Origin of the sequence: Sulfitobacter sp. SH24 (genome assembly GCF_965641895.1) — a bacterium.
Taxonomy (GTDB): Bacteria; Pseudomonadota; Alphaproteobacteria; order Rhodobacterales; family Rhodobacteraceae; genus Sulfitobacter; species Sulfitobacter dubius.
In genome coordinates this window covers 173,015-229,448 of sequence record NZ_CBFFKK010000002.1, presented here as the reverse complement: position 1 = coordinate 229,448, position 56,434 = coordinate 173,015, and the positions used below count along the sequence as shown (strand labels likewise).

The 56,434-nt window shown below is 58.8% G+C and carries 51 protein-coding genes and 2 pseudogenes (1 of these 53 only partly in view); 30 read left to right on the top strand and 23 right to left on the bottom strand.

Annotated elements, in window-relative coordinates:
• A protein-coding gene (locus ACSQ16_RS02080) for an aldehyde dehydrogenase (NADP(+)) (protein WP_243263589.1) crosses the window boundary here: on the bottom strand, positions 1-814 show its 5' portion. The gene continues 728 nt to the left of window position 1, outside the view; only the first 814 of its 1,542 coding nucleotides appear in the window; its start codon is at positions 812-814; its stop codon lies off the left edge, out of view.
• A 2-nt stretch (positions 815-816) separates the two neighbouring features.
• A complete protein-coding gene (locus ACSQ16_RS02075; RefSeq protein WP_243263588.1) occupies positions 817-1,617 on the bottom strand; it encodes an HpcH/HpaI aldolase family protein in 801 nt (266 codons plus the stop codon).
• A gap of 117 nt (positions 1,618-1,734) precedes the next feature.
• On the opposite strand from ACSQ16_RS02075, the gene araD reads away from it, so the two are divergent.
• From araD to ACSQ16_RS02060, 3 genes are read left to right on the top strand one after another with little or no spacing between them, the layout of a single operon-like run.
• Entirely contained in the window at positions 1,735-3,477 is a 1,743-nt protein-coding gene (gene araD, locus ACSQ16_RS02070) for an L-arabinonate dehydratase (RefSeq protein ID WP_243263587.1), read from the top strand.
• A gap of 11 nt (positions 3,478-3,488) precedes the next feature.
• Positions 3,489-4,400 (top strand): dihydrodipicolinate synthase family protein, encoded by a 912-nt coding sequence (locus ACSQ16_RS02065; protein ID WP_243263586.1) that lies wholly within the window; start codon positions 3,489-3,491, stop codon positions 4,398-4,400.
• Positions 4,397-5,107 carry a ribonuclease activity regulator RraA gene (locus tag ACSQ16_RS02060; RefSeq protein WP_243263585.1) on the top strand — a complete coding sequence of 237 codons (711 nt, stop codon included), beginning with the start codon at positions 4,397-4,399 and terminating at the stop codon, positions 5,105-5,107. The genes ACSQ16_RS02065 and ACSQ16_RS02060 overlap by 4 nt, the downstream gene beginning before the upstream one ends.
• 1 nt (position 5,108) lies before the next feature.
• On the opposite strand, the gene ACSQ16_RS02055 is transcribed toward ACSQ16_RS02060, so the two are convergent.
• The gene (locus tag ACSQ16_RS02055; protein WP_243263584.1) at positions 5,109-5,885 is read right to left on the bottom strand and encodes a GntR family transcriptional regulator; all 777 of its coding nucleotides are present in this window, start codon (positions 5,883-5,885) and stop codon (positions 5,109-5,111) included.
• A gap of 89 nt (positions 5,886-5,974) precedes the next feature.
• On the opposite strand from ACSQ16_RS02055, the gene ACSQ16_RS02050 reads away from it, so the two are divergent.
• The 4 genes from ACSQ16_RS02050 (at position 5,975) to ACSQ16_RS02035 (ending at position 11,028) form a co-directional block, all read left to right on the top strand.
• The gene (locus tag ACSQ16_RS02050) at positions 5,975-7,522 is read left to right on the top strand and encodes a UxaA family hydrolase (protein WP_243263583.1); all 1,548 of its coding nucleotides are present in this window, start codon (positions 5,975-5,977) and stop codon (positions 7,520-7,522) included.
• Between the two features lie 24 nt (positions 7,523-7,546).
• Positions 7,547-8,860, top strand: a complete 1,314-nt coding sequence (locus ACSQ16_RS02045; protein WP_243263582.1) for a lactate racemase domain-containing protein — start codon at positions 7,547-7,549, stop codon at positions 8,858-8,860.
• Entirely contained in the window at positions 8,860-10,041 is a 1,182-nt protein-coding gene (locus tag ACSQ16_RS02040; protein ID WP_243263581.1) for a LarC family nickel insertion protein, read from the top strand. Before ACSQ16_RS02045 ends, ACSQ16_RS02040 begins: the two co-directional genes overlap by 1 nt.
• 78 nt (positions 10,042-10,119) lie before the next feature.
• The gene (locus ACSQ16_RS02035) at positions 10,120-11,028 is read left to right on the top strand and encodes a LysR family transcriptional regulator (protein ID WP_243263580.1); all 909 of its coding nucleotides are present in this window, start codon (positions 10,120-10,122) and stop codon (positions 11,026-11,028) included.
• Here the strand turns inward: ACSQ16_RS02035 and ACSQ16_RS02030 are convergent, their stop codons facing one another.
• Positions 11,029-11,763, bottom strand: coding sequence for an SDR family NAD(P)-dependent oxidoreductase (locus ACSQ16_RS02030; RefSeq protein ID WP_243263579.1), 735 nt, complete (start codon positions 11,761-11,763; stop codon positions 11,029-11,031). It abuts the gene before it with no gap.
• Positions 11,764-11,838: 75 nt separating this feature from the next.
• On the opposite strand from ACSQ16_RS02030, the gene ACSQ16_RS02025 reads away from it, so the two are divergent.
• The 4 genes from ACSQ16_RS02025 to ACSQ16_RS02010 all read left to right on the top strand — a co-directional run bounded on the left by ACSQ16_RS02025 (position 11,839) and on the right by ACSQ16_RS02010 (position 14,757).
• Positions 11,839-12,702, top strand: coding sequence for a 3-hydroxyacyl-CoA dehydrogenase NAD-binding domain-containing protein (locus ACSQ16_RS02025; RefSeq protein ID WP_243263578.1), 864 nt, complete (start codon positions 11,839-11,841; stop codon positions 12,700-12,702).
• A 27-nt stretch (positions 12,703-12,729) separates the two neighbouring features.
• Entirely contained in the window at positions 12,730-13,557 is an 828-nt protein-coding gene (locus tag ACSQ16_RS02020; protein ID WP_435988484.1) for a 3-keto-5-aminohexanoate cleavage protein, read from the top strand.
• Positions 13,558-13,595: 38 nt separating this feature from the next.
• Positions 13,596-13,754 carry a peptidase M23 gene (locus ACSQ16_RS02015; RefSeq protein WP_243263576.1) on the top strand — a complete coding sequence of 53 codons (159 nt, stop codon included), beginning with the start codon at positions 13,596-13,598 and terminating at the stop codon, positions 13,752-13,754.
• 97 nt (positions 13,755-13,851) lie between these two features.
• Positions 13,852-14,757, top strand: a complete 906-nt coding sequence (locus ACSQ16_RS02010) for a bestrophin family protein (RefSeq protein WP_243263575.1) — start codon at positions 13,852-13,854, stop codon at positions 14,755-14,757.
• A gap of 6 nt (positions 14,758-14,763) precedes the next feature.
• Here the strand turns inward: ACSQ16_RS02010 and ACSQ16_RS02005 are convergent, their stop codons facing one another.
• The 10 genes from ACSQ16_RS02005 to ACSQ16_RS01960 form a co-directional block, all read right to left on the bottom strand.
• Complete coding sequence (locus ACSQ16_RS02005; RefSeq protein ID WP_243263574.1) at positions 14,764-15,342, bottom strand: DUF1190 domain-containing protein; 579 nt, start codon at positions 15,340-15,342, stop codon at positions 14,764-14,766.
• 39 nt (positions 15,343-15,381) lie between these two features.
• Positions 15,382-16,608, bottom strand: a complete 1,227-nt coding sequence (locus tag ACSQ16_RS02000) for a glutathionylspermidine synthase family protein (RefSeq protein ID WP_243263573.1) — start codon at positions 16,606-16,608, stop codon at positions 15,382-15,384.
• Positions 16,609-16,800: 192 nt separating this feature from the next.
• On the bottom strand, positions 16,801-19,905 hold the full coding sequence (locus tag ACSQ16_RS01995; protein ID WP_243263572.1) for an ABC transporter transmembrane domain-containing protein: 3,105 nt from the start codon (positions 19,903-19,905) through the stop codon (positions 16,801-16,803).
• 105 nt (positions 19,906-20,010) lie between these two features.
• The gene (locus ACSQ16_RS01990; protein ID WP_243263571.1) at positions 20,011-20,769 is read right to left on the bottom strand and encodes a polysaccharide deacetylase family protein; all 759 of its coding nucleotides are present in this window, start codon (positions 20,767-20,769) and stop codon (positions 20,011-20,013) included.
• Positions 20,766-21,902 carry a glycosyltransferase family protein gene (locus tag ACSQ16_RS01985; protein ID WP_243263570.1) on the bottom strand — a complete coding sequence of 379 codons (1,137 nt, stop codon included), beginning with the start codon at positions 21,900-21,902 and terminating at the stop codon, positions 20,766-20,768. The genes ACSQ16_RS01990 and ACSQ16_RS01985 overlap by 4 nt, the downstream gene beginning before the upstream one ends.
• Positions 21,899-22,483: a histidine phosphatase family protein gene (locus ACSQ16_RS01980; RefSeq protein ID WP_243263569.1), complete on the bottom strand. Its 585-nt coding sequence runs from the start codon at positions 22,481-22,483 to the stop codon at positions 21,899-21,901. The genes ACSQ16_RS01985 and ACSQ16_RS01980 overlap by 4 nt, the downstream gene beginning before the upstream one ends.
• Positions 22,483-23,559 carry a glycosyltransferase family 4 protein gene (locus ACSQ16_RS01975; protein WP_243263568.1) on the bottom strand — a complete coding sequence of 359 codons (1,077 nt, stop codon included), beginning with the start codon at positions 23,557-23,559 and terminating at the stop codon, positions 22,483-22,485. The genes ACSQ16_RS01980 and ACSQ16_RS01975 overlap by 1 nt, the downstream gene beginning before the upstream one ends.
• Positions 23,556-24,800: a glycosyltransferase family 4 protein gene (locus ACSQ16_RS01970; RefSeq protein ID WP_243263759.1), complete on the bottom strand. Its 1,245-nt coding sequence runs from the start codon at positions 24,798-24,800 to the stop codon at positions 23,556-23,558. Before ACSQ16_RS01970 ends, ACSQ16_RS01975 begins: the two co-directional genes overlap by 4 nt.
• A complete protein-coding gene (locus ACSQ16_RS01965; RefSeq protein WP_093928680.1) occupies positions 24,800-26,020 on the bottom strand; it encodes a glycosyltransferase family protein in 1,221 nt (406 codons plus the stop codon). Before ACSQ16_RS01965 ends, ACSQ16_RS01970 begins: the two co-directional genes overlap by 1 nt.
• Before the next feature lie 11 nt (positions 26,021-26,031).
• Positions 26,032-27,312, bottom strand: a complete 1,281-nt coding sequence (locus tag ACSQ16_RS01960) for a nucleotide sugar dehydrogenase (RefSeq protein WP_243263567.1) — start codon at positions 27,310-27,312, stop codon at positions 26,032-26,034.
• Between the two features lie 164 nt (positions 27,313-27,476).
• On the opposite strand from ACSQ16_RS01960, the gene ACSQ16_RS01955 reads away from it, so the two are divergent.
• A complete protein-coding gene (locus ACSQ16_RS01955) occupies positions 27,477-29,876 on the top strand; it encodes a mechanosensitive ion channel family protein (protein ID WP_394805098.1) in 2,400 nt (799 codons plus the stop codon).
• A gap of 127 nt (positions 29,877-30,003) precedes the next feature.
• Here ACSQ16_RS01955 and ACSQ16_RS01950 read toward each other — a convergent pair whose 3' ends face one another.
• Genes ACSQ16_RS01950 through ACSQ16_RS01935 form a run of 4 tightly spaced genes read right to left on the bottom strand, consistent with a single transcriptional unit; the run spans position 30,004 to position 35,852 of the window.
• Complete coding sequence (locus tag ACSQ16_RS01950) at positions 30,004-31,158, bottom strand: ABC transporter permease (RefSeq protein WP_243263566.1); 1,155 nt, start codon at positions 31,156-31,158, stop codon at positions 30,004-30,006.
• Positions 31,155-32,183, bottom strand: a complete 1,029-nt coding sequence (locus ACSQ16_RS01945) for an ABC transporter permease (protein ID WP_243263565.1) — start codon at positions 32,181-32,183, stop codon at positions 31,155-31,157. Before ACSQ16_RS01945 ends, ACSQ16_RS01950 begins: the two co-directional genes overlap by 4 nt.
• Positions 32,180-34,090, bottom strand: coding sequence for an ABC transporter substrate-binding protein (locus tag ACSQ16_RS01940; RefSeq protein WP_243263564.1), 1,911 nt, complete (start codon positions 34,088-34,090; stop codon positions 32,180-32,182). The genes ACSQ16_RS01945 and ACSQ16_RS01940 overlap by 4 nt, the downstream gene beginning before the upstream one ends.
• A complete protein-coding gene (locus ACSQ16_RS01935) occupies positions 34,083-35,852 on the bottom strand; it encodes an ABC transporter ATP-binding protein (RefSeq protein WP_243263563.1) in 1,770 nt (589 codons plus the stop codon). The genes ACSQ16_RS01940 and ACSQ16_RS01935 overlap by 8 nt, the downstream gene beginning before the upstream one ends.
• Positions 35,853-36,058: 206 nt before the next feature.
• Between ACSQ16_RS01935 and ACSQ16_RS01930 the strand changes: the two genes are divergently transcribed.
• On the top strand, positions 36,059-36,817 hold the full coding sequence (locus ACSQ16_RS01930; protein WP_243263562.1) for a polysaccharide deacetylase family protein: 759 nt from the start codon (positions 36,059-36,061) through the stop codon (positions 36,815-36,817).
• A 7-nt stretch (positions 36,818-36,824) separates the two neighbouring features.
• Entirely contained in the window at positions 36,825-37,679 is an 855-nt protein-coding gene (locus tag ACSQ16_RS01925) for a GNAT family N-acetyltransferase (protein ID WP_243263561.1), read from the top strand.
• A gap of 25 nt (positions 37,680-37,704) precedes the next feature.
• On the opposite strand, the gene ACSQ16_RS01920 is transcribed toward ACSQ16_RS01925, so the two are convergent.
• Positions 37,705-38,706, bottom strand: a complete 1,002-nt coding sequence (locus tag ACSQ16_RS01920; RefSeq protein WP_093928671.1) for an SDR family NAD(P)-dependent oxidoreductase — start codon at positions 38,704-38,706, stop codon at positions 37,705-37,707.
• A 289-nt stretch (positions 38,707-38,995) separates the two neighbouring features.
• Here ACSQ16_RS01920 and ggt point away from each other — a divergent pair, with 289 nt between their 5' ends.
• Positions 38,996-40,720, top strand: coding sequence for a gamma-glutamyltransferase (gene ggt / locus ACSQ16_RS01915; protein ID WP_243263560.1), 1,725 nt, complete (start codon positions 38,996-38,998; stop codon positions 40,718-40,720).
• Between the two features lie 218 nt (positions 40,721-40,938).
• On the opposite strand, the gene ACSQ16_RS01910 is transcribed toward ggt, so the two are convergent.
• From ACSQ16_RS01910 to ACSQ16_RS01900, 3 genes are all read right to left on the bottom strand, one after another.
• Entirely contained in the window at positions 40,939-41,073 is a 135-nt protein-coding gene (locus tag ACSQ16_RS01910; protein ID WP_243263758.1) for a CcdB family protein, read from the bottom strand.
• Positions 41,074-41,233: 160 nt separating this feature from the next.
• The gene (locus ACSQ16_RS01905) at positions 41,234-41,464 is read right to left on the bottom strand and encodes a type II toxin-antitoxin system CcdA family antitoxin (protein ID WP_276521409.1); all 231 of its coding nucleotides are present in this window, start codon (positions 41,462-41,464) and stop codon (positions 41,234-41,236) included.
• A gap of 221 nt (positions 41,465-41,685) precedes the next feature.
• Complete coding sequence (locus ACSQ16_RS01900) at positions 41,686-42,129, bottom strand: helix-turn-helix domain-containing protein (protein WP_317406549.1); 444 nt, start codon at positions 42,127-42,129, stop codon at positions 41,686-41,688.
• A gap of 155 nt (positions 42,130-42,284) precedes the next feature.
• On the opposite strand from ACSQ16_RS01900, the gene ACSQ16_RS01895 reads away from it, so the two are divergent.
• The 14 genes from ACSQ16_RS01895 to ACSQ16_RS01830 all read left to right on the top strand — a co-directional run bounded on the left by ACSQ16_RS01895 (position 42,285) and on the right by ACSQ16_RS01830 (position 54,987).
• Positions 42,285-42,425, top strand: coding sequence for a hypothetical protein (locus ACSQ16_RS01895; protein ID WP_435988483.1), 141 nt, complete (start codon positions 42,285-42,287; stop codon positions 42,423-42,425).
• Entirely contained in the window at positions 42,422-42,823 is a 402-nt protein-coding gene (locus tag ACSQ16_RS01890) for a DUF1403 family protein (RefSeq protein ID WP_435988482.1), read from the top strand. The genes ACSQ16_RS01895 and ACSQ16_RS01890 overlap by 4 nt, the downstream gene beginning before the upstream one ends.
• The gene (locus tag ACSQ16_RS01885) at positions 42,745-43,236 is read left to right on the top strand and encodes a DUF1403 family protein (RefSeq protein ID WP_435988481.1); all 492 of its coding nucleotides are present in this window, start codon (positions 42,745-42,747) and stop codon (positions 43,234-43,236) included. The genes ACSQ16_RS01890 and ACSQ16_RS01885 overlap by 79 nt, the downstream gene beginning before the upstream one ends.
• A complete protein-coding gene (gene scpB, locus ACSQ16_RS01880; protein WP_435988480.1) occupies positions 43,233-43,832 on the top strand; it encodes an SMC-Scp complex subunit ScpB in 600 nt (199 codons plus the stop codon). Before ACSQ16_RS01885 ends, scpB begins: the two co-directional genes overlap by 4 nt.
• 594 nt (positions 43,833-44,426) lie before the next feature.
• Positions 44,427-45,983 carry a sugar ABC transporter ATP-binding protein gene (locus ACSQ16_RS01875; protein ID WP_435988479.1) on the top strand — a complete coding sequence of 519 codons (1,557 nt, stop codon included), beginning with the start codon at positions 44,427-44,429 and terminating at the stop codon, positions 45,981-45,983.
• The gene (locus tag ACSQ16_RS01870) at positions 45,980-47,002 is read left to right on the top strand and encodes an ABC transporter permease (protein ID WP_435988478.1); all 1,023 of its coding nucleotides are present in this window, start codon (positions 45,980-45,982) and stop codon (positions 47,000-47,002) included. The genes ACSQ16_RS01875 and ACSQ16_RS01870 overlap by 4 nt, the downstream gene beginning before the upstream one ends.
• The gene (locus tag ACSQ16_RS01865) at positions 46,999-48,030 is read left to right on the top strand and encodes an ABC transporter permease (protein WP_435988477.1); all 1,032 of its coding nucleotides are present in this window, start codon (positions 46,999-47,001) and stop codon (positions 48,028-48,030) included. Before ACSQ16_RS01870 ends, ACSQ16_RS01865 begins: the two co-directional genes overlap by 4 nt.
• Before the next feature lie 36 nt (positions 48,031-48,066).
• The gene (locus tag ACSQ16_RS01860; RefSeq protein WP_435988476.1) at positions 48,067-49,278 is read left to right on the top strand and encodes a sugar ABC transporter substrate-binding protein; all 1,212 of its coding nucleotides are present in this window, start codon (positions 48,067-48,069) and stop codon (positions 49,276-49,278) included.
• A 119-nt stretch (positions 49,279-49,397) separates the two neighbouring features.
• Positions 49,398-50,444, top strand: a complete 1,047-nt coding sequence (locus ACSQ16_RS01855) for a LacI family DNA-binding transcriptional regulator (RefSeq protein WP_435988475.1) — start codon at positions 49,398-49,400, stop codon at positions 50,442-50,444.
• The gene (locus ACSQ16_RS01850) at positions 50,437-50,997 is read left to right on the top strand and encodes a hypothetical protein (protein WP_435988474.1); all 561 of its coding nucleotides are present in this window, start codon (positions 50,437-50,439) and stop codon (positions 50,995-50,997) included. Before ACSQ16_RS01855 ends, ACSQ16_RS01850 begins: the two co-directional genes overlap by 8 nt.
• Positions 50,998-51,037: 40 nt before the next feature.
• Positions 51,038-51,925, top strand: coding sequence for an N-acyl homoserine lactonase family protein (locus ACSQ16_RS01845; protein ID WP_435988473.1), 888 nt, complete (start codon positions 51,038-51,040; stop codon positions 51,923-51,925).
• On the top strand, positions 51,925-52,869 hold the full coding sequence (locus ACSQ16_RS01840; protein ID WP_435988472.1) for a 3-hydroxyacyl-CoA dehydrogenase: 945 nt from the start codon (positions 51,925-51,927) through the stop codon (positions 52,867-52,869). Before ACSQ16_RS01845 ends, ACSQ16_RS01840 begins: the two co-directional genes overlap by 1 nt.
• 49 nt (positions 52,870-52,918) lie before the next feature.
• A complete protein-coding gene (hisD, locus tag ACSQ16_RS01835; RefSeq protein WP_435988471.1) occupies positions 52,919-54,229 on the top strand; it encodes a histidinol dehydrogenase in 1,311 nt (436 codons plus the stop codon).
• Positions 54,226-54,987, top strand: coding sequence for an SDR family NAD(P)-dependent oxidoreductase (locus ACSQ16_RS01830; protein WP_435988470.1), 762 nt, complete (start codon positions 54,226-54,228; stop codon positions 54,985-54,987). Before hisD ends, ACSQ16_RS01830 begins: the two co-directional genes overlap by 4 nt.
• A 61-nt stretch (positions 54,988-55,048) precedes the next feature.
• On the opposite strand, the pseudogene ACSQ16_RS01825 reads toward ACSQ16_RS01830, so the two are convergent.
• Positions 55,049-55,670, bottom strand: a pseudogene (locus ACSQ16_RS01825) (IS3 family transposase); the annotation flags it as partial.
• A 24-nt stretch (positions 55,671-55,694) separates the two neighbouring features.
• Between ACSQ16_RS01825 and ACSQ16_RS01820 the strand changes: the two are divergent.
• Positions 55,695-55,965, top strand: a pseudogene (locus tag ACSQ16_RS01820) (IS3 family transposase); the annotation flags it as partial.
• Between the last annotated feature and the right edge of the window lie 469 nt (positions 55,966-56,434).

The following is a 56,434-nucleotide window of genomic DNA, read 5'->3' as shown; positions in this document are numbered from 1 at the left end:
CTGAGCCCAACTCGCCAAAGAAGGGGATCGGCTCGGGGCGTTGCGCGCAGAGATCGAACAGCGCGCGGCCCCCACCGAGGGAGCCGGTGAAGCCGACGGCTTTGATCAGCGGATGCTGCACCAGCGTCTGGCCCACCTCACGGCTGTTGGCATGGATGAGGGAAAAGACACCGGGATGAATGCCGCATTTCTGGATCGCGGCATGGATCGCTTCTGCTACAATCTCCCCCGTGCCGGGATGGGCGGAATGACCTTTCACAACGACTGGGCAGCCCGCCGCCAGCGCCGCGGCGGTGTCGCCGCCCGCGGTGGAGAATGCCAGCGGGAAGTTCGACGCGCCGAATACCGCAACCGGGCCGATTGGGCGTTGGATCATGCGGATGTCGGGCCGGGGCATCGGCTGGCGATCTGGCAGGGCACCGTCGACACGACGGTCCAGATGCGCGCCTTTGCGAATGTGATCAGCAAAGAGGCGGAGTTGCCCGGTGGTCCGACCCCGTTCGCCCTGAAGGCGGGCGGTGGGGAGGCCGGATTCCCGCGCGCCGACATCGGTGATGATCTCGGCGCGGGCCTCCATCTCATCCGCGATGGCATCAAGGAAATTTGCGCGGCTCTCGCGGCTGGAAGAGGCGTAGGACCAAAAGGCGTCTTCGGCGGCTTCACAGGCTTGGTTTACATGGGCAGGGGTGCCACTTTGGAACTGGTCGCTTTCGCCTGTGGCGGGGAAATTGGCAAAGGTTTCACCACCGCTGACCCATTCGCCTGCGATCAGATGTTTGCCGTGGGGGTGAAATGTCTTGCTGTCAGCGCTCATGATCAATCCTTGTCGGTTTGCTGTGTCAATGTGGGGGAGGGCTGCGCCATGGTCTGCACTAGTGCATCCATCTGCCGCGTGAGCAACCAAGCGTCGCCCGCGATGGCGACGAATTCGATACCGCTGTCAAAATAGCGGCGCGCCAGATCGGCGCCGTAGCCAAGGATGCCCGCAGGCAGCCCGGCGGTGTGAATGGCATCGACCGCTTCGCGAATCTTGTCTTGGACATCGGGGTGCATCGGGTTGCCGGTATGCCCCATCGCCGAGGACAGATCCCCCGGCCCGATAAAGATCGCGTCCACGCCGGGCACAGCGGCGATGGCGGGGATCTGGTCGACCGCTTCGGGGGTTTCGACCTGCACGATGACGCATTGTACGTCTGTGTATGTGGTCAGGTAATCCGTTTGCCGCGCGTAGTTATTAGCGCGGATCGTGGCCGAGATACCGCGCAGCCCTTCGGGGGGGTAGCGGGTCCAAGCCACGGCGCGGCGGGCGTCTTCGGCGCTTTGGATCATCGGGAACATCAGGTTTTTCACACCGATATCCAGCAACCGTTTGGTCATGGTCTGGTCGGATGAGGGCATCCGCACGACCATCTGCGCATCGGGTGCCGCACTCGTAGCGGCGCGCAGATGATCGGTGATCTGGCTTAGGTCATTCGGCGCATGTTCCATGTCCAGTAACAACCAATCGATCCCACTGCCCGCAGCAATCTCCGTCACCGTGGGCGAGCAAAGTGAGAGCCAAAACCCCGACAGACGACTGTCGGGCCGAAGCGATTGTTTCAGTGTTTTTCCCGACATTTTCGCAACGCGCCCCTCAAATGGTATCGACAATTGGGGTGATACGGTAATATATCAGTTCGAGCAAGATGTGTTTTCCACCCGTTTTGTGATGATGTTTTAGCTGGCGAGGATTCCATGACCGAGACCAAGAAAACCGCCGATCAGCTGCGCAGCGCGCGCTGGTTTGCCCCCGACGATCTGCGCAGCTTTGGGCATCGGTCGCGCATGATGCAGATGGGTCTGGGCCCCGAAGATTGGGAAGGCCGCCCGGTGATCGGTATCCTGAACACTTGGTCCGAGATGAACCCCTGCCACCTCCATTTCCGCGACCGCGCGGAGGATGTGAAAAAGGGAATCGCCCAAGCCGGCGGGCTGGGGCTTGAGATCCCGACGATCTCGATCGACGAGAGCTTCACCAAGCCGACCTCGATGCTCTACCGCAATATGATCGCGATGGAGACCGAAGAGACGATCCGCTCGCACCCGCTTGACGGTGTGGTGCTGATGGGCGGCTGTGACAAATCGACGCCGGGGCTGACCATGGGCGCGATCAGCGCGGGCGTGCCGTTCATCTTCTTGCCCGCAGGCCCGATGCTGCGCGGCAATTATGCGGGCCGGGCGCTTGGCTCTGGTTCGGATGCGTGGAAGTTCTGGGATGAGCGCCGCGCGGGCACGATCTCGGCCGAGGAATGGGTCGGCGTAGAAGGCGGCATCGCGCGGTCATATGGGCATTGCATGACGATGGGCACCGCCTCCACCATGACCGCGATTGCGGAGGCGATGGGCCTGACGCTGCCGGGGGCGACCTCGATCCCCGCCGCGGATGCGGGGCACAAACGGATGAGCGCTTCTTGCGGGCGGCGCATCGTCGATATGGTTTGGGAGGACCTGACGCCGGACAAGATCATCACCCCCGCCGCCGTGCAGAACGCGGCGACGGTGGCGATGGCGACGGGCTGTTCGACCAACGCTGTGGTGCATCTCTTGGCCATGGCGCGCCGCGCAGGTGTGGCGCTGGAGTTGAGCGATCTGGACGCTCTGGGCCGCACCACACCGCTCATTGCAAACATTCGTCCCCTCGGCAGCAGCGAATACCTGATGGAGGATTTTTATTTCGCGGGCGGGCTGCGGGCGCTGATGGACCAGCTGGGCAACAAGCTCGACCGGTCGGCCATCACCTGCACCGGCAAACCGCTGGAGGAGGGGATCGCGGGCGCGCCTGTCTATAATGACGACGTGATCCGGCCCCTGTCGAACCCGGTCTATAAAGAAGGCTCGCTGGCCGTGCTGAAGGGCAACCTTTGCCCCAATGGCGCGGTGATCAAACCGGCGGCCTGCGATCCGAAGTTCCACCGCCACGAAGGCCCGGCAATTGTTTTTGACAGCTACCCGGAGATGAAGGCCGCCATCGACGACGAAAACCTCGACGTGACGCCGGACCATGTGCTGGTGCTGCGCAACGCAGGTCCGCAGGGCGGGCCGGGGATGCCGGAATGGGGCATGTTGCCGATGCCGAAGGCGCTGTTGAAACAGGGGCACCGCGACATGCTGCGGATCTCGGATGCGCGGATGTCGGGCACCTCTTATGGCGCTTGCATCCTGCATGTCGCGCCGGAGTCTTTCGTGGGTGGGCCGCTGGCGCTGCTGAAGACGGGCGACATCGTGCGGATGGATCTAGAGGCGCGCACCCTCGACATGCTGGTGGACGAGGATGAACTCGCCGCCCGCCGCGCCGCGTGGAAAGCGCCCGAGCCGCGGTTCGAGCGGGGCTGGGGTTATATGTTCCAGCGCCATGTGGGGCAGGCCGATCAGGGCTGCGACTTTGACTACCTCACCGCGGCCTTCGGCCAAGCGGCGGGTGAACCGGATATTTTCTGAGAGGGTTAGCAGTGACACATGATCTATCAAAGGCGCTCACGGGCATTTCGGGCATCCTGGTAACGCCCTATGACGATGCTGGAGAGATCGCGCCGCGCAAGCTGGCGCCGATCATCGACCGTGCGCTCGCCGCCGGGGTGCATATCCCGGTCGTGAACGGCAATACCGGCGAATATTATGCGCTGACCAATGACGAGGCCTGCACCATGGTGCGCGAGGTCGCCCAGATGGTCGACGGGCGCGCGCCGCTGCTCGCGGGTGTCGGGCGCGGCATTCGCGATGCCTGCGCACTGGCCAAGGCGAGTGCCGAGGCGGGCGCGGATGCGCTGATGATCCACCAGCCGCCCGATCCCTTCGTCTCCCCCCGTGGCACGGTCGATTATGTGCGCGCGGTGCGGGATGCGTCGGGCGGGCTGCCGGTGATGCTGTACCTGCGCAACGATGCGATGGGGCCCGAGGGCATCGCGCGGCTGTGCGAAGTCGAAGGGGTGAAGGGCGTCAAATGGGCCACGCCGAACCCCTTGAACCTTGCCCGCGCGATCGAAGCTGCGCCGAAAGACATCGTCTGGGTCGGTGGTCTGGCCGAGGTCTGGGCCCCGCCGCTCTATGCCGTGGGCGCGCGGGGGTTTACCTCAGGCCTGATCAACGTCTGGCCGGAGAGGTCAGTCGCCATTCACGCGGCACTGGATGCAGGCAACTACGGCGAGGCGAACCGCCTCATCGCCGGGATGCGCGCCTTTGAGAACATCCGCGCGGAAGAGCATAACGGCACCAATGTCACCGGCGTCAAAGCCGCCCTCATTGCCATCGGACAGGATTGCGGCCCCACGCGCCCGCCCGCCGCATGGCCACTGACGGAGAAGCAGCAGGCGGTGCTGGATCAATTCGTGAAAGACAATCAACTGAAGGGAGAGGCGGCATGAGCCCCGAACTACGCGAGAAACTCAAAGCGGTCTCGGTCGCGACGCTGGCCACGGCGCTGTATAAACGCGGGCTGCGCAATCAGGTGGTGCAGGGGGTCGGCCCGGTTGCGGCAAAGGGGCATAATATGGTCGGCCCGGCGTTCACGCTGCGCTATATGCCCGCCCGCGAAGACCGCAATCAACTGGTCGAGTTCCGCAATCCCGAACACCCGCAGCGCGTCGCGATTGAGACCTGCCCCGAGGGTCATGTGCTGGTAATGGACAGCCGCAAGGATGCCCGCGCCGCCAGTGCCGGGGATATCCTGATCACCCGGCTGATGATGCGTGGTGCGGCAGGGGTGGTGACCGATGGCGGGCTACGAGATGCAGCGACCATCGGCGCGCTGGAGATGCCCGCCTACCACGCCCGGCCCTCAAGCCCCACGAACCTGACCCTGCATGAGGCGATTGAGATCAACTGCCCCGTCGGCTGCGGCGATGCGCCGGTCTTTCCCGGCGACATCGTAGTGGGCGACGATGACTGCGTGATCATCATCCCCGCAGATATCGCAGAAGAGGTGGCAGATGAGGCGGTAGAGATGACGGCCTATGAGGATTTCGTCGTGGAAGAGGTCAAAGGCGGCGCGGGGATCATCGGGCTTTATCCGGGCACCAAGCAAGAAAACCTCGATAAGTTCGAGGAATGGCGCAAGGCCAACAACCGCTGAGTCAGGGCTTTTCCGGAGTGAAATACTCCGGGAAAGCCGCCCGTTTCTCGGTCATCCGGTCGACGGTGCGTTGCAGGTGCTGGCGCAGCGCCTCCATCGCCGCAGGCGCATCGCCCGCTTCGATCCCGTCGAGGATCCGGCTGTGGCCGCCGATCACGTCCTTGTTGTTGAGGATGCGCCCCGCCTCATCAATGTCATCCAAATGCAGGCGGCGCAGACGTTCCAGATGGCCCGCGTGGCTGCGCATGATGCGCTGGCTTTGCACATGGCCCGCCGCCACGAAGAGGGTCTGGTGAAACACCTCGTCCAACTCCTGAAAGGTCGGCACATCGCCGGGCTGGTCCGAGATGCTGCTTTGCAAGGCGACGATGCTGCGCAAACGGGTGAGGGCTTCGGGCGCGATTTCGGCGGCCAAACGGCGCACGACTTCGGTCTCAAGCGCGATGCGCATGAACTGCGCTTCGCGGATCGCCGACATGTCGATTGGCGTCACCAAAGTGCGCGATTGCGGGTAGATCTTGACCAGCCCCTCTTTGGCAAGCTGCTGCAGCGCATCGCGCAGCGGCGTCAGGCTCACCCCATGGGTTTCGGCCAATTCGGCGCGCAACAGCGGGGTGCCGGGCGGCAGGTCGAGCCGGACAATCTGATCACGCAACGTGGCATAAACCCCGCGCCCCGTCGGCCCACCCTCGAAGAGACCCAGATCGGCCCCGCCGCCCAAAATGCTTTTGGCGAGGGTCTGCGCGCTCTGTGCTGAAGGTTTGTTCGATGAGGTCATGTGGGCTCTTCCATAGCTGTTAAATCTAATATATCAGTTATTGACATCTTACCGAAGCGGTTTTTTCGACACCCTGGGGGGAGCATCCGATGGACAGCCAGACCATGCAAGAGGACAGACGCGCAAGGGTGATGCTGCTGTCACCCACCGATAACGTGGTCGTGGCGACCTCGGCGGTGCCCCAAGGCGCGGTATTGCCGCAAGACGGGCTGCGTGCCAACCATGATACACCCCAAGGGCACAAGATCGCGATCCGCCCGATCCAGCAGGGCGCGCCGATCCTGAAATTCGACACCGTCATCGGCTACGCGGCAGAGGATATCGCGGCAGGCGATTGGCTGCACAGCCACAATATCAAGTTCGACGCGGTCGACAAAGACTATGCCTTTGCCCGCGACTATACCCCGACCGAACTGCTGCCACCGCAAGAGCGTGCCCAGTTCATGGGTATCCGCCGCGCGAATGGCCGCGTGGGCACGCGCAATTACATCGGGCTTTTCGTCACCGTGAATTGCTCGGCCACCGTGGCGCGCAAGATCGCCAATTACTTCGACGAAGAGCGGATGGAGGCATGGGAGAATGTCGATGGGGTGATCCCCTTCATCCACGAATCCGGTTGCGGGATGGAGCTCACGGGCGAGCCGATGGACCTGCTGCGCCGTACGCTCTCGGGCTATATCCGCCACCCCAATCTGGCCGGGGCCGTGGTCCTGTCACTGGGCTGTGAGCGCAACAATCTGGCGCAGTTCTTTGAGGAGGAAGGACTGGCCGAGGGCAAGATGCTGCGCACGATCACCATGCAGCATGTCGGCGGCACGGCCCGCGCGATTGCCGAAGGCAAAGAGGCGGTGCGCGAGATGTTGGATCAGGCCAATGCCGTGCGGCGTGAACCCTGTTCGGCAGAGCATATCACCATCGGCATGCAATGCGGTGGGTCGGACGGGCTTTCGGGGCTCTCGGCCAACCCCGGCCTTGGGGTGGCGGCGGATATCCTCGTGCGCAACGGCGGCACGGCGATCCTGTCGGAAACGCCGGAGATCTTCGGCGTCGAACACCTGCTGACCCGCCGCGCGCGCAGCGAAGAGGTGGGCCGCAGATTGGTCGAACGCATGGATTGGTGGCTGGACTATACGAAAGGCCGCGACACGCAGATCAACGGCGTGGTCAGCCCCGGCAATCAGGCAGGCGGTCTGGCGAATGTGTTGGAAAAATCACTCGGCGGGGCCAAGAAAAGCGGCAGCACGGGGCTGATGGAGGTTTACCGCTATGCCGAACCTGTGACGCAAAAGGGGCTGGTCTTCATGGATACGCCCGGCTTCGATCCAGTCTCGGCCACCGGGCAGATCGCGGGGGGTGCGAACCTGATCTGCTTTACTACCGGGCGCGGGTCTTGCTTTGGCTCCTATCCCTCGCCGACGATCAAACTCGCCTCCAACACGCCGATGTTTACCAAGATGCAGGACGATATGGACATCAACTGCGGCACGGTCATCGACGGCGAGCAGAGCCTAGAGGAATTGGGTCAAGCGATCTTCGAGCGTATCCTTGCCATCGCCTCGGGCGAGCAGAGCAAATCCGAAGCGCTTGGCGTGGGCGAAGAGGAATTCGCGCCTTGGCCGATTGGGGTCACGGGGTAACAGATGTCGAAGGGGACAGCGCAGATGAAACCGAACTATGTAAAACTGGTCGAGGATACGCCGCTGCCGCGCATGGCGCTTTGCCGCCAGACCTTTGCCGCGACCCGCATCGACGATCCGCGCGCCGCCGTGGCAGAGGCGATGCAGGCCGATTGCGCAGGTAAAATCAAGCCGGGCATGTCCATCGCGATCACCGCAGGCAGCCGGGGGCTGGCGAACCTGCCGGAACTTCTGGCAGCCATCGTGGCCGAAGTCCGCGCCCGCGGGGCGCATCCTTTTGTCGTGCCCGCCATGGGCAGCCACGGCGGCGCCACGGCAGAGGGGCAGACCGCGCTGCTGGCGAAACTGGGCGTGACCGAGGAAAGCCTCGGTTGCGAAATCCGTTCTTCGATGGAGACCGATGAGATCGGCGTGCTCGACAATGGCATGTCGGTGCGGATGGACCGCCACGCCAATGCCGCCGATGGGATCATCCTGTTCAACCGGATCAAACCGCATACTTCCTTCCGCGCGCCGAACGAAAGCGGGCTGGCCAAGATGCTCTCGATAGGTTTGGGCAAGCAATCGGGGGCCGAGACCTGCCATTCTCGCGGCATTGATAACGTCGGCATCTTCGTCGCCAAAATGGCGCGGATGAAGTTGGAGCGTTGCAAGGTGCTGTTTGGCATCGGCACGATCGAGAATGCTTACGACGAACTCTCGCAGGTGGTCGCCCTCGACAGCGACGGGATGCTGGAGGCCGAAGCGCCCTATCTGCAAGAGGCGATGCGCAACATGCCCCGCCTGCCGCTGGGGCCGCTGGACGCGCCTTCGGCCTCGGGCGATCTGGACGTGCTGGTGGTGGATGAGATCGGCAAGGAGTTCTCCGGCACCGGGATGGACCCCAATATCACCCATCGGTTCTCAAGCGAAAAGATGCAGGTCCATCTGCATATCTCGCGACTGGTGGCGCTTGGCCTGTCGCCGCGCAGCAACGGCAACGGCAATGGCGCGGCGCGGGCAGATGTGATCACGGCGCGGTTGGAGCAGGATTTCGACCGTGAGGCGGTCTATGCCAACGCGATCACCTCGCAGGTGCTGAAACAGTCGAAGATACCCATGGTCATGCCCTGCGACCGCACGGCGATCCAGACGGCGGTCAAGACCTGCGGGGCCGAAGATATCACCAAGGTCCGGCTGCTGCGCATCCCCAATACGCTGAAACTTGAGTATCTCTATGCCTCCGAGGCGATGCTGCCGGAACTGCGCGACCGTCCGGGGCTGGAGGTGGTCGGTGATTTGCAAGAGATGCAATTCGACGACGGCCTGCTGCGCAACCCTTGGCCGGAGGGGCATTGATGCGGGGCGAAGGGCTTCACCTACACCTCGACCCGGTAGGCGGGGCGGCGGGGGATATGTTCATCGCGGCGATGCTGCATGCCTTTCCCGATCTGGCCGAGCGCGCTTTGGCCGATGTCGCCGCGGTGCTCCCCGCCGAGGTGGGCCATGCGGAACTGAGCGAACATGTGGCTTCGGGCATCACCGCGCGGCGGTTCGAATTGGTGCTGGCCGCACCCGACGCGGGCAGGCGCCACGGGGCCGAGACAACTTACCGCGCGATGCGCGAACTTTTGGAAAACGCACCGCTGTCGGAGGGCACGGCGGAGGCCGCCTGCGCCATCCTCCACCGGATTGCCGAGGCCGAAGCGCAGGTGCATAACATCCCCATCGACAGGGTGCATTTCCACGAGATCGCGGATTGGGACGCGCTGATGGATGTGACCGCAGCAGGCAGCATCTGTGCTGCGCTGTCGGGGGCAACTGTCTCGCTCGCGGCGTTGCCTTTGGGCGGAGGGCTGGTCGAGACGGCGCATGGTAAATTGCCGGTGCCCGCGCCCGCCACGGCGCTGATCTTACAAGGCTACGACTGGCATGACGACGGCGTGCCGGGCGAGCGGGTGACGCCCACAGGCGCCGCGATCCTTGCCCATCTTACCGGCGGCAGCCCCATCGCCAGCCGTCCACCGGGGCGGCTGCGCTGCACCGGGTCGGGCGCGGGAATGCGGGTGATGAAGGGGCTGCCGAATATCCTGCGGGTCAGCGTTTTCGACACCGCCTCGGAGGGCATCGCGCAGGACAGTCTGGTGCAATTCGCCTGCGATATCGACGATATGACGGGCGAGGAACTGGGCGTGGCGGTGGATCGGTTGCGCGCAATGGAGGGCGTGGTCGATCTGCTGATGCTGAACGGGCAGGGCAAGAAATCCCGCCCGGTGACGCGCCTTGAGGTGTTGGTGCAGCCGCAGGCTGCCGACTGGGTCGCGGCGCGGGTGTTTGATCTGACCTCAACCCTCGGTCTGCGAAGGACACGGGTGGAGCGTTTGATCCTCCCGAGGGAGAGTGATGACAGCGGGCCGCTCCGCCGCAAGCGTGCGCAGCGGCCAAGTGGGCAGGTAACCACCAAGGTCGAAAGCGATGATCTTGCCGATGCCGAGACCCTGCAGGACCGCCGCAGACGCGCCCGCGCCGCCGAAGGCTAGGTGCCGCCGCCCGGTGATCTAACTTGCTTATCACCGGGCCGCGTGTGAAAATCCTCTGATGCCAGTTCAGAGGACCGCATGGAAAAGCAACTCAGCGCAACGCTGCGCCAATATGAGGTCTTCGTCGCCATCGCCGAAACGCTGCATTTTGGTCAAGCGGCAGCCGCGCTCGCCGTGGCGCAACCGGCGCTGACACAGCAGCTCAAACATCTCGAAACCGCCTTTGGCGGTGAGCTGCTTTTTGACCGCAATCGCCGCCGGGTGATGCTGACCGACTTCGGTCGCGCGCTTTTGCCCGAAGCGCGCGCGCTGTTACAGCAGGCGCGGCGGGTCGAGGCCGTGGCGGAGGCAGCACGGACGGGCCAACGGGGGCGGATCGAATTGGCCTATGTCGGCTCGGCCTCCTACGCGGGCATTCTGGGGCGGCTTCTGCGGGAGTTTCGCGCGGGGGCGGCGGATGTGGATCTGATCCTGCGCGAGTTGGACATGGACTTGCAGATTTCTGAAATCGTTGCAGGCCGGCTTGACGCGGGTTTCGTGCGCCTGCCGCTTTCTGGTGTGCCTGACACACTGCTGACCCGCACCGTGCATTCCGAGGATATCTTGCTGGCCGTGCCGCCTGACCACCGTCTTGCCGAAGCGCCGTCAGTCACTATGGCATCGCTGCGCGAGGAAAGCTTTATTTTCAGCCACCTTGGCCCCGACATGGGCTTTGCCGCCTGTGCCTATCAACTCTGCGCTGATGCTGGTTTCGCGCCGCGTGTGGCGCATCGCGCACCGCAGTTCACGGCCATTGTTAACTTTGTCTCTGCGGGTCTTGGTGTGGCTTTTGTACCCGCTTCCGCTGCGCGGATGAAGGATGCAGGCGTTACCTTTTTGCCGATCAAAGATGCCACGGTGAACAGCCGGATTGGCTTGGCCTATCTCCAAGATCCGACCAACCCAGTTTTGCGCAGGCTTCTCGACGCAGTGGAACCGGAAGGCTAACTAGCCAACTGCCGTGCCACCACAAACAAAGACCGTCTGACCGGTGATAAAACTGCTGCGCGGATCAGCAAAGAAGGAAACTGCCTGCGCCACATCCTCCGGCGTGCCCATGCGGCCCATTGGCACCGCATCAACAATGGCGCGGGTTTCGGGCGCGTCCTTTGGGTTGTTCTCCCAGAACGCGCTGGTGGCGATGGGGCCGGGGGCCACGCAGTTTACGGTGATCCCGTCGCGCGCCAGTTCCAGCGCCCATGTCCGCGCCATGGATTGGATCGCACCCTTGCTGGCGGAATAGAGAGTCCGGTCGATCTTGCCCTTGGTAACGCGGCTGGTGTTCATCACAATTCGCCCACCCCCAGCCGTACGCATTCCGGGCACCAAAAGCTTTGCCGCCAAGATGCTGGGCCGCAGGTTAAGATGCATGATGCGGTCGAAATCGCTGAGTTCTACCGCATCGAAAGGCGCGGGTTTTACAATTCCGACGTTGTTGATCAGACAGGTCACCGGGCCATTCTTGAGTACATGCTCCAGCGCGGCGGTGGTTGCCACAGGATCTGACAGATCAACGAGCTGCGCATCTGCGCGCAGGGTGGCATCCTCAGGCTCTTGGATATCAAGGACAAAGACCCGCCAACCGTCCTCTTGTAACCTGCGCGCGATTCCGAGGCCGATATTATGCGCGCCGCCTGTGACGACGGCATGGCGCGGAAGGGAGGATTGGGTCACGGAGCGCATCCTTTTTCAGATATGATATTTACTTATCACCATCAGCTAGTGATAAGTAAACCGTGATATCCGGGAGGGGGAGACATGGCCGAACGCATCATCATCGTAGGTGCTGGAACGATGGGCCAATCCATTGGCAGGCTCTTTGCCACCCACGGTTGGGAGGTTCACGCCGTCGACCCGACTGGGGCCGCGCGGAAGGCGTTTTTACGTGCGGTGTCCGGGGCGACGGCAAGTGCCGATCTGGACGGGGCAGGGCAGGCGGACGTTGCGTTGGAATGCGTGCCGGAGGAGCTTGCCCTGAAGCAGATAGTGCTTGTCGCGCTGGAGGACGCGGTGCCCAAGGATGCGCCCATCCTTTCCAACACTTCGGGGCTGACGCTTGAGGAGATGTCGGCGCGGATGGCCCATCCCGAACGCGCCGTAATCACGCATTTCTTTAACCCCGGCGATGTGGTCCCTGCGGTCGAAGTTGTCGCGGCAAAAGATGCCGCCCAAGGGTTGTGCGACCGGGTGATGAGCCTGCTGCGTGCGTTGGAGCGCCGCCCGGTGCGCCTTGAACATGCGCCGCCGGGTTTTGTCGCCAACCGTATTCAACATGCGATTATGCGCGAATGTCTACACTTGGTAGACGAAGGTGTGGCCAGCCCCGCCGAGATTGATGAGATTGTACAATGGTCGGTCGGGGTGCGCATGGCGCTTTCTGGGCCATTTCGACAGCGCGATCTGAATGGATTGGGCACGCACCTCAGCATCGCTGAGTACCTTTATCCCGATCTTTGCGACCGCCATGATGCATCACCCACCCTCGCCGGTCTCGTCGCGCAGGGGCATCTGGGCAAACGCAGCGGCAAAGGCTTTTATGACTGGCCTACAAATGCGGGCGACGGGGACACCGATGAGGCACTTCAGCGTGTCATCGCTTTGGCGAGCGACAGCGCTGGTTAAGTACATTCCAGATAATCGAGGACAATCATGACCGATAAACCAGCAATCATCTGCGTGGCCATCACCGGGTCGCTTCCCACCAAGGCCGACAACCCGGCGGTGCCTATCGACATCACCGAACAGATCGAAAGCACCCAAGCGGCGTTTGAGGCGGGGGCGACGATTTGCCATGCCCATGTGCGCACCGCCGATGGCACGCCCACCGCAGACCCCGACCGTTTCGCGCGGCTGCAAGAGGGGCTGCGCAAACATTGCCCGGGTATGATCGTGCAATTCTCAACCGGGGGTCGGTCTGGCGCGGGCAAGAACCGGGGCGGGATGCTACCGCTGCGGCCCGATATGGCCTCGCTTTCTGTCGGATCGAACAACTTTCCCAACCGCGTTTACGAGAACCCGCCAGAGCTTGTTGACTGGTTGGCGGCGGAAATGAAAACCTATAATATCCTGCCCGAGATCGAGGTTTTTGATCTGAGCCATATTCTACAGGCCAAGGCGATGTCTGACGCAGGCGCGATCCCGGCGCGGCCCTATATTCAGTTCGTCATGGGGGTGAAAAACGCCATGCCAGCGGATCGCGAGGTTTTTGATTTCTACATTCAGACGGTCAAGCGCTTTTTCGGCGATATCCCGTGGTGCGCTGCAGGGATCGGGCGGCATCAGGCGGAGCTGAACGCCTGGTGTGCAGCAGCAGGTGGGCATTTGCGCACCGGGTTGGAGGATAATATTCGTATGAATAAAGACACGCTCGCGCCATCGAATGCGGCGCTTGTCACCAGCGCGGCAGAGATCTGCGCCGAGGCTGGTCGCCCCGTCGCCACACCGCAGCAGGCGCGCGAGATTTTGGGGCTTGGTTAAACCCTCTTTAGAATTGCCCACCGTACAAGGATACTGAAATGAAAAAATTGATATCAGCCTTCGCCCTTTTTGCCAGTCCGCTTGCGGCGCATGAGGGCGCGCATGTGCATCCGCATGGCAACGATCCGTTTTGGGCCGTGGCATTGCTGTCGCTGGCAATCGTGATCCTTGCGGCAGCGGTGATGCGGCGCAAGTAGACCGCAGAGGGGTCAGGCCATCCCGCTGTTGCATTTTTCCTTTTCAGGGCAGAAGTTGCGGCCGACATGAACCGCTGCACTGCAAAAGGATCGCCCAATGATTGTCAGGGATCAGCCAAGCGCGCTGAAGCTGTTCTTTGTCCTACAGGGTTCGATCGTGCCGAATATCATCGGGCGGATCATCGGCGTGGCCGTGCTGACCGCCGTGGTTCTGCTTGTGGATCTACATCTCATTGAACTGCCCCATGTCTCCATCGCGGCGATGGGGATTTTCGGCGTTGCGCTGTCGCTCTTCTTGGGCTTTCGCAACAATGCCGCCTATGACCGCTGGTGGGAGGCGCGCAAACTTTGGGGGGCGATGATTGCGGACCTGCGGACGTTGGGGCGCGATCTTTCAATCTTTGTAGGGCGGGGAGAGGACCGGGCCGAGATCCTATCGCTTGGCGTGGGATTTGCACATTTGCACCGGGGATTCCTGCGCAGTACCGATGTGCAAGCGGAGATCACTGGCTGGGTCGGCGACGACCAAGCCAAAGCACTGCTGGCCCAGACCAATCCCGCGGATGCTGCCCTGCGCGCCATGGCAGAACAGATCAGCCAGCTTGCAGCGCAGGGCGGGGTGAGTGGTTTCGGGCAGATGAGGTTTTCCGAAACGCTGGCCGCCCTTGCCGCCGCGCAGGCGGGATGCGAGCGCATTCTCACCACTCCCTTGCCCTTCGTCTATTCGCTGATGGTGCGGCGCACGACCTACCTCTATTGCTGGCTGTTGCCCTTTGCGCTGATCGAGGCGACGAATTGGTTCGCGCCGATCTTTGCCGCGATTGTGGCCTATGTCTTTTTCGGCCTTCAGGCGGTCACCAACGAGTTGGAGCTGCCCTTTCGCAATGCGCATAACGGCCTGCCGCTTGATGCCATGTGCCGGATCATCGAAGTCTCTGCCGCAGAGGCGCTAGACCGCGCGCCGCCGCCCCTGATGACACCGAACGACCATGTGCTGACCTAACGCCCTTCAGCCCCCAAAGCCGCGCGACCCGCCAGAGCGTCCAAAGCCGCCCCGCGATGCAGCGGTGGCGCGGGTCATCGGGGTTTTGCCGATGGTGGTGCTGGGCCGGGTGAATTGCGAGGTGCTGAGCTTGGCCGCGCCGCGATTTGCCGAATAGGTGCTGGAGCGTGCGGCATTGGTGAAGCGGCCATCGGAGGTCTTGTAAAGCGGCTGCGCGGCGGACATGCCTGCGCGATTGCTCATCATATTGCCGATCAGATAACCCGCCAGCAGGGGCATGAAGATCCCGCCTGAACCGCCCTGGGTCGCTGCTTCTTCAGAGCCACAAGCGCCTGCGCCATGCTGCTCTTCGCAGACCTCAAGACTGTCGTAGCGCGGTGCGGATTCCACATGGAGGGTTTGCGCCTCATCAAAGGCGGTTTCGCATTGTTGCTGGGTGTACATCCCGCCGCTTGAGGCATCGGCCAAGCAGCTTTGCAGGTCAGGGAAGGCGGCCGCGTCGACCTTTTTCTCCTCGCACCCTGCAAGGGTAAAGGCGGCGGCGCCGACGATGGCGATAGAAACCCGTTTCGAGCGTTTGGTCATGGTGATTGTCTTTCTGCCAAGGGGCTGCGGAGCAATGGGTTATGCGAGAATGTAGTGCGGTTTGAAGCGGGACAAATCCTGCGTGATGCGGGAGCGGTCCTCGCGGATGCCGATGCCGGCGCAGGTCTCACCGACGATCCAAGACCCGATCACGGGGCGGAAGCCGTCAAATTCAGGCAGGGGAGCATAGGCTTGGACAATGCGCGGATGGTCGGCGTAGTCGGTGTTTTTCGACTGTTCGATCACCTTGCCGGATTGGTGGATCGTCACCGACGCCCCCTCGCGCGAGAGGATCGGCTTGCGCACATGCGCTTCCGCCAGATCGGCCGCCATGCGGTCAAAAGCCTCCGCGCAGTCGGGGGCGGCAGGGCCACGACCGGAAAGCGCCTCCGCCACATCTGCCTCAAAGAAGGCGGGCAGCAGATTGGGATGACCCTCGAACATCTGCCATAGAACGGGCAAGAGGCCCTTGTTCGACAGCAGCGCCTTCCAAGCGGGTTCCAGAAACAGGCAGCCCGACCCCGCGATATGCGCGGCATAGTCATCGCGCAGCAGGTCTTCCCACGGGTAGAGTTTGAACAACACGGCGATACGGCGGTCTTGATCGTCAAGGAATTGGCCGTCATCGCTCAGCGCGATTTTGTCGAGGTCACAGTAGTGCGCGCCCAAGCCCGCCTCGCGCGCGGCCCAGCCCATTGCTTCGACGGTGCCGTAGTCTTCGGGATTGTCTGCCACAGCGGTGAAATGCAGGTCGCTGTCCGGTTCGAAGACATCGGCAAAACGGGCGATTAATGCTTCGTGGGTGCCGTTGAACTGATCCGAGCCCTCCGGCAAAACGCCTGCCTTCAACTGATCCTCAAGCCATTGCCATTGAAAGGCGGCGCTTTCGTAAAGGGAGGTCGGTGTGTCGGCATTATATTCTAGCAGTTTGGCCGGGCGCGCGCCGTCATAGGCCAGATCGAACCGCCCGTAGATTTCAGGATCGCCCCGGCGCCAGCTTTCCGCTACGAGATCACGGTGCGCCTCCGGAATGGCCAGCCGCGTCATCAATTCCTCGCTGGCAATGATCTCGGCCACGGCCTCACGGCACATGCCATGCAACTCGGTCGAGGGGTCTTCGATGTCGTTTTCAATCTGCTCAAGCGACAGCGCATAGGCCGAACTTTCGTCCCAATACGGCTCGCCGTGCATATCGGCAAAGGTAAAGCCAACCTCCTCCGCATGGGCACGCCAATCGGGCCTTTCGGGCAATGTGATCTTTTGCAACGTTTTGCTCCCCCGGGTTTTGCGGTTGCTTTTACGCGGCTTTGAAGGCGGCAACCAGAGGGGGATCGTCGCAGTGAAGTGATGAGAGAAACAAGTGCCGCGACAGCTTGGCTCACAGGATTTCCATGCTCCAGCACATGGGCCTCACTTCATACTCTGCCAGCTTCCGCGCGGTAATCTACAAAACTAATTTTAACGCCGCTCCATCGTTCTCGCATTCAATTCCGCAAGGTCCACCCCTTGTTCGACCGCAAACACCCGCGTTTCGCGCAACCTCTCTGCCGCACCTGTCAGGTGGCTGGCAACGGAGCGCAGCAGGCTTGTGGCGACTGCGGTATCGTTTTCGATCACTGCCAGCAGCTCCTGCGCGCCAATCCGCAAAAATTTACTGTCTTCGAGAGCGACCAAATTCATCGTGCGGTCTTCGTTCATGATCACGGAAAGATCGCCGATCAGCCGTCCGGGCACGATTTCAGATAGAAGAACATTCGATGTCTCGCTTTCGGGCCAATACAATCCCGCCGAGCCTGACACGCAGAGATAGGCGGCGTCTGCTTTTTGTTGTGCGCTGAAGATTACCTGTCCTGTCTTTGGTTCATACCACTGCGCGCTGAAGGCCAGAAGACGTTGCTGCTTGCGGTCTAATCCTTGGAAAAGCTCAGCTTGGGCGACAGCGCGTAGCTTGCGGTTCAAATCCTTACGCGCGTCTTCGTCCAATCTCTCGTCATCACGGGCCACACCGTCTATGCGGCCATCCTCAATCTCAACGAAAAGGTCATAGTATTCCGGGTTGGAGAACTTCTTTTCTATGAAGATTTTGGTCGCATCGGGCAGTAGCTCACTGATCCGTTCTCGCATTCTGGACCGCATGTCGCTGTCATGATTGGCCATGGCGTTTTGCAGGATCAGAATGTCAGGCTTCTTGATCCCTGCACGGCTGAACGAGATGCGCTCGCGGAACACGGACGGGATGTTGTCGCCGCCTGGGGTGGTCGGTAGATCGAAGATGCTTTGGGCGACCAGCCCTCTTAGCCCATGTTCATCAAGCACCGCGACAACAATGTCCTCAACCTGCTTTTCCCGGGCACCGGCCAAGCTTGAGATTCTTCCGAAAATTGCATTGCCCAAGACCGACATCACGGGGATGTATTTCTTTGGGTCGATTTTCTCGAATAGCCCATCAAGTTCAGCGACCATTTGCGCGGCGCTTTCCCTGCGGATATCAAGAATTCGTTCCCGCAAAGCATCGCGGAATGTGGGGCCGATCTGCTCTGCGGAAAACGCGAAAGGCACCGTAAGCATGAGGGCAAAATCTTCAGGTGGCAGCCCAGCGTCGCCGACTTCTCGTCGCTTTTTCGCGATCTCACCCAGACGGAGGTACAGTTCATCCGACAGATTAAGCCGTCGGAACAGCGGGTGGTTCATATCCTCTGTTCCAAAGGTCGCGGTAAGCCCTTCGATAACCCCAGCCGAAATCTGAGCCAGTTCATTGACAAGACCATGGTCGCGCAAAATCTGGATGAATTTTTCCTCTTGTGCCAACGATTCCTGAGGGAGCATGCGGGTCGGCAGTGCATAAAGAAGGTTGGTGCCTAGCGGAGAAACCGGGCTGAACTTGGCCGGGTCAAAGGCGTCTACGACATCGTTAAGCCCCGCCTCAGCCAGCCGTTTGGCGATCTTTGGGCGAAGCCGAACAATCGCATTCGTCAATTCCCACTGGGTGTTGGGGTCCACGCAAGAGCTTAGGGCGCGCCGCACCATGAAATCGTCGATGCCCATGGCCTCGACCAAGTGAAACCACCAGTCGCGGATTTCATTTGAGGAGGTCAGACCCGCAAGGCCGGGCTCTATCCAATCCATGCCGAACGGGTCAGTACTGTTGCCTGTAAGGGCGGCTTCTGCTTGCCAAAGGGCTATGTCATCCAGAAAGGGTTCAACGGCGACTGGCTTGTTTTTGAAAGGCATCAACAGGTTTTCGCCGATCGTCCCCTGAAAGATATAGGGGGTCGAACTGGCATAACCGATCTTGTTGGCAATAACGGCCTGATGCAGCTCATTCAGCGCGTGCCCGGCGATCCGTACCTCACCACGAGAGGGGATAACCTCACGCGTTAGGACATCGGCGAGCGCCAATGCGGCGGTTTCATTCTTGGCTTTGATGGCAATGCGCGCGCCTTTGGGCAGAACGAGGTTGATGTCTTCGAGAACCGGGAAGCCGTTGTCATTCAGCACAGTCACATTGCGCAGTTCAATATCGCCATTCAGATCCGGTAAGGTGTCGGGCGTGCCTTCGAACAATGCTTCGTCGACAATCGTATCTTGGGCGAATTTTTCGGTAACGACTTCCCAACGCAATGACATATCTTGCGCTTGGTTGTAGTAGGTAAGCAGCTCTTTCCACGGCGACGACAGGTCTTTGTAGGCCGCCAATGCCGCGACAAGCGCGCCAACGGTGATTTCCCCGCTGATCGCGAGGTATCCCCCGACAGAATAGAAGAAAAATGGCGTCAGCTGATTGATGAAGTTGTTCAGGAACTTCATGAAAAACTTCTTTTTGTACAGCTCTAGGCGGATGCTGAACAAGAAGCCAAGCCGGTTGGAAAACAGTGACATCCTGTGGCGCGCGCCACCATTTCTGCGAATGTCGCTGACACCTGCTGCCGTCTCACCGATCTCGGCGGCCAGTTTGCGCACTTCTTGAATCCGGTCTTTGTTGAGCAAGCTGACCTGACGCTGCAATCTTGGAATGATCCAGGCTTGCAATGGAATGAGAGCGATGGACACCAGCCCGAACCAAAAGCTTTGGGCGAAGAGGAACACCAGAATCGTAAGCATCTGCCCGAACTGAAAGACGGGTTGCGAGAGCATATCGCCCATTAAGCCCCCCATCGGCTCGGCTTCTGATGTTACCATGGAGACTAGTTCGCCCTGGCTGGTCGAGCGGAAAAATGGGCGCGGAAACTTTAGCATGCGCGATAAAAGCTGAAACCTGAACCGCCGCAGTAACCGTTCAGATAGGACACCTTTCATCGTGTTGAGCCGCATTTTCAGCAGCCCGTTCGCCAGCACAGACAGAAGAAACCCGACACAGAGAACCAAGAGAAATTCCACTTGGGTCAGGGTGATCCCAAGTACATCGATATCCGCGCCAGTGCCGCCAATCGCATCGTTGATGATACGCTTGGGCAGCTCTAGCGAGATATAAAGCAACGGAAACGTCAGCACCGTGATGGCCAACAACACAAACTGGTTTCGTTTGGAGTTTTTCCAGATGAACTGAAAGAGGCTCTTATCCATCAAGGCCTTCCGTTATTCGAGTGTCAGAGGTATATAGCGATTTTTCCGGCTTAGGGGCAGAGCTGTTTAGCCGAGCGTGCGGGAAGAGGCGTTAGTCATGAAAATCTAAGGCAGGTCAATAGGCTGTCGTAGAAAGTCACAAGGTTTTGCGCCGCCTTCCAGCAGCTCGGTCAGGAAGCCGCGCGAGAAATCCCAGATCGCTTTGTCATGAACCAGATGGTGACTGAGAAACCCCAATGGTTCAGTGTCATCCGCCCGCCCCGCGCGCCGGTCTTGCAAGAGCACGACCGCTTTTGCGATAACCTCGTCCGGTGCCACCAGCCCCCCGCCTGCACGCCAAGCGATCGGGTCAACATGCGTGTTGATCTGGACCAGCCCCGCTACCCGTCGGGCGCGGCGGGACGTGAAGGTCGAAAGCGCCACATAGCCTTGCGCGGCGAGGCCCGCTGTCAATTCCGCGCTAATCCGGTTCCACGGGGGTACGAACATCGCCAATAGATCGGGGCCGAAAAGCTGCCGCATGCGGGCCAAACCGGCTTGGGTTTTGGTGCTTGCATCTGGGTGCGGGTGGCCAAACTCAGCCTTCTTAGCCCCCTCTGGCGCAAGATTTTCATGCGCCCAACCATGGACGACGGGGATCATGGAGTGCCTGTCTTTTGCGATCTCAGCCAACGCGGGCGTGGCTGTCTTGGGGATCACGGCAATATGTACGGGCAGGCCAATTTCTTCGCTGATCCCCAACAGCCTGTGCAAGGCAGGGGTGGGGGCCGTTGCATCATCGTCCCGCCACCAGATTGGCAGGCGCAATCCATCCGCGCGATAGCGGGCCAGTTCTGTTCGCAGAGGGGACCAGTCAACCGTCACGCTGTCTGTGTCCGCAACATCGCAACGCGCCGAACAGTCTCAGCCGCCCCATCGAAACCGGTCCTGACCCCTGCGCGTTCGGGCAAAGGCGCAAGACGGCTTAGTGCGTCCAGCAAGCTGTCGGGCGTCAGGTCGGCACTGGGCAGAACCTCAATACCCGGCAATTGAGCCAGCGCGTTTGCCCGGATTGTCTGCTCAACCTCTGCCCCTGCATCGAAGGGGATGAAAACCGACTTACACCCGGCCTGCAATACGTCGATCGCAGTGTTATATCCGCACATCGAAACCGAAGCGGCAGCATGAGGGAGCAGCGATCGAAAATCAGGCCGTGCGGCTTCAATGATGATGTTGGCAGGTGCGTCTGCGCGCCACTGCGCGATGCGCCGGTCTGCCTGTGCCCCGCCAATCAACAATCGCCATACCCGCCCGCCGCTCAGGGCAGCCCGCAGAGCCGTAGAAAAGATATGTGCGCCAACGTCACCGCCTCCCGCGCTGACGATGATTTCATCTTTGCCAACCTGTTCGCTGTGCGACGCCGCGGCGGTTGGAGCGATGAAACCTGTGTAATGCAGCTTTGAACGCAGGCTATCGGAAACAGGCCAAGAAGCGTCAAGCTGCATGACCTGCGGGTCGGCATGAACCAAAACCGCATCATAAAACCGGTCCACAATGCTATGCGTCTTTTCAGCTTTTCCCAGTGATGAGGGCGGCGCTAAGATGTCGCGCACCGAAGCACAAATAAGCGGGCGGTCGGCCCGCGCATCGGCTGCCTCAAGCAAGGCGGAGAATTCGTGGCGTAGAGTGCGGCGACCGAAGGGGAAGAGCTCGGTAATCAGAACATCGGGGCATAGCTGGTCGAATTCGTAGAGGATCCGGGCCTTGCGGGCATTCAACAATGCAGGGTCTGCCAAAGTGCCATCAGCGTCCAACAGCCGGGAGAAATCTACGCCATCCGACCGCAGTGCGGGGAGTTGTACGAGGGGCACATCGCCGCGATCCAGCAAAGGGACCGGCATGCCGCCCGACACGACAGTAACCGTATGCCCCGCATCCTGAAACGCGCGGGCAAGGTTCAATGCGCGGGCCAGATGGCCCGTTCCTAACAGATGCGTGACAACGATCATAACGTTCATAAGCCACGCTCCACAAGGCGGGTGAAACCGTCCTCAAGCTGCCAGCGGCCCTCTGCAATGTGTATGATATAGAGCCGATTGCGCTTGATCTGAAACGGGGCCGGGCCGTCGAAATCCCAGCCCGTTGCCTGCGCCATCAAGACACGCATCACACCGATATGGCAGACCGCAAGCGCGTCTTCCGTCAGTGTTTCAGCCCAACGGTTCAGGCGGTTCTTTACGTCTGTCAGGCGTTCGCCCCCCGGCGGGGAAAACTGCCAGCCCCAATCCTCGATGTGACGAAATCCGGATGTAGTGTCTGCAAATAGGTCATGGCTCTTGCGTCCTTCCCAGTCTCCGAAATCCATCTCAATGAGAGCTGGGTCAGTCACTGGGTTTCGGTCACTGACAATCTGGGCCGTCTCAAAGGCACGGGCCAGTGGGCTGGACCAGACCTTTGCGGTGTCCCACGGCGCAGGCAGGCAAAACCCTTGCAATTGCGCGCGCGCCGCGTCGTCCAGCGGAACATCTGTCCGGCCTTGTATTCGCCCCTCCCGGTTCCAAGGGGTATGCCCGTGGCGCAAAAGTGCCAACCGGGGCATCAGGTGACCCCCACGCTGGCAAGACCGCGCGTCAAGGTTGCAACGGCAGTGGGCAGCAGGTGATTATCGGCTACGTGTTTTTGCGCGGCACGCCCTGCAATACGGCGGGTTTCAGGATCATCTAGCAGACGCGACAGATTGGCGGCGAGGGCACCGGGGCCATCTTCGGTGGATGGGTAATTTCCGCGCGCAAGCACCTCCCGCACGCCGGGACGATCCTGTGCCACAACCGGCAGCCCTGCGGCCTGAGCTTCAAGATAGACAAACCCAAAGGCTTCGTTCACCCCCGGCCAAAAAAGCAGCGCGGCGCGGGCATAGGCCGCGGCGAGTTCTGCGGCGTTTAGGTTGCCAAGGAAGGTGACCTTCTCCCCAAAGGGGGCCATCAGGGCCTTCACCTCATCCCGCGCGGGGCCATCACCAGCAACCTCAAGCCGCCAAGTATCATCCGGCAGCAGCGCCAATGCCTCGGCGATGATGCGGTAAGAGGCGAGCTTGTCGCCATGACGCATCATGCCCACGCTCAGCATCGGGCCATCTGAGGCAAAGGGTGCGGCAGGCAGGGTGTCGTCTGTCAAAAAGGGGGCCAAGTGGATCAATTTTTGCGCGGGCAGCGCGCCTTTTAGCAGGGCTTCGGCATCGCGGGCAGTCAGATAAAAGATAGCATCCGCCAGATCGCAGGCGCGCTCGGCGGCCGTCGCATACTGCGCCCACGGCCCGCTAAGCCGCTTGGCCGCGCGGGTGGCTTCGACAAGCACATAAGGGATGCCAAGCGCCTGCGCTACCGGCCCGCCGATCAGGTCGGGGGCTTTGTAATAGGTGTGGTAGGTGATCCACGCGCGCCAACCCTCGGCACGACCGCGTGCGATTAGGGCGGGTAGGGTGGCATCCGCCTCTGCCGTGATCTGCTGTTGTCGCGTCGCATCACCTTTGCCGTCGCGGCTGCGCAGTCGGCTGGCAAGGATGACTGTATGGCCCGCGCTTTCCAGCGCCCGGATCAGCGCGCGTGCCATAGAGCGATCACCAGACGGCACCGGATGGTCCGGTGGCTTCATCGGCGCATAAAAGGCGAGGGTCATTCGGCCGTTTGGCCGAGCATGGCCCGCAGACGGTGATCAAGCTGAGCGATGCCTGGCGCCATGGTGAAGTCTTGGATCAAGCGCCGATGCGCGGCCTCGGCCAGACGCGGCCCGGTGGAAGGGTCGGCGGCAAAGGCGGCGATGGTCTGTGCCAGCACGATCGGGTCGTCGCTGCGCAGCAACCCGTGGGTGCCATCCTCAATGAACTCTGGAATGGCGGAAACCGGCGTGCTCAGAATGGGGAGTTCCTGGCTTGCGGCCTCCATCAGGACATTCGGCAAACCATCCCGGTCGCCATCCTCGGCCACCCGAGACGGAAGAATGAACAGGTCATTGGCGCGCATCGCTTCAATCACCTCAAGTTGGTCGCACGCGCCCCGCCAGGTGATACGTTCTGCGACTCCCCGGTCGGCGGCGCGGTCGCGCATCTGCGCATCCAGCGTGCCACCGCCGATATGGGTCCAATGCCAATCAAGGTTGTCCGGCAGCAGCGCAAGCGCATCGATCAGATTATCAAAGCCCTTCTTTTCCACCAGCCGCCCGACTGACATCAACCTGAGTGGGCTGCCATCCCCGCGCATCGCGCGATCTGGCGGGGCAGGAAAACGGGCAAGGTCCAACCCGTGATACACAAGGCTGACGCGGCTCGGGTTGTCGGCCAACCTTTGCAGGTGCTCTGCTCCGAAACCGGTACAGGTCGCGCCGAATGTCGCGCCATGGTGCGCCGGCGACAGTTTCTCGCGCAACTCCCATTCAGGAGAGGTCCAGATGTCTTTGGCATGAGCCGAAAAAGACCACGGCAAGCCACGTAGGATCGACACATAACGCGCCACGGATGCGGGTGTGTGCAGAAAATGAGCATAGAGGCCCCCGACATCCTGCGTCATCTCATGTGCCATGACGCAGGCCTGCCCCCAGCGTCGCCGCCGGTTTGCAGTGTCATCGCGGGCAACGTCGCGGGCATAGGCATCGGCGGCAGCGTCGAAACCGGGCAGGGACGCCGCGGCACCCATGGCCTCTGCCACCCGGCGCGGCTCATCTCGGAGATACTCAGGCAGATAGCGCACTGGCGCCTGCAACCGGGCATGAAGCGCATGGGTCTTCTTGTCAGTCGGGTGGCGCAGCGACCAGATGTCTAGATCAAGGCCCGCCTCCTCCAGCGCCACGAGCTCTTGCGCGATGAAAGTTTCCGACAGGCGGGGCCATCCTTTCACGACGACGGCAAGACGGGGATTGATCATCATGTTTCCCTTCTGCTCATCAGCGCGTCGGCGCGTGCGACCACCATTTCAAGCCCGCCCAGCAAATCATTGGCTCCGGCCTCTGACGGTTTTTTCTGCTGCGGCAGATTGCGGATGGCGTCGATCATTGCCTGCGTGGTCATGCCGTCGCGGGTTTCCTCTAGCATGCGAACCAGACCCATCTCTTCGGCGCGGCTGGCGCGCAGCCATTGCTCTAACCGCGGAGTCGTTCGCGGTACGATTACGGCGCGCTTGTCAAAGGAGAGGACCTCGCAAAAGGTGTTGTAGCCGCCCATGCTGATGACGCCCTCCGCGCCGACGAAAAGGGCCTCGATCTGTCTGTCAAACCCAGTTGCCGTGACCCGTCCGCCCAGTTTGGCCACGCGCGCCTCGAAACGATCGCGCAGATCTCCCGACAGGAACGGCCCATAGACCAGCACCGCATTCGGCTTCAACGTCGGATCTTGCTCATAAGCCGAAAGCACAAGCGACACCATCGCCGCACCATCGCCGCCACCGCCCGGTGTGATTAGCACATAAGGGTTGTCGGGCACCTCTGCCTCATCCGCAATTTCGCGGCGCAGATACCCGGTCCAATGCATCCGCGCGCGGGCCTCTTGCGACAGCGGCAAACCTTGGGTCGGATCATACATCTCGCGCATGCCGTAGACCCAGATTTCATCATAAAGCTCTTCGGCGGCACGCAATGCGCCCTTACGCTCCCACTCGGCCGCAAGTGCCGCAGGCTCGTCCAGCACATCGCGTAGGCCAAGAACGGTGCGGGTGCGCCCATGCGTGCGCAGCCCCTGAAGGGTTGGCAGCAGTTCGCCCCGAAACCCTGTCGGTTCTTTGTCCACCACCAGCAGGTCAGGCTCATAGCGTTCGATCGCGGCCTGAATCAAACCGGCGCGCAGAGATGTCGTGTCTTCGATACCCGTGCCGAGCGACTGGCTGACATAGCTGCCATCGGGCAATTTGGTCACGCCGGGCAGGCGTATGTGATCGACACGTTCGGGAAAGGTGAAACGCCCGGCCACCGGGGAACCTGTCAGAATGATCGCCGAGGCGCGTGGATCACTTTGCGTCAGCGCGGTCGCCAAGGTGCGAGAGCGGCGCAGATGGCCCAGCCCAAAAGTGTCGTGGCTGTAAAACATGATCCGGCGCGGCGGCAAGTCTTCACGGTGATGTTGGGCAGGCTCTTGGTCCGCGCGTTTATCCATCTCAACTGCCTTTAAAGCCGCAAGTCACTACCGGACTTTCCGAAAATACCCTTGATGTCAAACAATACCGCGCCGGGCTTACCTAAATTTCGCAGGGCGTCGCTGCCCAATTCGACAAATTCCGCGTGCCCTACTGCAACGATGACGGCGTCATAAACGCCAGCTTCCGGGGCCTCTATCCCGTTTACGCGGTGCTCTGATTGCAGTTTCACTGCCCCGACCCACGGATCATGCACATCTACGCTGACAGAATAGGCCGCAAGCTCTGAGGCGATATCGGCGACCTTTGTGTTGCGGGTGTCGGCGCAGTTTTCCTTGAAGGTGTAGCCCATGATCAAAACCCGGGCGCCGCGCACGCCAATATCGCGGCCCAGCATCGCCTTTACCAGCGTCTGCGCCACATGTGCACCCATCTGGTCATTGATGCGCCGTCCTGCAAGGATGACCTGCGGGTGATAGCCCATCTGCTCAGCCCGGTATGTCAGGTAATAGGGATCGACCCCAATGCAGTGCCCGCCGACAAGGCCGGGGCGGAACGGCAGAAAGTTCCACTTGGTGCCTGCCGCCTCAAGAACCTCTAGCGTATCAAGGCCAAGCCGAGAGAAAATTAGCGAGAATTCGTTTACCAGAGCAATATTCAGATCGCGTTGCGTATTCTCGATCACCTTGGCTGCTTCGGCGGTCGCGATGGAGGACGCGCGGTGCAGCCCGGCTTTTACCACCGGGGCATAGATCGCCTCGACACGGGTGAGCGTTTCCGCATCCTGCGCGGCGATAATCTTGACGACATTCTCCATGGAATGTTCGGCATCGCCGGGGTTTACCCGTTCTGGGCTATAGGCCAACTTGATCTGGCGTCCCGCTTCCAACCCGCTGCCAGCGGCAAGGGCCGGACCGCAGACTTCTTCGGTCACACCGGGGTAGACTGTGCTTTCCAAGATCACCATCGCACCGTCCGTGAGATAGGGGGCAATGGTGGCACAGGCGTTCAGGATCGGGTTTAGGTCGGGGGCTTTGGCGTCGGTGATCGGTGTTGGGACGGCGATGATGAAAACGCTACATCCTTTCAGATCGGCGGCGTCATATGTGTAGGTCGCAGTGCTTCCGCCAACAGCGTCGTCCGAGACTTCTCCGTTCGGGTCATAGCCCTTGCGCAAGGCTCCCACCGTTGCGGTGCAGGTATCAAAGCCGACAACGTCAAATTCGTTTCGCGCCAGCGCCAGCGCGAGGGGCAGACCAACGTAGCCAAGGCCCAAAACAGCAATTCGGTTATCAGAAGCAGGGCGTGGCAACGGTGTATCCTTGGGATTGTGTCAGTCCGGGCCGCGCGCAGTATGTCACGGCCAAATGGCAGGTCGCCGCGCGCATCTCAGATAGTTTGGCACCCGCAGAATTGCAATAGGTTGATTGCTGGCATAGCCTGCTAATGGTCAGGGTTGAGTTAACTGGGAACCACATGCGCGCCTTTTTCATTGCCGGCCTATTTTCTTTGATTTTTTCCTCGGTCCTACCAGTTGCTGGGCAATCGCAAGGTGTCGGCTCGTTGTTTACGGGCACGGGTACAGCGGAAGCCGCAGACACCCCAGATATCGACTTGATCATGCGCAGAGCAGCCGAAAACGGTGTTGGCGTGGTGGTGATCGACAACTCTGGTCAAATTTTAGGCGACCTTCCCGCATCTGAGGCAGAATTGGCCGAGAGCGAGGGCCCGTCATCAATGATGCGGATGCAGGACCGCGCCGCCAAATTTCGCGCCGCGCTGGTGGAGCGGCTGCTGACCCTTCCGGTCGCGTTTAATGAAGTCCTCTATATCTTGCGCGCAGCCAGCCCAGACGGAACACTTTGGGCCTTTGGCAAGGCATTGTTGTTGTGTCTGCTGATGTTTGGCGTTGGCGTCATCGTAGAACGGAAAATCTACGGTCAACGCCTGATGAAAAGGATCGTTACAAAACAGGTTCGCGAGAACCCTCAAGGCTATGTCGAGAAAATCCCTTTCCTTGTGCTTCGCTTTGTTGTCGGAGTGGGCGGCGTCCTTGTATCCATGGCGGTGGCCTATGTGATCGGTACCGTGCTCTTTGGCCCACTTACCGATACGGCGATGCAGTTCACTGTAACGCTCATCAATATCGGCTATTTCTCCTGTCGCTTTGTCGCCGGTCTATGGCGCATGATCTTGTCGCCCTTCCTTGGGCAATACCGTATTCCTGCGCTTAACGATCGGGATGCCAAACGGTTGCATCGTTGGCTTTGGATGCTGGCGTCCGCCGAGATCTGCGCAATTCTGTTTGGCATCTGGATCGCAGAGCTTGGCTTGAACTACGACGCCTATGCATTTTTGGCCTCTGTGATGTCTGCCGCGTTGGTGCTGTTGAACATACTGCTGGTGCTGGTCAATCGTAGCGCCATCAGCCGCGCGCTTCGCAACGGCAAACCGCCCGAGGAAACGTCGGTGATCGTGCGCTTTTTGTCGCGGGCATGGGCGCCCATCGTTTGTCTTTATGCAATTTTCGCATGGATTGATCTGACGGTTAACCTTGTTCTCGGCAACGCCAATGCGGCCCCGTTGATTGCGGGCGCCTACGGGATCTTGATCACGATCATCGTCGTCTATGGTCTGATCAATTACGGGATCGAACGCGGCTTTGCCCGGACCCGCGCGTTGCGTCGGATGAACGCTGAAAGGGAAACCAAGGGCGCGCGCCAAAGCGAAGCGCTAGAAGAGGAAAGCGGTGCGGATGCGCTGCAACAAGAACCGCAGCATGAAACCGCAGCGGATACCGTCATGCCGCGGCAATCCCTAAGTACTTACGAGGAACTGGCACGCCGAGTGGCGGGCATTCTGTCCTTTGTCGCGGGGACCTATGCGTTTTTCTATATCTGGGACAATAACGGCGCTGAAATGGTCGAAGGCTTTGCCTCCCAACTTTTGGATATCATGGTCGTCATCTTCATCGGCTATGTCATTTATCATGCCTTCCGCATCTGGATCGACAGTAAGATCGAAGAAGAAACACCCGATCTGGATGCGGGCGAGCTGGGCGATGAAGGCGGCGGCTCTAGCGCCAGCCGGCTGGCCACGCTGCTGCCGTTGTTTCGCAATTTCACGCTGATCCTCGTTGTAGTCACGATCTTGCTGATTGTTTTGATGGAGGTCGGTATCAATGTCGGCCCCTTGTTCGCCGGTGCCGGGATCATTGGCATCGCCATTGGTTTTGGCAGTCAGGCGCTGGTGCGGGATGTCTTTGCCGGAGCGTTTTTCCTTTTTGATGATGCATTCCGAAAGGGCGAATATCTGGATGTTGGCAACGTCAAAGGCACGGTTGAGAAGATCTCGGTTCGTTCCTTCCAACTGCGTCACCATCTGGGGGCGCTGCACACCATTCCGTTTGGTGAATTGCAGGTGATCACCAATTATTCGCGCGATTGGGTGATGATGAAGCTGCCGTTACGGGTAACCTATGACACCGATATCGAAAAGGTTCGTAAGCTAATCAAAAGGTTGGGCCAAGACCTGCTCAGTGACCCAGAAATCGGAGAAGCCTTCATCCTGCCTTTGAAGTCCCAAGGCGTCATTGAGATGCAAGACAGCGCCATGATCATCCGGGTGAAGTTTATGACCAAGCCGGGGGACCAATGGCTCGCCCGAAAGAAGGTCTATCAAGAAATCCGAACCCTGTTTGAACGCGAAGGCATCAAATTTGCACATCGAGAGGTCACAGTGCGGTTGGCCGACGGCAACCCGGACGATCTCACTGACGCGCAAAAGCGCAAAGTCGCGGCAGCTGCCCACGCTTCGCTTGATGAGGATATGTTGGAACGCGATGATCGCGGTGAAAGCAGCACCGATGATCGCTGAGGTAAACCCTCGGGTCTAATGGGCCTGCATCATCCTGCATGTGGCGCTGATGATGTCAGTGACGTGCTTTCAGAGATTGGCAGCAGCACAGGGGGCTAGCCAAAACTGCTGGCGGCGTTAAGCTGTGTCAATTCTTGTAAGGGTCCAGAGAGGCGCGGAGCCCGTCCCCAAGGAAGTTGAACGCCAGTACCACCACGATGATCGGCAGCATCGGTATTGCGGTCCACCAATAGATCTCGATGCTGGCGAGGTTTTGGGCATCATTCAGCATCACCCCCCAACTAACGGCAGGCGCGCGCAGGCCCAACCCAAGGTAGCTGAGCGCTGTTTCTCCAAGGATCATGGCGGGTATCGAAAGGGTCGCACTGGCAATCAGGTGGGACATAAAGTTGGGCAGCAAATGGCGGCGGATGACACGGCCGGGCTTGGCGCCCATCATCTCGGCGGCCTTAACGTATTCCTCCTCGCGTAGAGACAGGAATTTGGCCCGCACGGAGCGCGCCAATCCGGGCCAATCAAGGATGCCTAGAATGATCGAGATCACAAAAAAGACCGCCACCGGCCCCCAATTGGACGGCACTGCCGCCGAAAGCGCAAGCCAAAGCGGCAATTCAGGAAGGCTGCGTAGTATCTCGATCACGCGGTTGAGAAACCAGTCGATCCTGCCACCGAAATAGCCCGCCATCGCGCCGAAGGTGATACCAAGCGCGAAGGACACAGTGATGCCGATAAGTCCTACGGTCAGCGACAGTTGCGCACCGTATAAGATCCTGCTGAAGACATCGCGGCCCAAACGGTCAGACCCCCAAAGGAACAGGCTTGCATCCTCTGGCGCACAGAAAAGATGCGTGTCTGATGGGATCAATCCAAAAAGCTTGTAGTCTTCTCCCTCGCAGAAAAACCGCAACGGCAGGGGGGTGGTCTCATCGGTGGTGTAAGTCCAACGGTAATTCTCTAGATCGGCCTCGGCTGTGATCGGATAGACGTAGGGGCCGATGAAAGCACCTTCATGCCAAAGGTTGATGCTTTGCGGTGGAGCATAGAGATAATCGGCACTGCGTTCGTTCGGCGTGTAAGGCGCGATAAAACCAGCGATTGGCAAGATCAGGTAAGAGATCAACAAGAAGATGCCGCAGATGAGCGCGAGCTTATGCCGGCGGAAACTGCGCCACATCAGTCGCCACGCGGGTGCATCCATATCCGATCGCTCGGGCACTGAAATATCAGGGGTGTCCACCCAAGGTGTGGTGTCGACAAATCGGTTGGTAGGTTGGGTACTCATGCGCCGCGCCCGCCATAGCGAATGCGCGGGTCTAGCAGCACCAGCAGCATGTCGGAAATCATTGTGCCGATCAGCGTGAGCAGGGCCACGAACATCAGGACAAAACCGGCCAGAAACTGATCTTGTGACTTTAGCGCGGTCAGCAGGTAAGGCCCGATTGTCTGCAAACCCAGCACCACGGACACCAGCACCGACCCCGAGACCATCGCGGGCAGCAGGTTGCCGATATCCGCAACGAAAGGATTGAACGCCATGCGCAGCGGATATTTTGCCAGCAACCGTGCAGGGGCCATGCCCTTGGCTTTGGCGGTTTCAACATAGGGTTTGCTCAATTCGTCCAGCATATTGGCGCGCAAGCGTTGCATCATGGCGGCTGCCCCTGACGTGCCGATGACAAAGGTCGGGACGATCATATGCACGAGGATTGATTTAACTTTGGGCCACGACATCGGGGCGCCCTCGAATGCCGGATCCATCAGGCCGCCAATTGGCAGGTCAAAGTATTTGTGCCCGTAGTAGAACAAAATGAGCGCCAGCAGGAAATTCGGCGTCGCAAGGCCCAGATATCCAACAAAGCCCGCCGTATAATCGGCCCATGTCTCAGACTTGGCGGCGGCAATCACACCCAAGGGCAAAGCCACCGCATAAACGAACAGCACGGCGGCCAGATTGACCAATACCGTCAACCACAGGGCATCCCCGACGATCTCGCCCACGGGGCGGTCAAATTCGAAGGACCAACCGAAATCGCCTTGTATTAGGCCAGAGAAACCCTGCGGACCCGGGGCAAATCCCACCCAGATTAGATATTGCTCCCAGAGAGGCCGGTCGAGCGCGTATTCGGCGCGCAGAAATTCCGCTTTTGCCACGCCCTCCGCCTGGCCGGTGGCCCGCAATTCGGCGATCTGATTGGAAAGGTAATCGCCCGGCGGGAGGTTGATAATCACAAAGATCAGAACCGAGACGACCAACAAGGTCAGCAACATCGTGAAAAAGCGATAAACTGCATAGCGGAGGAACATCATTGGACAACCTGCTGAAAAGGTTCCTCGAAATAGAACTCGTCAATCCGATGCACGCCGAAATGCGCACCCGGATCATAGGCCCAAAGCCCCTGTTCAGGGACATTGCGCAACCCTTTTGAGACGACCACGGGCTGCGGCGCTTCGGAAAGAATGCCGATGGCATAGACCTCTTGGGCATGAATCTTAAGCATTTCACGCCACAGGGTCGTTCTGGTTTCCGCATCTGTCGCGTGGTTCCAGCGGTCTGCCATCGCCAGCAATTCGTTCGGCGCAGGGCCTTGGGGTTGCTCGCCCAGTTCGCCCTTGGATTGGTAATATTGCCCCCACATCGGCCAAGCGAAAAATTCCTGATTGGTGGGGGCAAGGTACATCGGCGACGTCTGAGATGTGGGCAGCCCATTGTCCCAACCGAACCACACAGACGCCATGCTGAGCCCCGCATAGACCCGGTTGCGCAGAATGTCGCGATCCAGCGGGCGCATCACCAGCTTGATCCCCAATTCCCGCCAAGTGTCGGTAATGATGGCCAGCGCATTTTCGACTTCTTGTCGCTCTCCTGCGGTTTCGACCACGAATTCCATCGGGCGGCCATCGGGCAGCTTACGAATGCCTGCTTGGGTTCTCTCTGTCAGGCCAATCTCATCCAGCAGGGCGTTTGCCTTGGCCGGAGAATAATTGGCATAGGCAGAGGCGTTTTGGGGGTCATACAGCGGGCTTTGGGGCAATGCGGTCATGCCGCCTTCTTGGGCTAATCCGAAATAGAGCGCGCGGTTGATCATATGCCGATCAACGCCGTGGCTAAGCGCGCGGCGAAACCGAACATCGCGCATCACCTCCTGCCAGACCGGATCGGCAAAGTTGAGGTTAGGGTAAATCGCGATCTGGCTTGCGGCCCCGTTCTCCCACAACAATGTGCGATAGTTGCCGCCATCCGCCTCGCCCTTCTTGAGGATCGAGATGTCAGGAAAATCGAGCCCACGCGCCTGCAAGTCCGCCTCTCCCGCGTTGACCTTTGCCGCGATAAGCCCGCCGGTCGCAATCGTCATCTCGACGACGTCAATGTAAGGCAGTTGCACGCCGCGCGCGTCGATGCGGTGATAGTAGGGGTTGCGGACAAACAGTTGCCGGGATGTGCCGGTGGTCGTGGCGTTTATCCAAGGTTGCAGTGTCGGTTGTTCTGGGTTGTCGAATTTGCTCATGCTGTCGCGTTTGTTGTGCAACGCCGCCCAGCTTTTCACGCGCGCCTTCGTGATGGCTGCATGAAGCGCGCCGGGGCCGGTGAACTTTTGATGGAACTGCTTGAGGTAATGTGAGGGGCGGTAGATGAACGGCGGACTGGCCTGTGCCAGCAAAGGTAGGAAATTCGGGTTTGCGGTGGGCCATTCGAAAATGACAGTATGCGGATCGGGGAAATTTACCGTACCCAATACACCATCCACAAACATGAAATCCGGCGGGCCAGAGGGCGTGATATCAGGGTCTTGCGCGACGTTTTCCCACCAATAGCGAAAATCTTCTGAGGTGAACGCAGCACCGTCTGACCAGCGATGGCCCGGGCGCAGGTGCAGCGTGAACTTCCGGTTCTCAGTGACTTCAACATCGCGCAGTATATCAGGCGAGAGCGTGTAATCAGAGGTGTATCCAACCAGCCGGGCATAGCCATAGGCCGACATCAGCCGCACATCTTTGGACCGGGTGCCAAAGGTGCGCAATGTGCCGCCTTGGGTGCCGTAACTGCGGCCCTTGGCCTCCAGATCCACGATAAGGGGGGCATCAGGCAGGCGCTCGGTAATCGGCGGCAAATTGCCTTCGTTCACTTCTGCCGCCCAAAAGATCGTTTCCTGCAATGGGGGCGCAGCCCACACCGGTCCCGCCAGACAGAGCAGCAGAGCGAACAGCCTAGACATGACAGCGAACCTTGTGACCGGCACCAACGTCCTGCAATGCCGGTGCGATCCCGCCTTCGATGCGGAACATCTCTGGCCACGTCGAGGGCGCGCCGGCCCCCTTGGCGACCAGTTCGAGGTCAATCGGTCTTGAGATATCGGGTTCAGGTTGGGCTGCGATGAGCGCCTTGGTATAGGGGTGGCGCGGGTCGTAAAACAGCGTTTCGGGGGGGGCCTGTTCCACAATTACGCCCGCTCGCATCACCACGACCTCATCAGCGATACGGGCCACAACAGCCAGATCGTGGCTGATGAACAGATAGCTCAACGCGGCGCGTTCACGGATGTCTTCCAGCAGCGTCAGGATCTGTTCCTGCACGGAAACATCCAATGCGGACGTGGGTTCGTCACAGATCAAAAGTTTGGGGTCCAGCGTCAAGGCGCGGGCGATGGAGAGACGCTGTCGCTGCCCGCCCGAAAACGCATGCGGATAGCGCGTCATCATGTCGGGGTTAAGGCCGACGAGCTCCAGCATCTCGGCGGCCTTGTCGCGCCGATCAGCACGTGACCCGATGCCGTGAATTTCCAGCGGTTCGGTCAATGCCGCGCCGATACGCATTCTTGGCGACAGCGAGGAATAGGGATCTTGGAACACCATCTGCGCTTGGCGTTGAAAGGCGGTACGTTGCGATACGGACATATCGTGTACCGGCATGGGCAAGGCACCCGGTTCACGGTAAAACAAAACTTCGCCCCCGGGATCGGGCGTCTCGGCCCCAAGGGCCATGCGCGCGCATGTCGTTTTGCCCGAACCGCTTTCGCCGACCACGGCCAATGTCTTGCCCCGTACCACCTGCAGATTGACGTCTTTGCAGGCGGTCACTGTGGTCTGCTTGCGCCATCCTCCGGTGCGCAGGGCGAAGGTTTTGCTTACGTTGCGCAGGTTCATGATCAGATCATCATGGGCGACCGCGCGGGCAGGGGCGGCGACCTCGGGGATCATTGTGGCCGCGGCAAAAAGCTTGCGTGTATAGCCGTGTTCCGGGCTGCCCAGTACCTCTGCTGCGGTGCCGCTTTCCATGACGCGGCCCCCGTTCATGACGACGACTTGCTGCGCCATATTCGCCACCACACCAAGATCATGCGTGACAAGGACCACCGCCATTCCGGTTTCCGATTGCAGCGTTTTGATCAGCCCCAGCACCTGTGCCTGTGTCGTCACATCCAGCGCCGTGGTGGGTTCGTCTGCAATCAACAAATCAGGTTTGGCCACCATCGCCATGGCAATCATAGCGCGTTGTCGCATGCCGCCTGACATCTCAAAGGGATAGCTGCGCCAGACCCGCTCCGGTTCGGTAAAGCCTACGCGCTCAAATTTTTCGAGCACAGTCCGCTTTGCCTCTGCGCGGCCCATGGAGCGGTGTAGGCGCAGCACTTCGGCCACTTGGTTGCCCAGTCGGTGCAGGGGCGAGAGAGAGCGCATCGGTTCTTGAAAGATCATCGAGATGCGGTTGCCCCTGATTTGGCGCATCGCAGGCTCGCTTAAGGACAGCATATCAACGGGCGCGTCATCACCCGCGAAAATGATCCGACCGCTACGGATTCTTGCGACGTCAGGCAGGATACGCAGAATGCTTCGGCAAGTTAGGGTTTTGCCAGAGCCGCTTTCGCCGACCAATGCGAGCGTTTCACCGGGTGCGACGGAAAAGCTGACGTCGCGCACCACCGGGTCAGCATTGCCAAACCCGATTGTCAGCCCGTCAACTTTCAACAGAGATGTCATCGGTATCCCATTCCATTTCCGCAAAAGCGCGGTCCGCAAAAGGAGTGAAGCCGATTTGCGGGGGGGCGTCCAGCCTCGCAAGGCCGCTTGGGCCACATATTCGCCATTGGCTGCGCCATCAGGCCCATGCGAGGAAAAGTGAGTGTACATTCAGGCACCCAAATGGTTCAATTAATAGGCAAATAACACCTGAAAGGGGTCCGCACGTGGCGACCTGGGCAGAATTAGACGAAGAGCTTGAAAAATGGGCCTCGCAGGGTGAAACGCCGACTTTCTGGTGGCGTGATGATGACACCGAAGCCTGTACGGATGACTTAGATAGGTTGATCGCGCTTTCGGAACGCTTTGATGCGCCTTTGCATCTGGCGGTCATCCCCGTTGCAATTGCCGACGACCTTGCCGACCGCCTGTCAATGTCGCCGCATGTATATAGCTTGCAGCACGGGTTTGCGCATAAGAACCACGAGCCCAAAGGCACTCGCGCGTCCGAAGTCGGCGTAATGCGCGATTTGACCCTGATCGAAACGGACCTGCGAGAAGGCTGGCGGCGGATGCAAGTGGCGAAGCTGCCGAATACACTGCCGGTGTTCGTGCCGCCGTGGAACCGCATCGGTGAACAGGTTCTGCCATACTTGCCCCAATGGGGGTACACAGCACTTTCCAATTTCGACGCCCGGCCCCATCCCGAGCCCGTACCGGGCTTGCAGCGGTTTAATGGTCACATTGATCCGATCCGCTGGAAGGAAGGGGCGAAATTCGCTGGGGAGGAGAAGACGTTGGAGCAATGTGTGCGCCACTTGCGAAAGCGTCGACTGGAAGACGCATACCGGGATGAGCCGACCGGCTTTGTCAGCCACCACCTGCAAACCGATGAAGACACTTGGAGCTTTACCGAAGCATTGATGTCGCGATTGACACAGGGTGCAAAGACCCAGTGGATATCATTGGATTGCCTAATAAAATGAGCACGAAATGCTAGATATTGCCTATGCTTCCCCCGCCGAGCGGGAAGAGGTCGCCCAATTTATGAACGCCGTATTCGTGCGCGCAAAATGGGGCATTGATAGCTGGCGCAAGCTGCTGGCCGGAAGATGGTGCGGGCCCGAGGGGCGCTACGCCATAACGGTGCGGGATGATGGCAAGTTGATCGGCGTTTTGGGGTTGGTCTATGCCGAACGTCAAACGTCCAACGGCCCAAGAACCACCGCTGACATGACCTCTTGGTACGTGCTTAAGGAATATCGCGGGCAAGGTGTGGGCAAAAAGATGATCGCGCTGGCGACCTTGGACCCGGACGTGACGGTGACAAACTTTTCCAGCGCTAAGGCGGCGGTCAATGTTTTGGAAAAGGCAGGGCTGGCAGAGTTGGATCGGGAGCGTCTGGTCTGGCACCCTTCGAATAGCGCAGGATTTGAAGTGCACGAAGATCCATTGGCACTGGGGGATCGTTTGCCCGCAAAGGACCGACGGATCATTGGGGATCATCAGGGGCTGCGGCTTAGGCATTTGTCGGTAGAGACGCCTGATGGGCTATGCACGATGGTCATCTACCCTCAGAAAAAGCACGACGATTACGTGACGCATGAAATCATGTATCTCTCGGATCAGCCGCTCTTTGCTGAATACGCAAAACGCATCGCGGCATCGGTCCTGCCTTCCGAGGCGGCGATCCTATCGCTGGACCGTCGCTTTGCACAGAGCGGGATCGCATGTGACGATGTGAGGGAGTTTGCAACACCCAGATATTGCCAGCATGGGCTTCTGGATCCTTCCGAGATCGATATGCTGTATTCTGAGTGTGTTCTGCTCAACATCAAAATACATTGATGCGCCACCGCCGGGGCTGTTCAGATCAAACTTTGTAGAAGTCGCGGTACCAGTCTACGAAATTCTGCAACCCAACGGTGACCGGGGTGGAATGTTGCTGACCGATGAGGTTTTGCAGCAAAGTCGTGTCGGCCCAAGTAGCGGGCACATCGCCGGGCTGGATCGGGTGATAGGTCTTGATCGCCTCCAGCCCGCAGGCGGCCTCGATCGCTGCGATGAAGTCCATCAACGTCACGGGTGACGCATTGCCAATGTTTACGACGCGAAACGGGGCGACAGGCGAAACGCTGTCGTTGGCCACCGGATTGGCGGGGTCGGGGGTGACGTCGATCAAGGCCACAATGGCGCGGACAAGATCGTCGACATAGGTAAAATCGCGCTGCATCTTGCCATGGTTGTAAACGTCTATCGGCTCTCCGTTCAGGATGGCCTTTGTAAACTTGAAATACGCCATGTCAGGGCGCCCCCATGGCCCGTATACGGTAAAGAAACGGAACATGGTCGTCGGCAGATCGTAAAGATGGGCATAGGAATGCGCCATGCTTTCGGTCGCTTTCTTGGTCGCCGCATAGAAGGACATCTGCGTATCGACCTTATCCGCTTCCTTGTATGGCATTTGGCTGTTTGCCCCAAAAATGGAAGAGCTAGAGGCCAGCAACATATGGGCGGGCGGGAATGCGCGCGCAGCTTCGAGCAGTTCAAAGGTGCCGATAATATTAGCATCCACATAGGCGCGGGGCACGTCGATGGAGTGCCGCACACCTGCCTGCGCAGCCAGATGGATCACCACCTCGGGGCGGTGTTCTTTGAAAAGAGACATCAGCGCTTGAGGCGTTTCCAGTTTTTCGTTCACGACAGTGAACTCGGCATACGCGCTAAGCTGCGATTGACGCTGCAGTTTTAGATTGGTGTCATAGTAGTCGGACAGGCTGTCGATGCCGATGACACGCCACCCGGATCTGAGAAGCGTCAGAGAAACAAAATACCCAATGAACCCGGACGACCCGGTGACAATTGCGGTCCTCATTCAAAGCCCCTTTCTGCGGAGAATTTGGAAGCTTTGGATATGTGATAGATGAAGGGCATGACCTGTGAGGACTTCCATGTCACGGGGGGTGGGCAGGGTGAGCAGGATACGGTGTGCACCCGATAGAGTGGTACTTATAGAGCGGCAGAAAGGCAACTGGCTGCGAACCCGTAAAAGCTTAGCCTTGATGTCCCGGCACGCGGAGTAGGTCAGGTCTGCCCTCCCCGTTGCACTTTTGAAGGGAAACAGCCAACCTCAGCTCACGCGAACGCAAATGGGAGGAATTTTGATGAGACAGATTATCACTGGCGCGGTATGCCTGACAATGTCGGCTGCCCCCGCGCTTCATGCCCAAGAAGCAGCGATTTTTTCTGGGAATGACCGTGTTCACCCCGTCTATGCCGAGAACGGGATGGTGTCGGCCCAAGAAGCCGTAGCGGCCCAGATCGGGCTCGATATTCTCAAAGCTGGCGGCAATGCTGTGGACGCGGGAGTCGCCGTGGCATTTGCGCTGGCTGTAACCTTGCCGCGCGCGGGCAATATCGGCGGTGGCGGTTTCATGATTGTCCATGACGCGGAGAGCGGCGAGACCAAGGCGATCGACTACCGCGAAATGGCGCCTGCTTCTGCTGAGAGGGATATGTACCTCGACGCCGAGGGCAATGCCGACAGCGAGCTTTCGCGGTTCACCGGGCTGGCCGTCGGCGTGCCAGGAACGGTGGCGGGCATGCAGATGGCGTTGGAGAATTACGGCAGCATGTCGCTTGCCGAAGTATTAGAGCCAGCCATTGCACTCGCTCGTGACGGTATCGCGGTCACGCCCGGCCTTGCTGACAGTCTGAAAGGTCTTGAGGATCGGTTAAAGAAATGGCCGACCTCTGAAAGCATCTTCTTTAAAGAGGGCGGCGGTTTTTATGAGCCGGGCGAAACTCTCGTTCAGGCGGACTTAGCCAATACACTGCAAAAGATTGCTGACGCAGGGACAGACGGCTTTTACAAAGGAGAAACGGCAACAAAAATTGCGGATGCGGTACAAGCTGCCGGTGGCCGGATCACAGTCGACGATATGGCCAATTACAAGCCGGTTCTGCGTGATCCGGTGCGCGGTACCTACCGCGGTTATGAGATCGTTTCTATGCCGCCGCCCAGTTCGGGTGGTGCGCATATCATTCAAATCCTCAACGTTCTTGAAGATTACCCGATCTCTTTCCTCGGCCATAACACGGCCGACACGATCCACCTTATGGCCGAAGCGATGAAGCGGGCCTATGCGGATCGTTCGGAATATCTAGGCGATAGTGATTTTGTAGATGTGCCTTTGGGTGAGATTACTTCCAAAGCCTATGCCGAGGATATTCGGGGGGAAATCAGCCTGAACGCGGCAACCCCATCCAGCAGCATCAAGCCGGGGGAACTTGCGCCGTACGAGTCCGATCAGACGACGCATTTTTCGATCGTGGATAAGGATGGCAACGCCGTTTCCAACACCTACACGATCAACTTTTCCTATGGGTCCGGTATGGTTGCCGATGGCACCGGAATTCTTATGAACAATGAAATGGATGATTTCGCCGCTAAGCCCGGTGTCCCCAATGCCTATGGGTTGATTGGCGGCGATGCCAATGCTGTAGAGGGCGGAAAGCGACCGCTTTCTTCGATGTCACCTACAATTGTGATGAAGGACGGAGAGGTCTTCATGGTCACGGGTTCGCCCGGCGGATCGCGCATCATCACCACCACGTTGCAGGTCATCATGAATGTCATTGATCACGGGATGAACATCGCCGAAGCCTCTTTCGCACCGCGTATCCACCACCAGTGGTTGCCTGATGAGATCCGCATCGAAGAGGGGATCAACCTCGATACGGTGGGGTTGCTTGAGCAGCGCGGCCATAAGGTCAGCGAAAAGTCGGTCATGGGCTCAACCCAGTCGATCCTTGTAGACAAAGAAAGCGGCTATCTGTTCGGCGCGTCCGACCCCCGGCGCGTAGATGCGGCAACCTTGGTGCATTAACTTTAAAGAAGTAACTCCGGCGTTGTTGCCGGGGTTACTTTGTTTAAACTCGCTAAAGGCAGCCCAACGTATTATCGATCGACCCTCAGCGCGGGTAGGCCCACGCGTCAAATCTACCGTCAGAGGCGATCACCTGACCAGAAATACAGCTAGCGCACTCGCGGCAAAGGAAGCAGATAACATCGGCGAAACCGGATGAATTCTCCCCCTCTGAATGGTCAGAAACCCGAAGAAATCATGTCAAGAGCGGCGCGAATTTCATGATCGAACTCGGAAAGATCAGCGACGAGGGCCCCTTTGAGCTGCGCTGATGGGACCGCAGCCATCTCAGCCGTGTGGAGCGCGTACGCAATACCCTGAATATCAAAGATCGGCTCGAGCCGGCCAATGGGCTTTGGTCCGGATGCTAGTGGATCGGCGGGGCAACCACGCGAGAGCCAGTCTCGATCAGGTCGGTCTGGAGGTCGAGGCCGGACCGATCACCCGCGATACGATAAACTTGGAACCGTGCCATTAATCGATCTTCAGGACCCGAAGATCAGTCGCAGGAGTTCCATTAGCCTCGATCCAAGCGCGATGTTCGGCGATGGCCGCGGCATTCTGTTCAGCCCAAGCTTTGCTTTTTGCCATCCTCACAGCGTCCGCGACCGCAGCGTCACTGATCGCCGAAACATTGAACCCCAGTTCCCGCACGGCAGCTAGGTTTGCCTTAGTCAGCGTAACCTTTGTACGTTTCTTTTCTATTGGGGCTTATACATCGCACCCTCCATCCAAATACGAAATATACGGCATGCAAGGAGTGGTGCGCAATAGGCCTGCTTTTAGACGCAGAGCGGGAACGATATGTCTGGCTGAAGTGGAAGTGTCATAATGTGTACTGACGCAAACAAGGCTATGGAGCCCGAGGATTTAATATCGGCGGGCAGAAAAGCGTTCGTCGGTTCGCTTGGGTTAAGCACGCCATCCTAAGGCCAAGAGGCGCAAGGCGGGCGGCTGATCTCTAGCTTCAGCTCGCGGCGATTGTGGTTGGGAGATTGCCCCGTGATGCGCTTAAAAAAACGACTGAAATAAGCGGGATCGGTGAAGCCGAGCTCTTCGGCGATTTCAAATATCTGTAGGGTCGAGGCATCCAGTAATGCCTCTGCTTCCAAAATAATCCGGGCGTGGATGATTGCCATAAGCGGGCGGCCCGTCGTGCGCCGCATCGTTGCATTCAAACGTTCCGGCGTTACGCCAATCTCAGCGGCGTATTGTGCGACGCTCCAGTGTTCGCGCAGGTGCAATTCAACTGACTGTAAAAAATATAGTGCGATTGTGCGCGGCAGGGGCTGGGCCACGCGTTGAGCGGGACCAGACAGCCGCCGAATGCGAATGAACATCAATGCTAGAAGGTGCTGTACACTCTCCATTCGACAGGATCCGGCGATCAAATGAACTGTTTCGCAACATAGCCTCCATATGTCCGATAATGTAAACTTATTGGACATAGCTGTGCACAACAAGGTGGGGCGTTTTACACAGCATTTTGTGGACGAAAGCGCCGTGATCAACTACTAATTTCGGCATGATACATCAGCCCGCCGCCATTTCGAACGACCTAAGTACCCTACCGCGGCTGCCGGGCTGGGTCGCCTCTGGACGTGTGGAAACCCTCGAAACTGTGGCCTTTCGGTCCGGGGCGGCGCTGGCGGTTCTGGATCAATGATCGGCGACCAGAGGAATATCTTGCCGATAAAACTTTTGGCCAACCGGCTGGCGCTGAAGGCAGCGCTGGCAACCTCGAAATTGGAGGGCCGCTTGGCGCGGGAGGCTGATATTCGCGACGCGTTCCATCTGACACCTCCCGGCGCGGCGCGGGGCCCGGATGGCGATCTGTTAGCTTTCTGGCGCGATGGAGGACGGCTTCATCCGAGAAGGACCCGGGCGATCGGCGATCTGGTTGGAGTGGAGTACGCGGGCGAGATGGGTGTCTGGTTGAATGCGGGGCAAGAACATTCCGGAAGCCGTGGCCACTGGCGGGTTGCGTGGCGGTCCTACGCGCTGTGCTTAGCGCTGATGATCGGGCAGAGCGGGTCGCTTGCCTGCTCTCGGACTTTGTCCTAGCGCGGGCTCTGAATTGGAAGGAGGTGCTACCGGTTTCGGCCCAGTATCTGGCGAAGGCGGTACTACGCGACCTGACCGCGGAAGGGCAGGGGGCAGAGCTGGTAGTGCAAGCGCGGCTCTTGAAAAGCATCGAGGATACAATCCGAATGGCACGGGACCTCGCCCGTCGGGCGGGAGCGCTTCGCACCGGGTCGCCAAAGTTACGGGCCAAAGGGTCGGATGCGGCGGTCGAGCTGTTCTTGACCGAGGATGCAGTGGCCCCGGCGTCCATGCTCTCTCCAAGAGTTCGCGGGACCTCGATCCTGATGACCGATCGCGCCGCGCTGCGGTTCTGTGATCGGCTGGTCGAACTAGGTGTAGCACATGAGCTTACCGGGCGGCCTACGTTCCGACTTTACGGGATTGCGCCATGACGACTGCGACCAGGAAAGAGGATTCGACAGATGAGCGCAATGCCGGCTTTGACCGGGAACTCAGTGATCTCCCGCCGGAGTTGCGCTGGCGCGAATGGATGGGGCGGATCGAGGCGGTACTTTTTGCGAGCGCCTCGCCGGTCGGACGCGAGGAACTTGCACGTGTGGTCGGGCAGGGGGCTTCGGTCGAGTTGCTGATCGAGGACATCCAAACCGCGCTGGTCGGCCGTCCCTTTGAGTTGGCACAGGTGGCTGGTGGACGGATGTTCCGCACTAAGACGCAGTTTGCAGATGTCATCAATGCGGCTGCCGACCTTGGTGATCAATCCTTGGCCTTCACGGAAATGGAGATGGGGGTGCTCTGCGCCATCGCCTATCATCAGCCCATCGACCGAGCTGGCTTAGCCAAAATCTTTGGCAAGGAGGCCAGCCGCGATCTGCTTGCTCGGTTGCGTTACAAGGATTTGATTGCGAGCGGACCCAGGTCTCCACGGCCGGGGGCCCCACATACCTTCGTGACGACGGAGAGATTCTTAGTGACGTTCGATCTGGAAAGCCTACGAGACTTGCCGGAGCTTCAGCTGTCGGAAGCTTGATCTCCGGAATATGCCGTGTTCTGAAGAAGCAGACTTCGTTCATATGGCCGTGCTTCGAGCCTAACGTCGCAAAAAGCTGTATCATTGGACCTACTTCAGGGCGTTTTTCCAAACGTGTGGCGGAACCCGCCACAACGCGCGCTACCACTTAACGGAGCTTCCAAGCGGCGTCCTGATTGGTTCCCAGTATTCAGCAGAGGTGGCGGGCGGATACTGTGTTGCCACGGAGCATGCAATCGATGATCATAACGTTTCTCGGAATCGGATGCGAGATGCCACCCTTTCGTTGCATCCTCCGTTTTATACAGTAACTCCCGTATTTTTTCCCCGGTATTTGCTACGCTCAATATGCAGTTTGATTCCGTGTAGTCGCTACTTTGTGGCTGTACATGAACCACCTACGAGATCGTCCTAGTTGTTCTTCTCACGTTGGCGGGTTCAGTTCTCAGCGATTATCGCATTGTCGAACTGCAATCTTGTGAGCTGCCCAAACTTATCATTGACAAAAAAATTGTATTGCGACTATTTATGAGAACGTTCCCAGAGAACGTTCCCAGTGGAGGGGGACATTTGGGCGGGAGGGAGAAGAACATTATGCTCGATGAAGGAATCGAGGAGCATGGCGCAGAATCTACAGCGCTTGCGGCTGCTGGATTGCATAAATCCTACGGTGCCACTGTGGCTCTGGAAAATGCTGATATTGCGCTCAAGGCTGGTAAAGTTCATGCTCTTTTAGGCGAGAACGGAGCTGGCAAGTCGACGCTCGTTCGCATTTTGACAGGGGCCGTGCGACCCGATGCTGGCAAGATGTTGCTCGACTGTGCGCCTTATGCTCCGCAGTCTCTGATTGACGCGCGAACCCAACAAGTGGCGACGGCATTTCAGGAACTAAGCCTCGTTCCGAATCTAAGCGTGGCGCAGAACCTCCTCCTACCTACTTTACCAAGAGGCTTCGGCGGAATGGTTTCGGCACGGCAGACACTGTGCGATGGCGCCGGAATCCTGCAGCGATACGGGCTGGAACGAATTGATCCGGCGGACCAGATAGACGGTTTGCCGCTTGCTGATCGTCAACGCATAGAGATCACTCGCGCTATTAATAACGCTGGCAAGGTGCTGATCCTTGACGAGCCGACTGCATCACTGGCCGAGACTGATTGGCTTTTTGAGCAAATCGCCAAAGCCACTGCGAAAGGCGTAGCTGTGCTCTACATTTCTCATCGTTTGGCCGAAGTGCGCGAGATTTGTACTGAAGCCACTGTGTTGCGCAATGGCGCGTCTATCGCCTCAGTAGATCTCTCCGACGCATCCGATGGAGAGATCTTCGAAATGATGGTTGGCCGCAAATCGGCGCATGAGCGTATGACGCGGCGCAGCCCTGCGGCGGCTGCGGCACCCCAGTTGGCGGGCCGCAACCTTTCTGGCCATGGGTTGAAAAATCTAAATTTTGATCTGCGACCGGGCGAAGTGCTCGGCGTAGCAGCACTTGAAGGGCAAGGGCAACATGGACTGTTTCGAATGCTTTCGGGCCTTGATCAACCGGTTACAGGACAGGTCGAGGTCGATGGCGCAGCGGTGCAGATCTCGAGTCCGCGCCGGGCGCTCAAGACGGGCAGCGGTATCGCTTACCTGCCGGAAGAACGGAAGACCGACGGCATCCTACCTGGACTCAGCACGGCCACCAACGTGGTTTTGCCGGTCCTGGGGCAGGCGGCGCGCGGAGGCCTACTCTCGCAGTCGCGTGAAATGTCAGTTGCTGAAGCTTCGGCAGCTAAGGTCGAAATGAACCCACGTTACTTAAGTTTCGCTATTGGAGACCTTTCGGGTGGCAATCAGCAGAAAGCGCTAGTCGCTCGGACGCTAGCTACTGGGGCCAAGACATTGCTACTTTTCGACCCGACCCGGGGTGTCGACGTGGGGACAAAACAATCAATCTATGCCGCGATCCACACTTTTGCAGACGCAGGTGGCGCGGTGCTGTTCTACTCGTCAGAACTGCCCGAAATTGTACAGCTCGCCGACCGCTGTCTAGTGCTCTACGACGGCGTGTTGGTCAAAGATTTCGAGGGGGACGAAATCTCCGAGCAGGGCCTTGTGGCAGCGATGCTGGGCCATGTGGATGAGATAGCTCCACAGGAGGCAGCGCAATGACTGACATGCACCTCAATGCCGATCAAACGACGGACACTATCTCCGAGACAAGCTCGGGGCAGGGCTCTGGGTCGGGACTGATCCTACGGTTTGTCCATGGGGCGGGGCTGATCGTGTTGATCTATCTGTCGCTCTATGCGCTCTATGCGGTGCAGCAGCCTAAGGCGCTCACCTCCTATTCGATCGCAGCGCTATTCAATAATACCGCACCCTTAGCGCTCGCTGCGGCGGGACAGGCGATTATCGTCATTAGCCGCGGCTTCGACCTGTCAGTCGCTGGTGTAATCTCAATTTGCAATGTCGTGCTCGCGGTTTGGCCGATGGAAGGACCGGGCGGTGCCGCGCTTTCAGTATTTATTTGCCTTGCAATTGGCACCGCGGTCGGCGCGGTAAACGGCTACCTCGTAGCGGTTCTTAAGCTGCAGTCGATCGCGGCGACACTGGCCACTATGATCATCTGTCAGGGTATCGCACTAGTAATCCTCAAGGCTCCGGGCGGGTGGGTGGCCGAATGGATATCCTATGAGATGACCGATCGCCTCTGGGGCGTCATTCCGGTGTCGGGTCTCGTGTTAGGCGCGGTGCTTTTAGTATGGTTCGTGCTGCGACGCACCTCTTTTGGGATTTCGCTCTACGCTATTGGTGCCGATGAGCCCTCTGCAGCGCTTTCAGGTATTAACACCGTGCGCGTGCGTTTTATGGCCCATGTGATTGCAGGCTGCGCCTATGGGGTTGCGGGCTTCATGCTTAGCGCACAGACGGCTACGGGCAACCCGACTGCAGGCACTCCGCTCTTAATGTTGACCTTTGCCGCAGTGGCGCTTGGCGGCACTTCACTTGCTGGCGGCCGCGGCGGTGTTTTTGCGACCATGATGGGGGCTGCCACCCTGACACTCCTACAAAAGGTATTGTTCTCGAGCGGCATCTCATCGTTCTACACCGGTGTGTTCCAGGGTTTCGTGCTGATCCTGGCGGTGGTGTTTAGCTCCTTTCTAATTGGCATGGGAGACAAGAAATGATTGCATCAGGAAAATCTGCTCCAGGCGAACTCTCCCTAGACCAAACAGGCGATACCCGCAGTAGCTCGAAGATCAATCGCGAAACGGTAAGTACCGTAGCAGTAGCGTTTTTGTGCATACTGCTACTGTTGAGTGCTAGGCTGATCAATCCCGCACTCGGCTCGTGGTCACAGGTTGAAACTGTCCTTGTACTGGGCTTCTTCCTCGTCGTGCTATCCTTCGGTCAAGGGCTGGTCATTCTGACCGGCGGGCTCGATTTGTCGCTGCCGGCACTCATCACTATGGGCGGCATTCTGTCGACAACCTGGGTCGGCGCGAACAATCCGACCGAATGGGTGCTGCTAACGGCAGTGCTCGGAACCTGTGGACTAGTAGGGCTGGTCACAGCCATTGGGGTGATCTGGTTACGGGTGCCGCCCTTTATCATGACGATGGCTATGTCGATCATCGTGGCCTCGGGCCTACTGGGCTACACTCGTGGTACCCCACGGGGGGCCGCTCCAGATGCTGCTGTGGCATTAATGAAAAGCCACATGCTTGGACTGCCGACCCCGGTAATTGCACTGATTGTCTTCGGGTTGTTAGGCTGGCTCTTCCAGAGCCGCACTGTCTGTGGTCGTTATCTCTATGCGGTGGGCACCAATGTAAATGCCGCACGCAATGCCGGGACACCAGTCACTTTAATCCGCATTCTGCCCTACGTGATGAGCGCTATGTGCGCGGGCTTCGTGGGTATTGCATTGGTGGGCTATTCCAACGGAGCTACGCTACGCATGGGGGATGACTATCTGCTCCCATCAATCGCGGCGGTTGTGATTGGCGGATCGTCCATCCTTGGTGGGCGCGGCACCTTTCTTGGTACGGTAGGAGGCGCGCTGCTGCTCACTATCCTTGGTACAATAATCGCCGCTCTTGGGCTCGAATTCGGCCTGCGTACTATCATCGAAGGTTCCATCATTCTGATCGCTCTTCTGCTTTTGCGTGAAGAGTTGTTCCAGAAACTGCGCTCGTTCGGCCGCAAGGCTTAGAGTGTTCTGCCAAAGTAATATCAGGAGGAGAAGAAAATGACGAAGACAGGGTTCAAATCTACGGCGGGCATGGTGGCCCTTGCGACAGCAACTGTGGCGATTGGCACAGGGGCTCTGGCGGAAGAGAAGTTCAAAGTTTACCTAAGCTTGTCCTATTCAGGCAATGCATGGCAATCGGAAGCAGCCAATATCGTGAAGGCGTTGGCCCAGACGGCGCCCTACAATGAGCTCGTCGAGCTGGAGGAAGTTATCTCCGGGACCGACCCACAAGCGCAGATCTCGGCCTACGAAAGCATGATTGACGAAGGGGCAGATGCAATTATCAGCTTCCCGATTTCTTCGACCGCACTGAACCGTACCATTAAACGCGGATGCGACGAAGGCGTATTGTTCTTCATGTATGACGCCACAGTTACCGAAGAATGTGCTTACAACGTGAGCTACCTCTCAGCTGGGTTTGGTGAGAACTCTGCGCAGGCGCTCGTTAACGAGTTGAGCGGCAAAGGTAAGATCTTTCTGTCCCGCGGTGTGCCAGGCAACTCGGTCGACCAGCGTCATACCGATGGTGCGATGCATATCTTTAATCAGTACCCAGACATCGAAGTAGTGGCCGAGTATTATTCGTACTGGGATGATCGCACTACTCAGCAAGAGACCGCGAAGGCCCTGACCGCGCATCCGGACGTCGATGGCGTTTGGGCGCAGGCCGGCGAATATGGCGCGGTCCAGGCGATGCTTGACGCAGGCGACCGACTGGTACCAATGACTGGTGAAAATTCCGCGGGTTTCCGCCTCGCTCTGGCTGATCCAGAAATGCAAGAAAAGGGCCTTACTGGCGTATCCGCCGGTTCGCCTCCGGCGCAGGCGGGTTATGCTTTCAAGCTCGCAATGGAAATTCTCACGGGAAAGCGTGAGCTTGAGCCGATGAACATTGAGTACCCCCTGCCGTGGGTGCCCGCTGATACGGTGAAGGTCTGTGAAGGCGACAGCTATGAGGGTGCTTGCAACGTCTTTCCTGAATCGAAGGTGCCGACCTCTTTCGTTTCTGAGGTGCTAAACCCCGAGCTACTGCCGGAGGTGAACGTCGATTCAGCTCTTAACGGCACCCCGGTTGAAGGTGCTACAATTCAACCGTTGCCGGTTGATGTGACAGAAGCAGGGAACGTGCCAGGTATCAACTGTACTCGCTGTGAGGCACCCGACGATCTCTACAAGCTCACTAAGATTGAGGCGACGGTCCAACCGTAACCGATCTTCCGGCGCCCGCTTTCTAGGACGGGCGCCGGAGCCGATAATTCGCGATGCCGCCCACGCGGTGACATCAGAGTCTATATCCAGCGCGGACATGCTAAGCATAAAAAAACAATATGGAAAAGATAATGCCTAGGACGAAGCAAAAAAGGATCACGGTCAAGGACCTGGCACGTGATCTCAAGATGTCGGTCTCGACTGTCTCCCGTGCGTTCTACCCGGATGCCGTAATTGCCGAGGAAACCCGAAAGCTTGTGCTTCAGCGCGCAGGGGAGATTGGTTACCGCCCCAATCCTTTTGCTCAGAGTCTCATTACTAAGAAGACACAGATCGTCGGTATGGTAGTTTCGGACCTGACGAACCCGTTTTATCCTGAGGTGATGACACGCCTCACCAGCTTGCTTCAGAAGCAGGGCATGAACGTGATGCTGGCCTCGGCCGAACAGTATGATGGCATAGACGAAGCGGTAGATCTGTTGCTGAGCTATCAGCCGGACCTGCTGATCGTGCTCGCGACGAATCTAAAGTCTCAAGCACGAGAGCGCTGTGAGGCGTCCGGTGCTCCGGTGATATTTTTCAACCGCTTGTCGGAAGACAGAAGAGGATTCGGCATTTCCTGCGACAACGTCGAGGGGGGGCGCCGGGCAGCGGATTATCTCGCTGATCTAGGCCACAAAGAACTCCTCTATATTTCCGCCTTCGCCGATGCGTCTACCAATGTTGAGCGTTGCAAGGGCTTTATGGAACAAGCTGTGTCCCGGGGTCTTGGCGCTCCTCAGATAATTGAGGCTGGACGCTTTACCTATGAAGCTGGCTACGAGGCCGGCCTGACCGTGAAGGAGCTGTCACGCCGTCCCGATGGCGTTCTTTGCGCCAACGATATCGTAGCAATCGGCTTCATCGAAGGCGTACAAGAGGGCATTGGCTTGAGCGTGCCCGCCGATATCTCAGTGGTGGGCTATGATGATATCGCCATGGCCGCATGGCCCTCACATCGCCTTACCACGGTTGCCCAACCGCTCGAAGAAATGATGGCGGCGACCGTCCGACTAGCAAGGGAACTCGCCTCATCCAACGACGTGGTACCGCGCATTCTACACATCCCTCCTGGGCCGCTTGTCGAACGCTGCACCGTCTTGGATCGGAGGACTACAGATGACTGATCAACCGCACCTGTTCACTCGCTTAGCGCAAACCCACAAGCCTGATTGCGCCATGGCTCTCGAGGGCCCGTTGCCCGAAATTGCACCCTTGCCAGACGAGCTGGCTGTGACTCTCGGGTCTGAGGCCGTGGCTCACTATGCCTATGCTTGCCGCCCGATTTACGAGGATCTGCGTCGCATTATCGGGCAGGTCTCTGGCTTGTTGATCCTTGCACAGCTTACCGCGCAGCGACAACTGCTCGACCTGCCCGAATACAAGGCCTGCGAAGAGCGCGCCACCAGCGCCCGAGCGCGGCTAGATGTGCTCCGCGCCGTACGTGGCACTGCTAGACATCGCGCACAGCTCGAAAGCGCGTTGGTTTTCGCAACAGCCGCGCTATCGACGCTATCAGCCGTGCGTCCGGAGTCGACGGAGAAAAACTACGAGCTGGCTGGTCAGCAGGTTAAGCGAGGCTATGCCCATCTGCGCGCGGCGGGTGCCACAAAGGCCGGGCTCGAGATGGTTGATCTGTCACAGGCTTGCGGTTGTTGCGGACAGAGAACCTCAGTCTGACGGCCCATTCACTATCAAACAAGTTTCTTTGGAGGAAAAAATGGCTGATTATTCCATCTGGGTGCTCGAGTATAGCTATGTACCGAACTACCATAAAAGTGGCGTACTCTACGGTGCGCACAATGAAGGCTACGTCAAACTTCCCTATTGTTATGTCGTTATTAAAGGCCGTGATCATGTGGCCATGGTCGATGTGGGGTACAACGACAAGGATTATGGCAAGACCCTAGGTGACCGTTTCGGTGTAGAAAATTGGCGTGACCCGCGCACGGTGTTGGCCGAGGTGGGCGTGACCCCCGAAGAGGTGGATACCTGCTTCGTCACCCATGCCCACTTCGACCATTTTGGCAATGTCGAGGACTTTCCAAATACCAAGTTCTATATTCAGGAGCGGGAAATCTCCAAATGGGTTTGGGCTATGTCCCTGCCGGATCGGATGCGCTGGATGATGGTAGCTGTCGATCCTGGCGACATCGTGCGCGCCGTCGACCTCGCCCGTGACAAGCGTCTCGTTACGATCAATGGGGCAATGGAAGATGTACTACCGGGCATCGACTTACATGCGGCTCCTGATAGCCATACTTGGGGCTCCATGTGGGTGACTGTTCGCAATGATGGCCAGCAAGACTCCAAGGATACCTGGGTGCTGGCTGGCGACCTTGTCTACCAGTTCGACAACATTAGCAACAATGGTGCTGTTGTGGATGTCGAGGAGATGTACACACCCGTCGGCCTTGCCGTGGGTAGTCAGACAAACCTCGTGCTCGCCACCGAGGAAATGATGAGCCAAGTGGATTACGAGGCCCGGCGGGTGATCCCGATACACGAGGAGCGGCTTGTCGACACCTTCCCGTCTCGGATTTCGAAAGAAGGTTTACGGATAACCGAGATCTGCCTTGCAGATGGCGAAAGCTCCAAGGTGGCATGATGAATAAGAACCGCTCCATCGCCGTTGTCGGGGCCGGACTTGTGGGTTCCGGCTGGGCACTTGTTTTTGCGCGGGCAGGCTATTCTGTGCGTGCTTACGATCCGTCGGAGACAGTGCGTGCTGGCATCCTGACTTGGGCGCGCGACAGCCTGAATGATCTGGTCCAGGCTGGGCTCGTCGATGATGATCAGCTCGCGATCCTTGCACGAATTTCGGTGCATGAGACGCTCGCAGAGGCTGTGGAGGGGGTCTTCTATGTACAGGAGTCGGTCTTCGAGACCGTGGAGGCGAAAACCGCGGTAAGCCTCGAACTCGATACGGCTATTGGCGAGGGCGTGCTTGTGGGTTCCTCCTCGTCGGGTATTCCTGCCTCCCAGTTCACCGAAGCTTGCAAGAACCGAGCCTGTTTCGCCATCGTTCACCCGGTCAACCCCCCCCATCTGGTGCCGGTGGTCGAGATTGTGCCCGCGCCTTGGACTGAACCTTCGGCCGTCGATCGTATTGCTGCGTTGATGGAGGAGGTAGGACAGGTTCCGGTGCGCCTAACACAGGAGATCAATGGCTTCGTTCTTAATCGTCTTCAGGGGGTCTTGCTTAACGAGGCATGGGCGCTCTACGAAGATGGAATTGCGAGTCTTGCCGACATTGATGCCACCATCGCGCACGGGCTTGGGTTGCGTTGGTCTTTTATGGGCCCGTTCGAAACCATTGATCTTAATGCCCCCGGCGGGATCGAGGATTATGCCGCTCGCCTGCGCGACCTTTACGCGAGCATGGTACGCACCCCACCGCCTGAGCCATGGCCTGACGCAGTGATTTCCCGTGCAGCCGAAGAGCGCCGAGCCGAGCTGCCGCTTGCAGATTTGTCCGACCGCAGAGCGTGGCGCGATGCCCGCCTTTCGCGGCTCGTGGCCTTCAAGAAAAACCAGGGGCTTATGGGTTGAACTGTCCGCGCCTCCATTACCGCCACCTATTCATCCGAAAGGAAACTACATGTTTGTAACCTACCTCAAGCGAGGCAAGACTGAAGCCGACCGGGCCGAGGACGACGCAAAAACACGTTCGATCGTCGAGGGCGTTTTGAGTGATATAAAAGAGCGCGGCGATGTTGCCGTGCGCGAGCTATCGAAGAAGTTCGACAACTATACCCCCGAGGCATTCCGCCTCACGCAAGAACAGATTGATGCGCTCATTGCGCAGCTATCTGAGCGTGAGATTGAGGATATCAAGTTTGCCCAGCAACAAGTGCGTAATTTCGCGCAGGCGCAACGCGATACCATGCTCGACCTCGAAGTGGAGACCATGCCCGGTGTGATACTCGGCCATAAGAACATCCCTGTGCAATCCGTTGGTTGTTACGTGCCTGGCGGCAAATTTCCGATGGTAGCTTCGGCGCACATGTCTGTTGCTACGGCCTCAGTGGCCGGCGTGCCTCGTATTATCGCTTGCACACCGCCGTTCAACGGCAAGCCCAACCCAGCGGTGATCGCTGCGATGCATTTTGGCGGCGCGCACGAGATCTATGTGCTCGGCGGTATTCAGGCCGTAGGCGCGATGGCCATTGGCACCGAAACCATTGAGCCGGTTCACATGCTAGTGGGGCCGGGCAATGCCTTTGTGGCGGAAGCGAAGCGACAGCTTTACGGCCGCGTCGGTATTGATCTCTTCGCAGGTCCGACTGAAACAATGGTCATTGCCGACGAAACTGTGGATGCCGAGTTGTGTGCGACTGATCTTCTCGGACAGGCCGAACATGGCTACAATTCGCCTGCGGTGCTTGTGACGAATTCGCGCAAGCTGGCTGAAGGCACCCTCCAGGAGATCGACCGCATCCTCAAAATCCTGCCCACCGCGGGCACGGCCAAAGTCAGCTGGGAGGATTATGGTGAGGTTATCATCTGCGATAGCTACGAGGAAATGCTCACTGTGGCCAATGACATTGCGTCCGAACACGTACAGGTAATGACAGATCGCGATGACTGGTTTCTTGAGAATATGCATTCCTACGGTGCGCTCTTTCTTGGCCCTCGTACCAACGTGGCCAATGGTGACAAAGTAATTGGTACTAACCACACTTTGCCTACGAAGAAAGCTGGGCGCTACACCGGTGGCCTTTGGGTCGGGAAGTTCCTGAAGACTCATAGCTACCAGAAAATCATTAGTGACAAAGCAGCCACGCTGATGGGCGAATATGGTTCCCGGCTGTGCATGCTCGAGGGCTTCGTGGGCCATGCGGAACAATGCAATATCCGTGTGCGCCGCTACGGCGGTACAGAGGTGCCCTATGGCGAGGCGGCTGAATGACGGCCAGTCAGCCTGATTTTCGTCTCGACGGGAAGCGTGCGCTTGTTACTGGGGCGGGGCGCGGCATAGGCCTCGCCATCGCCCAGGTCTACGCAGCAGCAGGCGCAGAGGTGACACTCTGCGCCCGTACAAGCGCTGAGATTGAGGCCGCAGCAGGGGCACTCCGTGCCGAGGGATTTAAGGCCGAGGCCTTGGCCCTCGATGTGACAGATGTGATGGCCTTTGATTCCGCTATCACTGCGGTAGCACCGTTCGATGTGTTCGTGAACAATGCTGGAACTAACCGTCCCAAACCCCTTCTTGAGGTGACCGGGGAGGACTATGATGCAGTGATGGAGCTTAATGTGCGTGCGGCCATATTCTGTTGCCAGTCAGTGACCCGTCGTATGACAGCCGCCGGCACGGCTGGGTCGATCATTAACATGTCATCTCAGATGGGGCATGTTGGCGCAGCCAACCGGACGCTCTACTGTGCGTCGAAATGGGCGCTCGAAGGCTTTACTAAGGCCCTTGCGGTAGAGCTCGGTCCAAAGAATATTCGTGTCAACACAATCTGCCCAACTTTCATCGAAACACCCATGACTAAGCCATTCTTCGAGGATGAGTCATTCCTCGATTCAGTTCTTGCAAAGATTAAAATTGGTCGGATAGGACAGGTGAGCGACGTGACCGGCGCAGCACTTTTCCTAGCCTCTAATGCGTCAGCCCTTATGACTGGAAGTGCCTTAATGCTGGATGGGGGATGGACTGCTGAATAAAGAAGATCCTTGGGTGTTGTTTGCGGGAATGCAGATAGAGGATGGGCGCCAGATATAGCTACCCCTCACGGGACCAGATGTAGCCGATGTCGCCCGTCCATTTCTGGTTCTGCTCGATCGCACTGAAGTCGCGATCCAACAGGTTCGTGGCGATGTTTAACCTATGATCACTGTCTGTGGTCGCCTTGAGGTTCCGCGTTCTTTCAACATTAATTCCGTTTGCACGCATCAGACGAACGACACGCCGGTGCCCGACATTGACCTCCTTCAATTCCTCGATCATTGGGGGCCTGCCGTCGCTGCCCAAGCTTGAGCGCGACTGTTCCTTGGTATGCGCCAGCACAACCATATCCGTGCGCTGCTTGCGGCCGGCAGACCGGCTGCGGAAAGCCCGCAATACACGTGGGCTGACGTTCATGACCTGACAAAGCCGGCCGATCGAGAAGGCACCACGCTGTTCTTCGATGAACCTGGATCTCATGGCTTTTGGCTCGTGAAGAACTGGGTGGCTTTTTTAACATGTCCGTCTCCTCCCTGAGGATGTGGTTCTCGCGCCGAAGCCGTTCGTTCTCCAGTGCAAGCTTGCGATTCTCGGGGGATACCACATCCGTGTCACGGTGCGCGTTCACCCACTTGTTCAGCGTCGAAAGTCCAACGCCCAGATCATCCGCAACTTGTGGTCGGGCAGGGAGTTTCGGTCGAATCCCGGCAGCCAATACTGTTCGCATGACTATCAGAAGATCCTGCGCCAGCATGGCTTCAGAAGGCTCCATGAGCGGCAAAAGTAATTGTTATGACAATGCAGCCGTTGATACGTTCTTCAAAACCACTAAGGCCGAGCTGATCTGGCGGCGGTCATGGCCAATCAGGCGGCAAACTGAGATGGTTATCTTGAAACAAATCAATGGCTTATATAATCTGAGCCATTCAGCACTGGGCTGGAAAAGCCCCGTCGCTTTTAAGCGGAAGGTGGCTTAAACGAGCATGTGGGATGGCACGAAAACGTGACAGGTCCAAACCGCTCGATCAAGGCTATTGAGCCCGCTGACGAGCGCTTCCCTGACCTCCTACATGGCCTCACGGAGGCCTCTGTGCCTCTACCAGATCAACCCTGAAGGGTTAAGGTTCCCAGAAACGGGTTTTATGTTAAGCGATTTAGACATGCCGGGATTCCGCTCTAAGCTGTGTCATGGCCACCCCTGAACGCGATTGACGACAGGACGCAATATGACTGCCCAGGACGATAGAAGGCGATATCTCCACAGCGTGATCTGGGATGCGCTACGTCGCCGCGATGACATTCCCCTGGATGAGCTTCCGGAGCATGTACAAGCTTATCTCGCGGAGACTGGAGAGCGCGTCCGATCTACAATGAGGTGGTCCACGTAAACGCTGAAGATGCCTTTGCGGCGCTCAGTCAAATCAAAGACTGAAATCCTTGCTCTGG

What these genes read in the sequence shown, in the direction of transcription:
- ACSQ16_RS02075 (WP_243263588.1), bottom strand. Translation starts at nt 1,617, where the DNA reads ATGTCGGGAAAAACACTGAAACAATCGCTTCGGCCCGACAGTCGTCTG.
- araD (WP_243263587.1), top strand. Translation starts at nt 1,735, where the DNA reads ATGACCGAGACCAAGAAAACCGCCGATCAGCTGCGCAGCGCGCGCTGG.
- ACSQ16_RS02060 (WP_243263585.1), top strand. Translation starts at nt 4,397, where the DNA reads ATGAGCCCCGAACTACGCGAGAAACTCAAAGCGGTCTCGGTCGCGACG.
- ACSQ16_RS02055 (WP_243263584.1), bottom strand. Translation starts at nt 5,885, where the DNA reads ATGACCTCATCGAACAAACCTTCAGCACAGAGCGCGCAGACCCTCGCC.
- ACSQ16_RS02050 (WP_243263583.1), top strand. Translation starts at nt 5,975, where the DNA reads ATGGACAGCCAGACCATGCAAGAGGACAGACGCGCAAGGGTGATGCTG.
- ACSQ16_RS02045 (WP_243263582.1), top strand. Translation starts at nt 7,547, where the DNA reads ATGAAACCGAACTATGTAAAACTGGTCGAGGATACGCCGCTGCCGCGC.
- ACSQ16_RS02040 (WP_243263581.1), top strand. Translation starts at nt 8,860, where the DNA reads ATGCGGGGCGAAGGGCTTCACCTACACCTCGACCCGGTAGGCGGGGCG.
- ACSQ16_RS02035 (WP_243263580.1), top strand. Translation starts at nt 10,120, where the DNA reads ATGGAAAAGCAACTCAGCGCAACGCTGCGCCAATATGAGGTCTTCGTC.
- ACSQ16_RS02030 (WP_243263579.1), bottom strand. Translation starts at nt 11,763, where the DNA reads ATGCGCTCCGTGACCCAATCCTCCCTTCCGCGCCATGCCGTCGTCACA.
- ACSQ16_RS02025 (WP_243263578.1), top strand. Translation starts at nt 11,839, where the DNA reads ATGGCCGAACGCATCATCATCGTAGGTGCTGGAACGATGGGCCAATCC.
- ACSQ16_RS02020 (WP_435988484.1), top strand. Translation starts at nt 12,730, where the DNA reads ATGACCGATAAACCAGCAATCATCTGCGTGGCCATCACCGGGTCGCTT.
- ACSQ16_RS02015 (WP_243263576.1), top strand. Translation starts at nt 13,596, where the DNA reads ATGAAAAAATTGATATCAGCCTTCGCCCTTTTTGCCAGTCCGCTTGCG.
- ACSQ16_RS02010 (WP_243263575.1), top strand. Translation starts at nt 13,852, where the DNA reads ATGATTGTCAGGGATCAGCCAAGCGCGCTGAAGCTGTTCTTTGTCCTA.
- ACSQ16_RS02005 (WP_243263574.1), bottom strand. Translation starts at nt 15,342, where the DNA reads ATGACCAAACGCTCGAAACGGGTTTCTATCGCCATCGTCGGCGCCGCC.
- ACSQ16_RS01995 (WP_243263572.1), bottom strand. Translation starts at nt 19,905, where the DNA reads ATGGATAAGAGCCTCTTTCAGTTCATCTGGAAAAACTCCAAACGAAAC.
- ACSQ16_RS01985 (WP_243263570.1), bottom strand. Translation starts at nt 21,902, where the DNA reads ATGAACGTTATGATCGTTGTCACGCATCTGTTAGGAACGGGCCATCTG.
- ACSQ16_RS01980 (WP_243263569.1), bottom strand. Translation starts at nt 22,483, where the DNA reads ATGCCCCGGTTGGCACTTTTGCGCCACGGGCATACCCCTTGGAACCGG.
- ACSQ16_RS01975 (WP_243263568.1), bottom strand. Translation starts at nt 23,559, where the DNA reads ATGACCCTCGCCTTTTATGCGCCGATGAAGCCACCGGACCATCCGGTG.
- ACSQ16_RS01970 (WP_243263759.1), bottom strand. Translation starts at nt 24,800, where the DNA reads ATGATCAATCCCCGTCTTGCCGTCGTCGTGAAAGGATGGCCCCGCCTG.
- ACSQ16_RS01965 (WP_093928680.1), bottom strand. Translation starts at nt 26,020, where the DNA reads ATGGATAAACGCGCGGACCAAGAGCCTGCCCAACATCACCGTGAAGAC.
- ACSQ16_RS01955 (WP_394805098.1), top strand. Translation starts at nt 27,477, where the DNA reads ATGCGCGCCTTTTTCATTGCCGGCCTATTTTCTTTGATTTTTTCCTCG.
- ACSQ16_RS01950 (WP_243263566.1), bottom strand. Translation starts at nt 31,158, where the DNA reads ATGAGTACCCAACCTACCAACCGATTTGTCGACACCACACCTTGGGTG.
- ACSQ16_RS01945 (WP_243263565.1), bottom strand. Translation starts at nt 32,183, where the DNA reads ATGATGTTCCTCCGCTATGCAGTTTATCGCTTTTTCACGATGTTGCTG.
- ACSQ16_RS01940 (WP_243263564.1), bottom strand. Translation starts at nt 34,090, where the DNA reads ATGTCTAGGCTGTTCGCTCTGCTGCTCTGTCTGGCGGGACCGGTGTGG.
- ACSQ16_RS01935 (WP_243263563.1), bottom strand. Translation starts at nt 35,852, where the DNA reads ATGACATCTCTGTTGAAAGTTGACGGGCTGACAATCGGGTTTGGCAAT.
- ACSQ16_RS01925 (WP_243263561.1), top strand. Translation starts at nt 36,825, where the DNA reads ATGCTAGATATTGCCTATGCTTCCCCCGCCGAGCGGGAAGAGGTCGCC.
- ACSQ16_RS01920 (WP_093928671.1), bottom strand. Translation starts at nt 38,706, where the DNA reads ATGAGGACCGCAATTGTCACCGGGTCGTCCGGGTTCATTGGGTATTTT.
- ggt (WP_243263560.1), top strand. Translation starts at nt 38,996, where the DNA reads ATGAGACAGATTATCACTGGCGCGGTATGCCTGACAATGTCGGCTGCC.
- ACSQ16_RS01900 (WP_317406549.1), bottom strand. Translation starts at nt 42,129, where the DNA reads ATGGAGAGTGTACAGCACCTTCTAGCATTGATGTTCATTCGCATTCGG.
- ACSQ16_RS01895 (WP_435988483.1), top strand. Translation starts at nt 42,285, where the DNA reads ATGATACATCAGCCCGCCGCCATTTCGAACGACCTAAGTACCCTACCG.
- ACSQ16_RS01890 (WP_435988482.1), top strand. Translation starts at nt 42,422, where the DNA reads ATGATCGGCGACCAGAGGAATATCTTGCCGATAAAACTTTTGGCCAAC.
- scpB (WP_435988480.1), top strand. Translation starts at nt 43,233, where the DNA reads ATGACGACTGCGACCAGGAAAGAGGATTCGACAGATGAGCGCAATGCC.
- ACSQ16_RS01875 (WP_435988479.1), top strand. Translation starts at nt 44,427, where the DNA reads ATGCTCGATGAAGGAATCGAGGAGCATGGCGCAGAATCTACAGCGCTT.
- ACSQ16_RS01870 (WP_435988478.1), top strand. Translation starts at nt 45,980, where the DNA reads ATGACTGACATGCACCTCAATGCCGATCAAACGACGGACACTATCTCC.
- ACSQ16_RS01865 (WP_435988477.1), top strand. Translation starts at nt 46,999, where the DNA reads ATGATTGCATCAGGAAAATCTGCTCCAGGCGAACTCTCCCTAGACCAA.
- ACSQ16_RS01860 (WP_435988476.1), top strand. Translation starts at nt 48,067, where the DNA reads ATGACGAAGACAGGGTTCAAATCTACGGCGGGCATGGTGGCCCTTGCG.
- ACSQ16_RS01855 (WP_435988475.1), top strand. Translation starts at nt 49,398, where the DNA reads ATGGAAAAGATAATGCCTAGGACGAAGCAAAAAAGGATCACGGTCAAG.
- ACSQ16_RS01850 (WP_435988474.1), top strand. Translation starts at nt 50,437, where the DNA reads ATGACTGATCAACCGCACCTGTTCACTCGCTTAGCGCAAACCCACAAG.
- ACSQ16_RS01845 (WP_435988473.1), top strand. Translation starts at nt 51,038, where the DNA reads ATGGCTGATTATTCCATCTGGGTGCTCGAGTATAGCTATGTACCGAAC.
- ACSQ16_RS01840 (WP_435988472.1), top strand. Translation starts at nt 51,925, where the DNA reads ATGAATAAGAACCGCTCCATCGCCGTTGTCGGGGCCGGACTTGTGGGT.
- hisD (WP_435988471.1), top strand. Translation starts at nt 52,919, where the DNA reads ATGTTTGTAACCTACCTCAAGCGAGGCAAGACTGAAGCCGACCGGGCC.
- ACSQ16_RS01830 (WP_435988470.1), top strand. Translation starts at nt 54,226, where the DNA reads ATGACGGCCAGTCAGCCTGATTTTCGTCTCGACGGGAAGCGTGCGCTT.